Here is a 57,671-nt window from a genome sequence, read left to right as displayed (position 1 = left end):
TGAAAGCCGATTATCATGTTACAGCCGAAGAACTACTGTTAGAACGCAGCCAATTAATGCAATTAACCGCTGCAGAAATGACAGTATTAATAGGCGGAATGCGAGTTTTAGGTACCAATTATGCTGGCAGCAAACATGGTGTATTCACCGACAACATTGGGGTACTGACTAATGACTTTTTCGTCAATCTCACCGATATGAACTACAGCTGGCAGCCTATAAGCAATAATCTTTACCATATCGTTAACCGAGATAACGGTGAACTGCAATGGAGCGCAACCCGAGTCGATTTAGTCTTAGGGTCTAACGCAATACTGCGCTCATACTGTGAACATTATGCGCAAGACACCAACAAAGAAAAGTTTATCCATGACTTTGTTAGTGCATGGGTAAAAGTCATGAATGCTGACCGCTTTGATTTGGAGTAATTTAAGATAATGACACAAGGCTACAGTAACATTATTGATTGCTGTAGCCTTTCGTTACTCACGTTAAACTTACTTTATCTCGCTCATTTAGGACTTAACTAACGCTAGTTTTAAGCCTATTAGCAATCACTAAAAATAATCTAACCGATAACCTAGGCAATAAAAGGCCGCTAAACCACTGGAAAGCGAGTGCATTTTACACCATAGTAGTTAACACACTGCTTGAATAAAAATAACAACACTGGGTGTGTATGAAAAACTTCAGTATTAATCACTTGCTCAAACAGCTAGAAACGGTGTTAATCGGCAAACCTCAACAGATTAAACTTGCTCTTAGCTGCATTTTAGCTCGCGGCCACTTACTCATCGAAGACCTACCCGGAATGGGTAAAACCAGCCTATCCCATGGGTTAGCGCATTGTTTAGGACTCAGTTACCAGCGAGTACAGTTTACCAGTGATATGCTACCCGCAGATATTCTTGGCGTATCCATTTTTAATAAGTCAGACGCCCAATTTAACTTCCATCCAGGCCCTATTTTTAACCAAATGATTCTGGCTGACGAAATCAATCGGGCCAGTCCCAAAACTCAAAGCGCGCTGTTAGAAGCGATGGCTGAGCAACAGATCACCGTCGATGGTCAAACCTACGCATTACCCCAACCCTTTTTTGTGATTGCAACGCAGAACCCAACCGAGCAATCGGGAACCTTCCCGCTACCAGAGTCACAGCTCGATAGGTTTATGATGCGAATTTCAATTGGTTATCCCGCTGCTGATGCAGAATTGGCCATGCTGAAAAATCAACAGAATACAGAGTTCAGTCAATTAGAGGAGTGTTTATCGGTATCGTCACTACAAGCGATACAAGAGCAAGTGGCTCAAGTCAGCGCCTCAGACTCGCTACTCAAATATATTCTTGCGCTGGTCAATACTTCAAGAACACTAGAGCAGTCTGCTGGTTTATCTCCCCGAGCAAGCATCGCTATTTTACAAGCAGCAAAAGCTTGGGCTTTCATCAATGAGCGCAGTTATATCGTTCCAGAAGATGTACAAACTATCTTCCCTCATGTAGCAGAACACAGAATAAGGCAACACTCTCAGCAACAAGGCGAGGTATTATCCGATAAGATTTTGAGCCAAGTTAACCCCATTCTGTAAGGTTCAAACAGTTGATTTTGGCAACTTAAGCCGTAGACATCTATTAATAAACAATTGAGATTTATGCAAAAACACGGCGATAAACTTACTAGGCAAACTCTTACCGTAGGCTGGAACAAGTGGCTATCTAGGCGTTTACCTGCGAGCAAGCAGGTCACATTAAGCCATAAAAGTATCTTTATTTTACCTTCAGGCTTTGGCCTAGCCTGGCTGGTATTAGTCGTTTTGCTGTTTTTGTTAGGCACAAACTATCAAAATAACCTGATTATGGCACTGAGTTTACTGCTCCTAAGCGTATTCAATACCTGCATCATCTACAGCTATAAAAACCTGTCAGGGTTAACCCTAACCAGTAAACAACAGACCGGTTATTTTGCCGGCAGTCCTATCTATTATCCGATTCAACTATCTAGCAAGCAGCAAGCCGTTGAGATCCAATGTCAGTTTAAAGGGCAGCCCCTACACACACTTAAAACCGTGACGGCACAAGCATCACAACTGTTAGTCACAGTTAATAACCCTCATCGTGGCGTTAATCGCCCGGGGCGACTGAAGATTGAAAGCCGTTATCCATTAGGCTTATGTCGCGCATGGTCACAAGTTGATTTAGATTTATCGCAACTGGTGTTTGCTAAACCGATTAATGATCCCAATCCAATCAGGTTTATTTCAAAGCCCGGTGACGATCCACAAACTAGCGGTAAATATGTCACTGGGGTTGATGAGTTTAAAGGCTTAAAGGAATACCAAACAGGTGAACCATTAAAGCAAATAGCGTGGAAACAATGGGCACAAGGCCGAGGCATGTTAACCAAAGAGTTTGAGCAACCACAAGGTTCACCTATGTGGCTGACATTAGACGAAAACAGCCATGATATTGAATTAGCATTAAGTCATCTAGCTTGGCAAACAGAGCAATTGACAGCCCATAATCAGGTTTTTGGACTCACACTTTCAGGGCATTCAATTCCACCAAACCATGGGCAAAAACACCGAATGCAGGTGCAAACTCAACTAGCGCTTTTCCCTCGAAAAACTCTACTAAAGGCGCATCAATAATGAGTGGTGAACAACAAAATATCTCACGCCATACCTTAATGTGGTTGCTGATCACTAACATTGCTATTTTGTCACCGCTATACCAACAGATAACCCTTTGGACTTTAGCTATTTGCGCTATTTGTATTTTCTGGCGGATTGGCATCTATTTGGGCAAAGTGGCTAAACCGCCAAAATGGCTAGTGACAGCCCTCGCCATCGCCTCAGCGGCAACACTGGCAATGATTGCCAAGCAGATTGGCATTCTCAATGCCATGGTTAATTTACTGATCCTTGGCTACGCACTAAAGTACATAGAGATGCGTAACCGACGAGACGTTCAGGCTGTCGTACTTGTGGGTTACTTCCTAATTGCATTTACTTTTATTCATCATCAAAGCCTACTATCAACTTTGCACTTACTAATAGTGACTATCATCAATAGCTGCGTGCTTATTAGCCTATTCCATGACAAAGCCAATTTTATTAACACAGCTAAACTAGGCAGTAAAATTTTGCTGCAAAGCCTACCACTGGCGCTGATCTTATTTTTAGTCTTGCCCCGGCTCGCGCCCCTGTGGATGGTTCCACCACAAAATAAAGCGCAAACAGGACTCTCAGATAGTGTTCGTTTTGGTGATATAAATGAATTAACTCGCTCAAGCGCCCTTGCCTTTCGCGCAACATTCTCTGGCGCAGCACCAACTAATGAGCAACTTTATTGGCGCGCCATCGTCATGGAAGACTACGATGGCAAAAGCTGGCAGCAAAACCCGCGGATCAGTAGTCAACAAGCAATCGAACCACAAACAGCCAATATGACACCAGCTGCAACTGTGAATCATTTACCAGCATTAAATAGTAGAACACTGCGCCAATTTGACTATAGCATCATTGCAGAGCCTAGCTATCAAAGATGGCTGTTTGGTTTAGATGTGGCAAATACACAAGAACGTGACATTAGATTATTAGCGGACTTTAGTCTTTTAGCTGATAGGCCTATCGAGCAAAAGCGCTTATATCAAGTCAGCAGCCTTGAACACATAATGGAGCCAAAAATAAGCCGCGAGGTTGCCAGTACTAACCTTGCACTACCGCAAACTAGTAACCCTAAAACCCGCGCATTAGCCCAACGTTTTGCCCTAGAGTACGCAGAGCCTAAGGCCAGGCTCAACGCCATGATGGCTTATTTTACAGAACAGCCTTACTACTATACTTTACGGCCACCTAAAGTAGGTGAGCAGCAAATTGACGACTTTTTAATAACCAATAAAGCGGGTTTTTGCGTACATTACGCCAGTGCCTTTGCCTTTATGGCACGCGTGACAGGGATCCCTGCCCGACTGGTCACCGGCTATCAAGGTGGTGAACTTAATTCAACAGCGGGTTACTACAGTATTTATCAATACATGGCCCATGCTTGGGTTGAAGTATGGCTTGCAGATGAAGGTTGGGTTCGCTTTGATCCTACGGCCATGATAGCGCCTGAGCGTGTAGAGCAAGGATTTGATGCTTTTTTTGATCCACAAACAAGCTATTTAATCGATAACCCATTTAGTAGTTTAGCCCTGCGTGATAACCCGTTTTTGAATAATGTTAGAATGCGCTTAGCCAGTGTCGATTACTTTTGGAGCACTTGGGTACTCGGCTTTAATGAACAAAAACAGCAACGTGTACTTAAAGAGATCCTAGGGAATGTTACTCAGACTAAGGTCATCATATTCATCATCATTAGCTTAACCGTAATAGGTTTGGCGATTGCCTATAGCGCGGGCATTATCCAATTTAGTCGTTCGACCGATAAACATCTAAACGCCTATTACACTGTGTGCAACATGCTTGCTAAGCGCGGCTTAGCAAGAGCACATCATGAAGGACCGCAAGCCTATAACCTTAGAGTCAGCCAAAGCTTCCCGAGTATAGATGCTGACTTCACTAAATTAACCCAATACTTTATTGCATTAAAATATCAAAATATGGACGCCAAACGAGTAAAACGTTTTTCTCGATTATTAATCAAGCAATCAAGGTGGTTAAAAATCAAGATCTTGAAACAGAGATTGGCACTTAATAACGCAACAACATAAAATAGCGTGAATAGAGTTATCCTATTAAAAATGGGTTGTTTTTTGGCTAGCCAACTTTAAACACAAACTGTTTAAAAGACCCACAACAGTCCATCGATATTACTGCATGCTTGTTAAAGGACCGCCATGTTATATCTAGTGCAATCAAACCAAATGGAAGCCTTATCTGCGCTGTTAGCAAACGAGCTTCGAACGCCGCTGCCTAACACGCCTCTGCTTATGCCAGAACATATTTTGGTGCAAAGCCCCGGCATGTCCACTTGGTTGCGTTTAGAAATTGCCAAGCAAAATAACATCGCCGCAGGCCTTGAGTTTCCTCTTCCATCAAGCTTTATTTGGCAGCTTTGCCACACATTACTTGAGGATGTGCCAAAAGAGAACGCGTTTACTAAAGCGGCCATGACATGGAAATTAATGGAGTTACTGCCTAGCCTGATTGACCATGAAGATTTTTTACCGCTAGCCAATTATCTTAATAATGGTAACCCTGAGACTGAATTAACTACTGAGCTTGAAGACAGCCCTGAGCGTACAGACAGCCCTGAGCGTACAGACAGCCCTGAGTGTACAGACAGCCCTGAGCGTGCAGACAGCCCTGAGCATACCGATAGCTCTGAGTATACAGATAGCCCGGAACCAACTAACACCGCAGAAACAGCACATAACCCACTAAAGCTATACCAGCTATGCGGCCAAATCGCCGATATTTTTGACCAATATCTAGTGTACCGTCCTGACTGGATAAACGCGTGGGAAGCATTGGAGCCGACCTTGCCACCGAAAGGCGATAAGCTCAGCCCTGCTCAAGCTTGGCAACCAATACTGTGGCGAGCGTTAATCGACTTTAACGCTAATACACTGCAAAAAAGCCAATATCATCGTGCCAACCTACATCAGGCACTATTTGATGCGTTAGACGACCCAAACACCAACTTAGATGCTTTGCCAAGGCGTCTATTCGTATTTGGCATTTCCTCTATGGCACCACAAACACTTGAGGTGTTGCACTATCTCGCTAAACGTATCGACGTAATCATGCTCAATTTAAGCCCATGCCAGCACTATTGGGGAGATATTGTTGATCCACGCTTGCGAGCGCGTATGGCACTGCAGTATGCCGATAAAAACAAGCTCGAGTTGGAATGGGAAGACAAGCTTGAAGTGGGTAATCCGCTACTGGCAAATAACGGCAAAATGGGCCGTGAACTGCTCGACTTATTACTCGAGTTACCAGAAGAACACACCGCATTTAATTTCGATTGCTACCAAGAACCTATACCCAGCAATATGCTTAGCGGTGTGCAATACGACATTTTGCAGCTCAGTACTCGCGGCCAAAGCCTAGGCCCAGATGCGGGTCTCTATCTAAGCTTAGAGGGCCGACGTGTCATCTCCGCCAATGATAACTCTATAACCCTAAGAAGCTGTCATAGCCCGCTGCGTGAAGTCGAGACCTTACACGACCACTTGCTGGAAATGCTGTCACAAGTAAATCCAGATGGGACAGCTCAATTTGCGCCAAAAGATATCGTGATCATGATGCCTGATGTTGCCGCATATGCGCCCTATATTGATGCCGTATTTGGTGCGAAACAGGGTAACCACTATATCCCTTACGCTATTGCCGATCGCGGCGCAGCTCAAGAGTCACCTCTGATATCCAGCTTTTTGCAGCTGCTAAAAATCAATCAAAGTCGTTTTGGACTCACTGATATTCTCAGTATTCTCGAAGTCCCTGCCGTATTGCGGCGCTTTGAACTCGATGATGACAGCCTTACGGTGATTAAACGCTGGTTAGATCAAGCTGGTGTGCGTTGGGGACGCGATGAAAATAGCCGCAGCGAATATCAATTGCCCGCCTTTGAACAAAACTCATGGGCCTTTGGCATTAAAAGGCTGATTTTAGGTTACAGCTTTAGCGATAATGCGCCTATTTATCAGCATAGTTTGGCTGTCAACGGCATTGAAGGCCAAACAGCCCAAGCTCTAGGAAAACTTCTCGATTTTATTGAAGCACTCGATAGTGTGCAGCAAGCATTGGCACAGGTGTCTGAGCTTGATCAACGTATGGCGCAACTTGAAAGCATACTTGATGACTTTTATGAAGTCGACGATGATGAACGGGTGCAGCAGCAAGAGATCCGTGACGCGATTGCCAAGCTTCATCTAGAGCTGACCGAAGCCGGCCACAGCACACCATTAACAATCGAAGTGTTGCAAAACTGGTTCAATAGCCGTTTGTCTGAGTCTCGAGTTGGTCAGCGCTACCTTGCGGGTAGTGTTAACTTTTGTACCTTAATGCCAATGCGCTCTATTCCCTTTAAACTGGTTTGCTTACTGGGGATGAATGATGGTGTATACCCAAGGGTTCAACATCCAGTCGGCTTCGATCTTGTCGCTCAAATGGGGCCGCGCAAAGGTGACCGTTCCCGCAGACTTGACGATAGATATCTATTTTTAGAAGCGATTTTATCCGCTCGTGAGCAGCTTTATATCAGTTATATCGGTAATAGTGAGCGAGATGACTCTGAGCGTATACCATCAATGTTGGTGTCTGAACTTATTGAATATTGTCAGCTGGTTTATTTGCCAGAGGCTCTTGAGCAGCACTTAGATGAACCACAAATTGCACCTAGCTTAATCGATACCATTGAGCAGCAGATCCGCCAACAGCTAATCATTAAGCAACCATTACAACCTTTTGATGGCAGGCTTTATCAAGCGCAACTTGATGGCGCAAACTCAACTAAGATCCAGCAAAGCTACGCAGCCCAGTGGTGTCCGACAGCGACAAACACAGATATAAATGTGACAGCCAATAAACACTACAAAGGCTTTATTGATGCTAACACGCAAGTATTACCCTTTATTGATGAGGGCGCTAGCGCAGCAACAGGCGCTGACACACCAAATGTCGAAGAGTTGGAAGTTTCGGCACTGATCCGCTTTTATCGAAACCCGGCCCAGTACTTCTTTAATCGTAGTTTAAAAGTTGATTTGAGCTTATCGATTCAGGCAGATGATAACGATGAACCATTTAGTTTGAATGCGCTTGAGCGCTATAAACTCCAAGCGGTGTTGCTCGATAGCGCCATTAGTAGCGGCGAAGAAAAGCCTAACCTTGAACTCCTTGAGCGTCTCAAAGCACAAGGTAATTTGCCACTAAAACCATTTGACGACTTGCTACTCAACCAGTATCTACATGATATTAAGCCACTGATCGGCCGCAGTTTATACCTAAAAGGCGACGCATCTCATTCAATTGATATTGAGCTAAACTTTGACGAGCTCGCGCTCAAACTTGTCGGCCGGATTGATGATATAAGCGCTAAAGGCTTAGTTAATTATCGTCCCGGTACTGCTAATGGCCGCGATTTGATCCGCGTTTACTTACGTCATTTATGCTTATGTGCCATGAAAAATGATGACAGTGGCTCAAAACCAAGTATGCCAATGACCAGTTATCTATTAGATATTGGTCATTTTCATGCTTTCGCATCGATTAGCGCTGTTCAAGCTAGAAATCAACTAACGCAATGGCTCAATTTTTTTCAGCAAGGGCAAGTTCACCCTATTATGTTTATGCCACGTACAGCCCTAGCCTATGTTGAGGCTGAAGGATCGCACTGGCAAAAACTGATAGCGGCACAAACTCAGTGGCTTGATGAGCAAAGCCAATTAGGTGAAGGGCTCGAACCTCATTTTCAGCGTCTGTTTACCTTCCCCGATGACTTCACCGAAGATAAATTTGCCAGTATCGCCAATCAATTATTAGCACCACTGCTAAGCCTTTACCACAAAGACAAGCTCAGTGAGCTCGCCAGTTTTGTCGAAGCAGGCATTAATGCACAAGGCGAGGTGAAGTAATGAGTCAACCAACAATGAATACAGACACACAATTAGCAACGGATGCACAGGCAACTATGCCAATAATTGTAAGCGAAGCCCTTGATACACTCACTTTACCTTTTGGCGGCAGTCGCTTAATTGAAGCCAGTGCTGGTACAGGTAAAACCTTTACCATTGCAGGTTTATACGTACGTTTACTGCTTGGCCACGGTATCGACACTGCACTGACTTGTGAGCAAATCTTGGTGGTAACCTTTACCAATGCTGCGACCGGTGAGCTAAGGGATCGGATCCGTAAAAAAATTCAATTAGCCTATCGACGTTTCATTGGCTTAGAAGTCAAAGATGAGTTAATTAACGCACTCTATGACGCCACCCCTGCAGATGCTCTTCCTGTCGCGAGAAAACGCTTAGACTTAGCGCTAAAGTCGCTAGATGAAGCGGCTATTTATACTATTCACGGTTTCTGTCAGCGTATTTTGGCCGACATGGCGTTTGAATCATCACTGTTATTTGAGTCTGAATTCACCCTAGATGACAGTCAATATTTACACCATGCTGTACGGGATTTTTGGCGTGAGAGATGTTATCCCCTTAGCGGCAGTTTAGCTGATGTCATTCAAGCAAAGTTTAGCGATCCTGACGCTTTATCTCGTCAATTACGCTCAATACTAGGTGCCAGCAACGCGGTAGCTAAGCCTGTACCGCCAGCTTTTGATAAACTTGAAACCAGTCTTAACGACAGCCTGAATCGTTTCAAGCTCAATTGGCCCAACGCCCGAGAGCAAACAGCAGAACGATTGCACTCACTCCCCCTCAACGGCGCACGATTCGGTAAACAGGCTGATGGTTACCCTAAGCTTGCGATCATGCTCGATGCACTTGATAACTGGGCTAATCATGGCCAAGGCTTGCCACCAGCCAAAGTGCTCGAGGCGTTATCACTGAATAATTTAAAGTTAAATAAAGGCGGCCAAATTCCAACGCCACAACAAGCGCCTGAGCTTGCGCATATGGAGCGCCTTGCTGAATTAATTTCAAGCTTAATTCCAAGCTTTTTATACTGTGCCCGAGAAGGGATCGCGAAACGCTTTATCGCGCAAAAGCTTGAGCGTAACTTACTCACGCCAGATGATCTGCTACTTACCCTTGCAGGGGCATTAAAAGCGTCTAATGGTTCAAGCCTTGCCAGCAGTATCAGCCAGCGCTTTCCTGTAGCGTTAATCGATGAGTTTCAAGATACCGACCCGTTACAGTATCAAATATTTAATCGTATTTATCAGTCAGACAATGATGCGCCCACCAAAGCGCAGTTAAGCTTATTGATGATTGGCGATCCTAAACAGGCTATTTATGCCTTTCGTGGCGCCGATATTCACACCTATATTCATGCACGCCAGCAAACAGCAAAACATTACAATCTAGATACCAACTATCGTTCAAACCAACAGATGGTTGAGGCTGTTAACGGTATATTCAGCCAGAAAGATGACCCCTTTATAAGTGCTTCTATTCCATTTGAGTCGGTAAAAGCCTCCAGCTTTGCCCAAAATAAAGTGCTAACCGAGCAGCAAACTGACGCCAGTGCTTTACGCTTACGATTACTCTCTGAAGAAGCTGAAAAAGGCTTAAATAAAACCACAGCACGTCAATTATTGGCCAACGACGTTGCCGATGAGATCACCTCGCTGCTGACAGATGCACAGCAAAACAAGTGCTTAATTGACGAAAAGCCACTTAGAGCCAAAGATATCGCGATTCTAGTACGAGACAGACACGAAGCAAATGTCGTCAAGTCAGCGTTAAACCAACGTCAAATTGGCGCGGTATTTCTGAGCCGAGATAGTGTATTTAATACCCTAGAGGCACGTGAGTTAGCATTAGTGTTATACGCGATTAGCGATCCCAAAGATGAGCGCGCACTTCGCAGTGCCCTTGCCACTTCGCTACTCGGTTACAGTGCTGATGCGATCCATCAGTTCAATCAAGATGAAGATAGACGTCAAGCATTACTCGAGCAATTTGCCGAGCTCAATCAAGTATGGTTAAAGCGCGGGATCATGCCAGCCCTGCTCACCTTAGCCAGTCAAACGCAAATCATTGAACGTTTGCTTAGTGACAGTGATGGCGAACGCCGTTTAACCGATTTTCGGCATTTAGGTGAACTACTGCAGCAAAAAGCCACTGAGCTTGATGGGATCAGCGCACTTATCAACTGGTTTGAACAGGCGCTTATTGAAAATCAACCTAGCGAGGAAGCCCAATTACGCTTAGAAAGCGAGCAAAACCTCGTACAGATTGTCACCATCCATAAAAGTAAAGGCTTAGAATACCCAATCTGCTTTATTCCTTTTGTCAGCTTAAGTAGAGACAATCGTAAAAAGCCATCTCCTATGCTCTATCACGATAATAATCAACTTATTTGGGATATTGAGCAGACCGATGAGGGCTGGGAACGACAAAAGCGTGAAACTTTGGCCGAAGATCTACGCCTACTCTATGTGGCATTAACCCGACCTGTCTTAAAGTGCTATTTATACATTGCCAACCATAGCCGCTTTACTAAAAAGTCAGGCATGACAAGTCAGCTGCATGAAACAGCCATTGGTTATCTACTTGGTATTGAAGATAAAGCCTGTGATTACGATAGACTTTTGACTCAAGCAAAACGTTTACAACAAACATGCCCAATTGCGATGAGCTTGCAAGAGCTACCAGCTGCAGGCACGATTAATGCTGCTGAAACAGAGCTACAAATCTTAGAGAATAGCGATGATACGCCACGCCACTTTGCTGCGAAAACGCTGACGAGAGTCCCTATGACACCTTGGCGTGTTGGTAGTTACTCAGGCTTAGTGAAACACCTTGCCCATGAGAAGGTTCTGCCAGGAGCCGATGACGAAGTGTTTCCGGAAGTGGCGGACATCACAGATGAAGTTGATGAAACGCCGTCTCGTTTTACTTTTGAGCGTGGCGCTAACGCCGGTAGTTTTATGCATTTAGTATTGGAGCTAATTGACTTCACCAATGCTAATACTGATTTAGATGAGCAGTTGCCTGTTGCCATGCTGAAATACGCCATAGACGAAAGCTGGACACCAGTCCTAAAAGAGTGGTATCTAGATTTACTCCATGCGCCATTAGCCACAGATGGTTCATTAGTGCTAGCTCAACTAACCCCACAGCAAAAGTTAGTTGAAATGGAGTTCTATCTACCAATTAACGCCCTACAAGCCGATAAACTCAATGAGTTACTAATAGAATACGGTTATAGCGCAGGACTCAACTTTGATGAACTTCAAGGCATGCTAAAAGGCTTTATTGATTTAACCTTTGAACATAATAACCAGTATTTTATTGCTGACTACAAATCGAATCACTTGGGGAATGACACTCAGCTTTATCATGCTCACAATATGCAACAAGCAATCCGTTCACATAGGTATGATCTGCAATACATTATTTACACCCTAGCCCTACACAGATACTTAAGCTTACGTATGGCAGATTACGATTACGATCAACATATAGGTGGTTGTTTTTATCTATTTTTGCGTGGTATGTCGGCAAATGCACCTCAATCAGGTGTGTTTTATGATAAACCTGCAAAGGCCCTTATCAATAAACTTGATAACTTATTTGGTCAATCAGCTGCGGAGGTCCCATGCTCGTAACCGCAAAGCCAATTAATGAGTTACTTAAAATTTGGCAACAAGAGCGCTTAATCACCTCTTTAGACCGCCATTTCGCGCTAGAAATGACTAAGCTGCATCAACAAGAACAGCCGCTGTTTACCCTTATTTGTGCGCTTGTCAGCCAACATCTATCGAACCAGCATACCTGCTTACCGTTAAGACAAATCGATTTAAACAATCCACTTAAAGAGCAGAACAGCCAGTGCAAGATCGAGCTAGATCTAACACAACTAACCGAACAGCTGTTAGCTTTTGACGGCATAGCAACAGTCGAAAATGCCGCCAATAATCCGCTTATTTTAGATAAAGGTAACTTGTATCTGCAGCGTTATTTTGATTACGAAAAAGAGGTAGCTCATTCGCTAAAGCGCTTAGCCGCTAGCGGTCCTTTACAGGACGAAACACAAATTCAACAGTCAAATGTTTTACTTAATCAACTATTTGCAGCAAATGAACAAGAGTATGACTGGCAAAAAATCGCTGCTGCGACTGCGCTTACCAAAAAGCTTGCAGTGATCACTGGCGGCCCCGGTACTGGCAAAACGACCACGGTCACCAAGTTGTTATACCTATTGTGCGCACGTCAAACACTCACCATTCGTTTAGTGGCGCCTACAGGTAAAGCTGCGGCTCGTTTAAGTGAATCAATTAAAGCATCCAAACAACGATTAGCTGATGATCTTAACCAAGCAGGAATGGCTGAATTAGTTAAGCATATTGCTAATATTCCTGAAGAAGCTGCGACCTTGCATCGTTTGCTTGGGGTGATCCCCAATTCACATGAGTTTAGGCATAATAAAGATAACCCGTTACGGCTCGACCTACTCGTGATTGATGAAGCCTCTATGGTTGACTTACCCATGATGCATAAGGTGTTGTCAGCTCTACCTGCAGATGCAAGCCTCATTTTACTCGGCGACCAAGATCAGCTTGCGTCAGTAGAGGCCGGCGCAGTACTAGCAGACATTTGCGCAGGCTTAAAACAAAAGTCTAAAGTCACAAATCAAAGTCGCTGGCATATGCGCTACTCACCAGTGCAAGCTGAGTTATTAGGTAAGCTTACCGATAGTCCCTTATCAGGTTTTGTTCATAACGATCCAAAGATTGGCGATAGTTTGTGTATGCTGATGCACAGCCATCGTTTTCAAGGAGATGCGGGTATTGGCCAATTAGCGACTGTCGTTAACCAGTCTGATCTCGAGCGAGTAAAGCAGGTATGGCAAACCGGCTATCAAGAGTTACTGTGGATTGAACATAGCATGGCTAACCCAGCAAATATGTCCGCAGCATCGATGAACTCACAAAACAATCAAGGGCTTGAGCAACTGCTTCAACAAGCGGTGACACAATACGGCCATTACCTCAATGCCATGACAGCCGCTGAACCACACTCAGCACAACAAATTATTGATAGCTTTAATCAGTATCGTATTTTATGTGCTATGCGCGCAGGAGAGTACGGAGTTGATGGGATCAACCAAAGTGTCACCACAGCCCTAGCGGCAAGTGGCTTAATTAAGCCAGAACAGGAGTTTTACGCCGGAAGGCCGCTGATCATTCAGAGTAATGATTATAACCTTGGCTTATTTAATGGTGATATCGGACTGATCCTACCTGATAGCGCCAGCGAAACAGGCCGCTTAATGGCGCACTTTATTCAAGCAGATGGTAGTTTATTAAAAGTCTTACCTGCCAGACTGCCGAGTCACCAAACTTGTTACGCTATGACAGTGCATAAAAGCCAAGGCAGTGAGTTTAGCCATGTATCGTTAGTGCTGCCGACTCGGCCAAGTGTTGCCCAGCAGCAACTACTGTCAAAAGAACTGATTTATACCGCGATAACTCGTGCTAAACACCACTTTACCTGTTTAGGTAGCCAAAGAGTATTTGAACAAGCATGTCGTTGTTTAACTCAGAGAGCATCTGGCTTAGCGCAACGACTATGGCGCGATGACTAGCCGAACAGTCCTATAACCAACTTAAATGTAAACTAAGCGTAAAATGCTTAACTAACTCGGATATAAAAGCAGCATTCAAGCAATAACCGCTATGGATCACTTGCATTAAAAAGCGATTACGCCATAGTGATAACATTCAGCACAAGACGCTGAACGACTCAGGGCGAACAAGCATTTATACTGTATCGATAATTGGGCAACGGCTGGAGATAAAATGACCCAAAAGAATATATTACTATTGTGTGGTGGCGGTGGCGATGAACACAGCATATCACTGTTATCTGCCAATTATTTTGAAGCTCAACTAGCGACTTTAGCTCATTTCAATGTGCTACGAGTAGAGCTTAATGCCCAAGGCCAATATCACACCGCAGCAGGTGAGCTTTGCGAACTCACCAATAGCAGACAACTTCGCTTTAGCGACTCAGATAAGACTGCATGGAATGTCGATTATGTGATCCCATGTATTCACGGTTATCCGGGTGAAACAGGTGATATTCAATCCTATTTTGAGTTGATTAACCTGCCCTATTTTGGTTGTGATTCAGAAGCGAGTAGCAACTGTTTCAACAAAGTCACAGCGAAAATGTGGTTTAGTGCACTTGGGATCCCTAACACGCCCTATATTTTCTTAAACGAATTTAATGACGACGCAGTCAAGCAGACAGAGCAAGCGCTCGAAAAATGGGGCTCTATTTTTATTAAGGCTGCATCACAAGGCTCATCTGTAGGCTGTTATCGAGTAGACTCCATTGAGCAACTCGCTAAGTCATTGCAACAAGCCTTTACGTTTTCACCTTATGTGGTCGTGGAGAAAACCATTAGCGCTCGCGAATTAGAGGTTGCGACCTATGAAGTTAATGGTGAAATCATCGCCACCAAACCGGGGGAAATCATCTGTGCCAGCAATACATTTTACAGTTTCGATGAAAAGTACGCCGATAATAGTCAAGCACAAACCGTGATTGAAGCGGATGTCGATGCAGCTATTGCTAAGCAAATTCAAGACTATGCTATTAAGGCATTCAAAGGGATGAAACTGCGTCATTTATCTAGAATTGATTTCTTCTTAACTGATGAAAATGAGATTTTACTGAACGAGATTAATACCTTCCCAGGACAAACACATATCTCTATGTTCCCTAAGATGTTGCAAAACCATGGCCATGATTTTGCCCAATACTTATCAAATAATATTTTAGCTCAGCTACAAGATTAACAAATACAGTTGTGTCGATAACGCTTTAGTTAAATAGCAAAGCCAGCGCATAATGCGCTGGCTTTTTTATACTAGTTAATATTAACTTACCAACCCTCAACCCCCTGCATATCTGGAAGATGATGAGCAATGCCCTTATGGCAATCAATACAGGTCTTTTCACCACTGGCTAACGATGTCGAATGCATCGCTGCCGCTCGCGGAGATTGACGAGTAAAGTCCATATAGTCAAAGTTGTGGCAATTACGGCACTCTAATGAGTCATTAGCTTTCAAGCGTGCCCACTCATGTTCAGCAAGCTCACGTCTTTTAGCTTCAAACTTTTCAGGTGTATTAATGGTTCCAAACACCTTGCCCCATACCTCTTTCGATGCTTGCATTTTACGGGCTATTTTATCGGTCCAATTATGTGGCACATGACAATCTGGACAAGTTGCTCGAACGCCGCTGCGGTTAGTGAAATGGATTGTTGATTGCATCTCTTGATACACATTATTTTCCATCTCATGACAACTAATACAAAATGCTTCTGTATTAGATACTGACAGCGCAGTGTTAAAGCCTCCCCAAAATATCACTCCAGCAATAAAACCGCCGAGAGTAAGAAAGCCTAGACTGTAATGCACACTTGGCTTTCTCAATACTACCCACACTTTTTTTAGGGTAGCGAGTAATTTCGCAATCATAGCTGCTCCTAGTGCTTAGCTTCTTTGTTAATGTCGGCTTTAATCAAGGTGTCCATATCGACAAAGTCATTCGGCACTAATAATTTTGCATCGAGTTGCGGAACATGGCACTGGGTACAGAAATAACGTCTTGGTGAAAGTGTCGCCAAAAAGTTATTTTCTCGATCCATATAATGAGTCACGCTTACCATAGGTGCTTGCGAATCCCCAGTGCGACTACGGTCATGGCATGACATACACTTATTCACTTTCAAATTGACCTGATAGCCATCAATCTTATGTGGAATAACCGGTGGTTGCATCGGGTAGTTACGAACCTCTTTTACATCAGAATTAATCACCTTCTGCATCGCAGGCGGCGTAGGTTCGACATTAAGTGGTGCTTCACGTAACGTCGCAATTTTATCTGCAGGGATCGGCTCTGCCGATACACTGAAACTACTGCTTAGCAACACCGACACCAAAGCGACAGCTGATATACCTAGTAATGTTTTCATGATATTGCTCCCTATGCTTTGACGATTTTGACGGCGCACTTTTTAAAGTCAGTTTGCTTAGACAGAGGATCTGTAGCATCTAAAGTGACTTTGTTAATTAACTGACTAGCGTCAAACCATGGAACAAACACTAAGCCTACAGGTGGCTTATTACGCCCTCTTGTTTCTACCCGGGTTTTAATTTCACCTCGACGAGAGATAACTCGAACCTCATCACCACGGCGTAAACCCCGTTTCTTAGCGTCTTGTGGATGCATAAAACACACAGCATCAGGAAAAGCACGATAAAGCTCTGGAACTCGTTGAGTCATTGAACCTGAATGCCAATGCTCAAGCACTCGTCCGGTAGAGAGCCAAATATCAAACTCTTCGTCAGGTGACTCCGCAGCATGCTCATATGGCAAAGCAAAGATAACCGCTTTGCCATCTGGCTTACCGTAAAATTGATAACCTGTTCCCGCCTTAACATAAGGGTCGCTACCTTCTTTAAAGCGCCACTTAGTCTCTTTGCCGTCAACAACAGGCCAGCGAAGACCATGAACTTGGTGATAGGTATCAAATGGTGCGAGATCGTGGGCATGGCCACGACCGAATGTTGCGTACTCTTCAAACAAACCTTTTTGAACATAAAACCCGAAGTGCTTCGCCTCGTCATTCAAGTATTTGCTGTCGGTATCAGACAATGGGAACTTTTCGACATTACCGTTCTGGTATAGCACTTCAAATAGTGTCTTGCCTTTGAAATCTGGATTAGCTGCCAGTACCTCTGCAGGCCACACTTCATCAGTAGTAAAGCGCTTAGAAAACTCCATTAGCTGCCAGAGATCTGAGCGTGACTCTCCTGGCGCTTTTACCATTTGATGCCAAAATTGCGTGCGGCGCTCAGCATTACCATATGCGCCCTCTTTTTCGACCCACATCGCAGAAGGTAAAATCATATCAGCAGCTTGGGTAGTCACTGTCGGATAGGCGTCTGAGACGACAATAAAGTTTTCAGGGTTTCGATAACCAGGTAGGCCCTCTTCGTTAATATTGGGACCGGCTTGCATATTGTTGTTCACTTGCACCCAGTACATGTTCAAATCACCGTCTTTTAGACGACGGTTTTGCTCAACAGCGTGATAACCGGGTTTAGGTGGGATCACACCACTTGGAATACGCCAAATTTTCTCCGCTTTAGCTCTATGCTTAGGGTTGTTTACTACCATATCTGCAGGTAGACGATGTGAGAAGGTACCTACCTCACGTGCCGTACCACAGGCTGAAGGCTGACCCGTTAGTGAGAAAGGACTGTTTCCGGGTGTTGAGATTTTCCCAGTTAACAAATGGATGTTATAGATCAGGTTATTACACCACACCCCACGAGTGTGTTGGTTAAAGCCCATGGTCCAAAAAGAGGTAACTTTTCGTTGAGGATCAGCGTACAACTCTGCAAGCTCAATCAGCTTATGTTCAGGCACGCCTGACAACTCACTGACAGATTTAACATCATAATCGGCAACAAACGCTTTAAAGGCATCAAAGTCAATCGGTGTTGAGTCGCCGGCAGTTTTTACATTTTTAGCCGCCTTTTGCAACGGATGAGATGGACGCAAACCGTAACCGATATCGGTTTCACCTTTACGGAAGTTAACGTGCTTATTAACAAAATCCCAATTCACTTTATCGTTTTGAATAATATAGTTAGCGATAAAATTAAGAATCGCTAAATCAGTTTGCGGCGTAAATACAATGCCTAAATCTGCAAGATCAAAAGAGCGATGCTCAAAGGTCGATAACACAGAGACCTTAACGTGAGGTGCACTTAGACGACGATCCGTAACTCTGCTCCATAAGATAGGGTGCATTTCAGCCATATTTGAGCCCCAAAGCACAAATGCATCGGCAGCCTCCATATCATCATAACAGCCCATAGGCTCATCAATGCCGAAGGTACGCATAAATCCACCTACAGCAGATGCCATACAATGGCGCGCATTGGGATCGATGTTATTAGACCCAAAACCCGCTTTCATTAATTTAGAAGCGGCGTAGCCTTCCCACACAGTCCATTGTCCAGAACCAAACATACCCACTGCAGTAGGGCCTTTCTCTTTAATGGTTTTTTTCCATTTTTGCGCCATAGTGTCAAAAGCGGTATCCCAAGAGATAGGCGTGAACTCACCATTTTTGTCGTACTTACCATTGGTCATTCTAAGCATTGGCGTTTGCAACCTATCATTGGCATACATAATCTTTGATAGAAAATAACCTTTAATGCAGTTAAGCCCGCGGTTAACTTCACTCTCTGCATCGCCGTGAGTCGCAACCACTTTACCGTCACGAGTTGCAACAATCACCGAGCAACCTGTACCACAAAAGCGACACGGCGCTTTGTTCCATTCTAGTTTTGTTTCTTCAGAACTTGTGATTAAGTTACTTGCTGTTGCAGGTAAGGCTAAGCCAGCTACACTTGCAGCAGTAAGTGCTGCATTGGCTTTCATAAATTCGCGTCTGTTCATTTTCATTGTTCACCCTCTTCAAGCACTTCACTTTGGTGGTAAACCATTGCAGCCGATAACACTCCAGGAATGGCGTTAATAGTTTCGATATCTGTCATTAGTGACTTCTGGCTATCGCCCTCAAGCACCACAACCAATTTCACTTCGTTATTAACCGACAATTCAGCATTATTCATTTCTATGATGGCCTGCCTAACATTGGACATCTGCTCTGGTTGCACTTGGAGTACCAAGCTCGTTACGTGAAGTTCATTGCTCATCTGTATCACTCAATTCATTAATATTATTGTTTTTGTAAGCTTATCCAGCACCAGGTGGGCCGGTTAGGATTTGGCTAAACCAAATTGCAAAACCTAAACCTGATACAAGTAAAACGGATAAAAGTGGGGCGAGAAAAACTGTTAGAAAGATGAATATTCTAAACTCGAGTTTTTTTTCATCATTGGCTGTGGAACTCATAAAATCCTCCAACAAGTGGGGCTGCTAGCATCTATTTATTTTGAGTTTGATGGTGTAAGGGCATTGTTAAACTGTGTTTTACGGTTTATATGGAATGCCTTTCTCCGATAAAAATGATATCAATTACTTAACAATCATCTGTATACCCACAATTCGGTAAACCTACCTCCATGTTGATCCAGATCATCGTTTGAGGTCATTCAGTGCACTAAAACCATATCCTAAACCAATAAATCGATTAAAAGCGCAAATAAACCAGTAATTAAGTAATTGATGACATACTAAAACATGGTTTATAAATGATTAAATTTCAACCAGAAAGGCAGTATTGATAACAAAATATTCACTTAGAGGTATTAAGCTTACTTTAAGAATGGGTAAAAAATAACCAGTCAGTTTTAATCTTTTTGATAACGAGACACCGCTACACATGAGGTCACTGGTCAAAAAATTAGCCCGAGCTAATTACCAGCCTTCAACGCCTGCATATAGCATGCTGAAGAATTGAAAATATTCATTTTTTTGTCGTGAACATACAAGACCATGTAGCTAACAACGAGTGAAAAGATTAGTAAAACTCACTTTTCAGGAGCCTCTTCGGTTAACTGGTTTTGTGTTGTTCCCCTTTATAAGCGAATATTGGCTTTTGTGAGTACTCGCCTTGAACTCGCTTGTCAAATAAAGGCCTGAGTTGTTCACAGTATTAATTAACTTTTACTCAATATAATCAATATATTGTATAAAAAAACGCACCTAAAATAGGTGCGTTTTATCTACTCTATGTGAAGCGTATGCTGAATCAGCTTAGGCTTGAGCGATTTGATTTAATATACGTTTTTCAGAAATTGGATATGCGGTACCAAGAACTTGAGCAAAACAAGAGACACGATACTCTTCGATCATCCACCTTGCTTCAGCTAGGCTATCTGGCACAGGTTGCGATTTAGGTAGCTTAGCAAGTTGCGCTTTTAACAAATCTTGCACCTTATTAATACTCAACATATGCAAGCGGTCACGGTTAGGATCAACCGGTAATTTTTCTAAACGATTTTCGATACCTTTTAGATAACGGATCAAATCAGTTAGGCGTTGCCAGCCGCAATGTTCAACAAAGCCTTTAAACACAAGTTGATCTAATTGGCTTTGAATGTCACTCATCGCAAAGGCGATATCTAAGCTAATTTTGCCCTTTAAGCGCTTTTTAATTCGGTTATATATAGTTAAGATTTCTTCTACTTTTAACGCGATTTTTTCAGCGGTAGGATTGAGCTCTTGCCTTACCCAATCTTTTGCTTCGCTAAACGCGGTTTCTGAACGGACATCTATGCCCTTCTCATCCAGAAGTTGCTGTACAGCAGCCGATAAAATGTCATCGATTAGAATATTAACTTGGCCAAACGGATTAAAGTACATTGCCAATTTAGCTTTATTTGGCAAGGATTTTTGTAGATGCTTAACCGGTGAAGGAATGTTCAGTAGCAATAGACGTTGCAAACCAATTCTATGCTGCTTCTGTGCTTCAAATTCATCATCAAATAATTTGATCGATACACTGGTTTTGTCATCCACCAGCGCTGGAAATGCTTTAACCTCGAAGTTTCCTTTACGCTGTTCAAACTGTTTAGGCAAGTCGCCAAATGTCCACTGCTCAAGACCCTTTTGCTCTATGCCTGAATCAGCAACACGACGAATAGCTTTTACAACCTGCCCCTGCATACTGGCTTTTAGCGGCTCAAGCTCACGACCTTGCGCCAGTAACTTGCCTTTATCGCCTTCAATTTTAAAATTAACCAATAAGTGCTTGGCTAACTGTGTTTGATCGAAATCCTCCGGCGATATACGAGTACCACTCATACGAAGTAACTGTTTGCACATAGCATCAATCAGTGGCAACTCAAAAGGTGCCATCGCCTGCAAACACGCTTTCGCATAGTCTGGTGCGGGCACAAAGTTACGTCGCAGCGCTTTAGGCAAAGACTTAATCAGCGCGATACACTTCTCTTCACGCAGTCCCGGCACAATCCAGTCAAACTCGCTATCATCAATCTGGTTAATTAATGCCACCGGAATATGCACTGATACGCCGTCATCTTCGAGTGAAGGCTCAAAATGATAGCTCACTTTTAGTGCCAAATTGCCTTTATGCCATTTCTCTGGAAAATCCAACGCTGAGATATGCTCATCACTGCGTTGCATCAAAGACTCTCGTTCGAAATCAAGTAGATCTGGCGTAGCTTTTTTGGCTGTTTTCCACCATTTTAAAAACTTAGGTGCGTTGTAAATACCATCCGGGATCTTAGGCTCATAGAATGCGTATAAAGCTTGCTCATCCACCAAAATATCACGACGACGCGACTTATGCTCTAGGGTTTCAATATCCAGCAGTAGCTTTTGGTTTTTAATAAAGAAAGCTTCATTAGTACGTAACTCACCATCCGCGAGTGCTGAGCGAATAAAGATTTCTCTCGCTTCAACTGGCTCCACAGGCCCATACTGCACTTTGCGACGATTGACAATTTGCAAACCGTAAAGCACTTGATTTTCTAATGCGACCACCGAGCCCTGCTTAGACTCAAAATGCGGTTCAACGTAGTTCTTTTTCACTAAATGGCTTGCGAGGGGCTCAATCCATTCAGGTTGAATTTTGGCACAACAACGAGCAAATAATCGTGAAGTTTCAGTCAGCTCCGCCGCCATAATCCACTTAGGGCCTTTTTTGGCTAAAGGCGAGCCCGGAAATACAAAGAAGCGTCGATTACGTGCTCCTAGATACTCGTTATCTTTGTCTTTGAAACCAATATGACTCAGTAATCCCGTAAGCAATGAGCGGTGTAAGCCTTCATAGTCGAGCTCTTCTGCTGGGGAATTAAGCTTCCATTTTAGTTCATGGGTAGCTTGTCTTAACTGTGTATATAAGTCTTGCCATTCACGTACGCGCAAATAAGCTAAAAACTCTGTTTTACATTGCTTTCTAAACTGGCTACTCGATAACTGCTTTTGACTCTCTTTTAAATAATCCCAAAGGTTTAGCCATGAAACGAAATCTGAATCTTTATCGGTAAAACGATTATGAGCCTGATCTGCCGCTTGCTTTTTATCCATAGGTCGTTCGCGCGGATCTTGGATAGACAATCCCGCGGTGATCACTAATGCTTCGTGTAAACAGCCATTCTGCTGGGCTTCAATAACCATTCGCGCCAGACGTGGATCGACCGGAATATGCGCTAATTGACGGCCAAGCTGGGTAAGATCGAGTCTATCTTTCTTTTTAACTACTGCTTGCAACTCTTCAAGTAACAAGAAGCCGTCGCGAATGTAACGCGCATCTGGCGGCTGGATAAACGGAAAACCTTCGATATCGCCTAAACCAATCGACAACATCTTCAAAATCACTGACGCTAAGTTAGTACGCAAGATCTCTGGATCGGTAAACTCTGGCCGCGAAACAAAGTCATCTTCGCTGTATAGTCGGATACAAATACCTGGTGCCACACGACCACAACGGCCTTGGCGCTGGTTTGCACTGGCTTGGGAAATAGGCTCAATAGGTAAACGTTGAACCTTTGTTCGGTAACTGTAGCGGCTAATACGCGCAGTTCCAGGGTCAATCACATAACGAATGCCCGGCACAGTTAATGATGTTTCAGCTACGTTAGTGGCCAATACAATACGACGACCAACATGGCTTTTAAACACCTTGGACTGCTCGCCATAAGATAAGCGCGCATATAGCGGTAAAATTTCAGTATCTCGGTAGTTACGACGATTTAATTGCTCAGCGACATCACGAATTTCTCGCTCACCATTCATAAAGATCAAAATGTCACCAAGGCCTTCTTGCATCAGCTCATCAGTAGCAGCAAAAATACCTTCGATTAAATCTAAATCATCGTCTTGATCTTGTACTAACGGTCGGTAACGCGTTTCAACCGGATAAGTACGGCCTGATACTTCAATGACTGGCGCATTATTAAAGTGCTTCGAAAAACGCTCAACATCAATGGTGGCCGAAGTAATAATCACTTTTAGATCTGGGCGTTTTTTCAACACACTTTTTAAATAGCCCAAGATAAAATCAATATTAAGACTACGTTCGTGGGCCTCATCGATGATAATAGTGTCGTACTGGTTAAGGAATTTATCATTGGTCAGTTCAGCCAATAAAATACCATCGGTCATCAATTTGATGTACGAGGTATCATTAATCGCATCAGCAAAACGTACTTTAAAACCTACAGCTTCACCTAGAGGTGTGTTCATCTCTTCGGCGATTCGGGTGGCTACACTTCTCGCGGCTAAACGACGCGGCTGGGTGTGGCCAATCAAACCACGACTACCTAAGCCTAACTCTAAACAGATTTTAGGTAACTGGGTGGTTTTACCTGAACCGGTTTCACCAGCCACAATAACCACTTGATTTGCAGCTATCGCGTTAGCAATTTCATCGCGCTTTTGAGAGACAGGCAAGCTATCTGGATAAGTAATACTTGGCCGATTGGCAAGACGCTGCTCAACTTTTTGACGTGACTCTAGTGCAACAGTTGCTAGCTTTTCGAGCGCTGCTGTTTTCTTATCTGAGTCAGGCTCTTTTCTAAGCCTAAACAGACGACGCCTAATATAGGCAGCGTCAGCTTCATAACAGTGTTTTAAGAATGCGTTAGATAAAAGATGCTGTTGCGAGCTCAAGTGCAAATTCCATAGCCAAGATCAAAGATCTACGATCCTAGCAAGGAACGCTGTAGGTTGGTATAGCTGGCTACAAATACTTTATCGCCATAACAATAAAATCGTTAGTTTCGGGAGTATTTGTCGATTTTACCAGCATAAAAAATACAAGTAATGGACGCCACTCAATATGTTTTATGCTGATCAATAATCGGTTTATTTCGCTCTTTCATAGTCTCAAGCGACAACAATCAATGTGAATAAAAGCAATTATGCCGGAGTGAGATAACACTGCTGCATATACGTATTAATTGCCGCTAAAACATTAGTACGGTTAATTGTGCCTACTACCTTTCCATCTTGCACTACTGGGTAAACTTTAGGTTTAGCCCCTAACATCTGCTCAGCTAGATGCAGCACACTCGCATCTGGCGTAACAGATAATACATCTGTACGCATACAGTCTTTTACAATCGCGGTTAAATCACAGTGATAACTGCTTTTAAGCATTACTGCTAAACAGTCTTGCTGTGACAAAAAACCCACTAACTGACCGTCAGTTTCAACGACCGGCGCGCCTAACTTTTTATTATCCAGCAGCTTTTCAACTGCAGTAGCTAACGACATTGTCGGCGTTAACAATACAGGTTGGCGATCCATATGCTCTTGTACGTTAATTGAGTCCATTTCGTTCCCCTATTTAGTTGTTCTACTGTTAGTTTAGCTAAGATTAAACAACTGATGAGTAGTAAAAGTGATAACTGCAATAAAAATGTAGATTAACAGTCACTCAAACAGTAACTCGATGCATATATGCAAAGACAATATTCAAGGGGCAGATTGTGGTAATGACTTTAGGCTCACCTGAATTTAAAAGATTTAGTGACTCCGCCCCGCCAAAGATGCAAACTATTATCATTATCAATAAAAGAGATGTATCAATGAAAAATATTGCAATATGGGGTGCAAGCGGTGGCTTAGGCGCGGTAATGGTAGACTATTTCCATCAGCAAGGTATAAATGTTATCGCCATCGCTCGTCATCCAAAAAACAACCCTAAGATTAACGACTACCAACTGACGTCCATTTGTTGTGATGCTACAGTTCAAACACAAGTTGAAGCCGCAGTCTCCAAGCTACCAGATAACACCATTAATATTTCAACAATGGGCAGTTTTCGCTGCAATAATCCCGTTGATTACATTGGCCATCGTCACTTAATTAATGCTTTAGAAAATAGTAAGGCTAAGCGTTTGTTATTAGTGACATCACTCGGTTGTGGTGATTCGTGGCAATATCTATCGCAGGGAGCTAAACGAGGCTTTGGTGCGGCAGTTCGTGAAAAAAGCCTTGCAGAAGCTTGGCTGCAAAGTAGTAACTTAAATTACACCATACTTAGGCCAGGCGGGTTAAAAGATGGTGAACCGACCAACCAAGGTCAGCTTTCACAGCAAATTGAAGTACACGGCGCTATTACCCGCGGAGAAGTTGCACGATTGAGCCATGAATTACTGTTAAATAATGGCAGCACCGGCCAAATTTTTCAGTGCATTGATCCTAATATTACGGCCTACTAACAATACAGGGCGGCAACTGCCGCCCTAATATCTACACTACATAAATAACTGATGTATTGAACTACTTTTACTTTTTATTAAGTGGGTTTGTTAGAGTTTTACCACTTTACCTGTCAAGGCAACACCCGCGACAAATGTGCCTGCTCCGCATTGAAAAGTGTCTTTACTCGATGTCAGCTTATTCTTGTAGTTTGATTTTATATCAACCACAGCATTGCCACCTTCTTTAACCGCCCTTTTTTTCAGTGCAATCATTGCTGATAGAAATACCCACTGACATGCTTCTTCATCTGTCTTATTGAACGCGTTGGTTTTTTTATTGGTTTTAAACTCACCAAATGACGTTTTTGGCTCACTATATTGCTGGTCGCCAAAATAAAACTGCATATCAGTACCAAGCTTTTGCTTAGCGACTTCACTGCTTAGTACGCTGTCGATTGAGTAAGCGGCAATATCGTCTCTAGCTGTTGCTTGAGCCGACAAAATACATGAAGTGATTAGTACGATTAACGGGAGTTTTTTCATATTATTAATTCCATTTATTAATATAGGTTGATTGGTCATTAAAAAGTCACGTAAGCCTGACATTGTCCATCCAAACACACAAGGGCCGATACTGAGCTTACTCTATTAAAAGGGAGTTTTAGCAAACTAATGCAAGGCAAATGTAGCATTAGTTACAATAACAAAAAAACCGAATAACTAAGTTATTCGGTTTTAATCGATCTTATATTTTACGATAAGACATTATTTACAAAGAGGTTCTCTGAAACTTACACCTGTATCCCACGGCTGCTCAATCCAGGTATCTTGTGGAATATCTACAATGTAGTTATCAACGAGTGGCTTACCTGCAGGCTTAGCGCATACCGTCACAAACTTGGCTTTAGGATAGATTTCACGCACGATTTTTGCTGTCGAACCACTATCTACCAAATCATCAACAACAATGAAGCCTTCACCATCACCAGGTGCTTGCTTAATAATTTTTGATTCACGCTGATGATCATGATCGTAACTAGAAATACAGATAGTATCGACATGACGAATACCAAGTTCACGTGCAAGAATTGCTGCTGGTACTAAGCCGCCACGACTAACAGCAATAATACCTTGCCATTGTTCAGCTGGTAGCAAACGTTCAGCCAATTCACGGGTGTAACCTTGCATTTGATCCCAAGTGATCAGAAATTTTTTGCTCATGTGCAACCTTTTTATGCGAGTACGCTTTTTTAGAGGGGAAGAGATTGCGCGGCATTTTGGCTTTTTATTCATGGTCATACAAATAAATATTAGTGAGCTATTTCACAAATTTTGATTAACTGCTTATTCAGCACACCTGCTCACTCTGAGCTTAAGCTGAAGCGTTAAAATATCGGTTTGTTTTTATGAATAAAATTTGCAGCTTTTGTTGTAAATAAGCGAGTTACTTGTGTTGACTCAGTCATCTGCTTAGCTAAATATCTATCCAGCTTCGTCGGTTGTTAACGCTTGGGCTTTTAGCTGCTGATATTTTTCTAATACACCGTTACGCACTAATCCTCGTTTTACGTTAGTACACAACTTGCCAAATTGACGGATCTCATCAAACTGTGGTGTTCGTCCGTTAGCAATCGCACTCTCCCAATAGCTCAACTCGCTATCCACTAGCTCTAATAACTTTTTCGGACAACCGATACAGCTTTCTTCAGGCCCACAAGCAAATGTATCAGACTCATACAGAGGCAGTTCATCTTTTACCTGTGCAATAATCTGCAGCATAGCAGTTGCCCTATCAGGCTTTTTAACTGAGGGGATTGGTTGTTCCATTGGCGTACTTCCAATAAAAGATGACGGTTTCATCTGCGAGCTTATTACAAGCGAATAAATTTGCAGTCAGTGAATTATAACCCCTTAACAGTTATTTTAGTGAATAATAATTTATCATTTTAACCAATTAAAAAGCCCTAACACTTTCAGTGATAGGGCGATTCACTTAGCTGATTGCAACAAATCTATTTAAGACTATAAATCTGACCAGATCATCACCTGCGCCGGCTCATTGTTTTTACGTGTTGCGCGGTACATACCTTCAGTATTGAACGGTGTTGCTATATTGCCCCGTTGATCGATAGCAATTACTCCCCCCGTTCCGCCTGCAGTGATCAGCCGTTGATTAATCACTTCATCCGCCGCCTGAATAATCGATTTGTTTTGATATTTCACTTTCGCGCAAATATCCCCTGCCACATGATAACGAATAAAATACTCACCATGCCCTGTCGCAGAGACTGCGCATACGCCATTTTCAGCATAAGTTCCTGCACCAATAACTGGGGAATCGCCGATACGGCCAAAACGCTTAGCTGTCATACCGCCGGTGGAAGTGCCCGCTGCTAGGTTACCATTTTTATCTAACGCAACAGCACCAACAGTACCAAACTTATAGTCAAACTCACTGTATTGCAGCGCACTTTGCTGATAGTTATGACCCAAACCATTGCTAGCGTGGTAGTCAGCATTTGATTCCGCTTTGCGGATCTTCTCTTTTGCTGACTGTAATTGTTGGTAACGCTGCTCGGTATCAAAATGATTAGCCGGCACCAACTTGTAGCCTTGAGTTAGAGCAAACTCTTCAGCGCCTTGACCTGATAGCATCACATGGGGTGATTTTTCCATTACCGTAATGGCTAAATCTATAGGATTTTTAATGTGCTTGACCCCTGCCACTGCACCGGCATTCATGGTTTTACCATCCATAATAGAGGCATCTAACTCATGCGCGCCATCAAAGGTATAGACCGCGCCAAGACCTGCATTAAACAATGGGCTGTCTTCTAAAATATTAATTGATGCCTTTACCGCATCTAAACTATCGCCACCTTTGGCTAAGATTTTATAACCGGCATCAACCGCCTCTTGCAGCTTAGCTCGATAGGCTTGCTGTTGCTCTTGGGTTAGATTGGCTTTAGAAATGGTCCCGGCGCCACCATGAATGGCAATCGAGAAAGGTTTATCGTCAGCGACAGCATTAACCGACAAACCTGTAGATAAAACCATCAACAATACGCGACTCAAAGCTTTATAATTCACGAACCCTATCCTAATTTTATTTATTTGCCTTCTTTGTAACCATTTTCAACCATAATTACAATCAGCAACTTGCTTGAACTGACGATTGTGGTGACAATAGATCGTCTTGATGGAACCCATAATAAGAGTCTGATTTTTGTTAATAAGTTTGTTTCGATTACTAGTCTCAACTTTATTAGTTGCCAGTTTAACTATGGCAACATTTTCCGTTCGTGCAGACGACTGGTTAACCATCGATATTAAAGGTGTAAAAGGAGCGCTAGCTACCAACGTAAGAGCTCACTTAGGCAGCCTTCCTGACTCCAGCGTACAACGAAGAGCCTTTATATTTAACGCCGAAGACAATATTGAGGCGGCTATGCACTCTATGGGCTACTACCACAGCAAAATCACCCAAGATATTGTGAACAATGGTGATAAGCCATGGCGCTTAAACTTAACCATAGATCCCGGTGAGCCGACGCTGATAAGCTGGATAGATATTCAAGTCAAAGGTGAAATGCAAACCGACCCGCTATTTGAACAGTGGTTAAGCCAATTGAAAATTCGCCCTGGTGATAGACTTAATCATGGCGTATATGACGATATCAAATCACAATTACTGACACTTGCCCTCGCTCGTGGCTATTTCGATGGTAAGTTTGATCTCGCCGAAATTGTAGTGGACCGCGACTTTAATACGGCCAAAATCGCCTTATACTACAATTCAGGCAAACGTTATCATATAGGTGAAGTCACTTTTACTGGCCATACTCTTGAGCCCGAGCTCCTTGAGCAGTTAGTGCCATTCAAACTCGATGCGCCCTATAGCACAGGTAATCTTGGTCAGCTTAATCGACAATTATTAGATACTGGCTACTTTTCTAATATTAAAGTTTTACCTTTAGTAGAACAGGTTGAAGGCTTACAAGTACCAATAAGGGTGGAGCTTAGTCCTCGACCTGATCATTCTATTGAACTTGGTTTAGGTGCCGATATCGGTAATACAGTTGATAACAGTCTTGAGCCAAGAGTTCGAGTGACTTGGCGTACGCCACAAATTAACAAATACGGCCACTCTCAAGAAACTTCAGCCGAGTGGTCGCCAGACAAACCTAAATTCCTAACAACCTATACTATCCCACTCACCCATCCGCTTGATGATCAACTCAAACTGCGCATTGGTATGCTACGTGATAAATACGGGGTAACCCAAGTTTACGACAGCGAAGACCGCCAGTTCGACAATACTGGTCAGTTAGAGTCATCAAAGATGCTCTTTGCCGCGATTCGCCAACAAAGGCTACAAAGCAAATGGTTATTTAATTATTCCGCGGAAGTCATGAAAGAGAATTATCAGCAATCTGGTGTCGATTACGATCCACGCTACGTGTTGTTTGGTACAAGCTTATCAAAAACCACTCGTGGTGATAATTCACTGGATCCAAAATCAGGATTCTTTCAATTTTATAGTCTAGAGTACGCGGACCCAAGTTTAGGCTCAGAAGTCAGGCTCGCCCGTTTACAAACAAAATTTAAGTGGATTGATACCTTTTTTGATAAACATAGAATAGTGTCGCGCTTAGATATGGCAGCGAATCTCACTAGCAATAACTCCCTTGCGGATATACCGCCTTCACTCCGTTATTTTGCCGGTGGCGATCAGAGTATTCGTGGTTACAGTTATAACGAACTTGGCCCCTCAATCGATTCAATTAATGATGAAGGTCAAGTTGTTCGCGAAGTCGTGGGTGGCCGCTATTTGATGGTTGGTAGTATCGAATATCAGTACTATGTTACGCCATCGTGGCGAGTGGCAACCTTTGTCGATGCAGGTAACGCGTTTGATGTTAACCAAGTTGAACTGGTGACATCTGTAGGTGCAGGTATTCACTGGATCTCACCTATTGGCCCGGTGAAACTCGACGTTGGTGTTGGCCTAAAAGAAACCGATACAATTAGCCGGCCTTGGCGGATTCATATCACCATGGGAGCTGAACTATGATCGCGCCAGACGACCAAACAGCTGCTGAGCCAAGTGGCGGATGCTCTGCCAAAGTTAGCCTGCGTTCAAAATTATGGCGCTGGTTTAAATTATGTAGCCGAGTCATCATTTATGCACCACTGCTACTACTTATTAGTCTCGCAGTGTTAATTGGCACTGAGTTTGGCAGTCATATCAGCGTAAAGCTTGCCGACATGTTTGTACCCGATCTTGAGCTTAGTTATAAATCAGGACAAATTAACCGCCAGCTTGAACTCAATTATGGCGCTTGGCAAATGAATGGCGTTGCCGTTGAGGTCAGCGATCTGGTTCTTGCTTGGAACCCGATGTGCTTAATGCAAAAGCAGCTGTGTGTTGAACAGTTAGCCAGTTCAAAAGTTAATGTGGAAATCGATACCCAACTAATAGGTTCTGAAAGTGACGATTCTGTTGGCGATAGCAACCTAGATGAACAAGCTCAATTAGATAACCCCGAAGCGGAAAATCAACAGATCACTCTGCCTTTTGGGATCACTTTGAATAGTGGTGAGCTCAAAAATGTCACGGTTCGCGTTAATGATATGGACTTTAATGCTAATCAGCTCGATTTAAGCGCAGAGTGGTTGGCTACAGGGATCCGAGCAAGCTCAATTTATTCGGAAGGCTTATTGGTTTCTATTCCTTTTGAAACCGATGAAGATGACGCCAAACAACATGCAGCCGATGCTACTAACAACGCATCAACAACAGCTAAAAATCAGCCAAAGACGCAGCAAACAACTGTTGATACCGAGCTGAATGACCAGCATCATTGGGCCATGGCAAACTTGCCACAAGTGTTTATGCCAATCCCGGTGTTTGTCGAAAGCCTAGATATCAATAACGCTGAGCTCATCTTAGGGCCTCGTAAAGATAACTTCCAATCTCTGCACTTAAGTGGAAGTTACCAGCAATTTCTCATCAATATCGACGATTTTAGAGCAAGTCATACATATGGTGACGTACGTTTGCTTGGTCAAATGTCGTTGATTGACGATTATCCAATGGAGATCACTGCCAATGCAAAACTTAACAGCGTTGCTGAAGTTCCAGGGCTTAAAAACCAAGATCTCGATATAAGCTTAAGCCAAGGGTTCGCACAACTTAAAAGCCATATTATAGGAAGTGGTCAGTTTGATTTTGATATTGAGTCCAGCATTGCATTAGCCAAACCAGATCTGCCTTACACCCTTAACCTAAGCGCTAAGCAATTACAGTGGCCACTAAAGCAAGCTGACTATGTCGCACAGAACATCAAGTTAACAAGCAAAGGTGATTTATACAAACAACAAGCGTCAGTGCAGGCGTTATTCTCTTCACCATTTCAACCGAGTATTGATCTCGATAGTCAGTTTAGTCACCAAGGTAGCCAGTTAACTTTTACTAAGCTACACGCGAGAAACAGTAAACTTGGCGAATTAACCGTGCAAGGCGCGCTCGAATATGGTCAGCAACTGGCATGGGATGCTAAAGTCGCCAGCCAACAATTTGATATAAGCCAGCTCACTTTGAGCCCAGATAACCCATTACCCGCAAGCGAGATCACAGGTCCGTTTAACACCAAGGGCCAATTCAATTTAACTAACAACGATTGGCAAGTTGAACTCAGTAATGCCAAGCTTAATGGCCATATCATGCATTACCCCCTCGAAGTAGATGGTGATCTGGCACTCAACCAGCAATGGTTTATCAGTTCCAATGGCTTAAATGTCAATGCACTACAAAGCCATCTATATGTAAAAGGAACTGTAGATAAGAATTGGGCGCTAAATGGAACGCTAACAGTACCAGATTTAAGCTTATGGCAGGCGCAAGCAAGTGGAACCATCAATGCTGATATAGCTGTTTCAGGGGAAAATGAGCATCCGGATCTTAGCGTTAACCTAACAGCAGAAGATCTACAGTTCCAATCAATCGAGCTAAATAAGCTTTCATTAAATGGACACTATAAGCCTTTTGATAATCATGACTTTAACGCTGAGATAAACCTCGTTGAGTTAAAGTACCAAGATCTTGAGTTAGCGAGTATCAACCTTAATGCTGAAGGAGATTTAGCTAAGCAAGCTTTACAGATTAACTCTAAAGGAGATCTTGGATTAACCACGGCTGTAACGAGTCAATTTGATGAGAAAAACCAGTTAGTCGATGCACAAATTAATCAATTAACGCTACGATCTAAGCTAGGTGATGTGTCGCTTGAAAAGCCACTAAAGGCTGAATATTCACTCAATAATCAAACAGGTCTGCTGCAGGCATTCTGTCTGTCACATCAAAGTGGCAATCTATGCGCTAATACAGATACCAAATTAGGTTTAGACGGCAAAACAAGCCTGCAATTCAACGGTGACATCGGTAAGTTAGTCAAGCCTTGGTTGCCTCAAAGTCTAGACTGGACAGGGCCGGCTAGCCTCACTACGAACTTACAATGGTTTGCTGATAAAAAGCCAACGGGCAATCTGGAACTGCAACTAACTGAAGGCAATATTGACTTTAAAGCAACCAATAATAGTAACGTTGCGGTTGGTTACAAATCGGTGCAAGTACGCAGCAAACTCGATGAAAAGCAGCTGCAAACATCCGTTGCGTTAGAGTCTCATGATATTGCCAGTTTAGACGCTAATCTAGGTATTAATGTGACGCCAGATAGAGCTATGAAGGGTAAGTTCTCTCTACATAAAATCAATTTAAAAGCGTTAGCCGTACTTGTGCCTGAGCTAGAAGTATTAGAAGGCGTAATATCAAGTGAGCTAAATGTTGCAGGTAGCTTAACTGATCCACAAGTCTCTGGAGAAATCGCACTCAATAATGGTGCAATTATGGCTACCGCGAACCCTACCCTGTTAGAAGACATCGATCTCGATTTTATCTTTGCCGGTAAAAAAGCCCAAATCGATGGTCAACTGAAAATGGGCGAAGGCCTTGCTTATGTTGACGGTCAATTAGACTGGGCGCAGCAAAAACTGAAAGGTGCATTTGATGTTAAAGGCAACGATCTTGCCGTTATTCAACCACCGCTGGCCATTTTAAATGTAGGTACCGATTTACACGTTAACTTTACTAATGAATCATTTGATGTAACCGGTGATATAAATGTACCGTCAGGAAAAATAACCATAGTGCAGTTGCCTGAAGGCGGTGTTGCTGTGTCCAAAGACGTGGTCTTTGAAGACAGCTTAGCCACAAAAGAAGCGAAAGCGTCACCGCTGGCGGTATCTGCACAAGTGAACCTCAATGTTGGTGATAACCTGCGAGTAGATGGCATGGGACTCGCCGGGAAGCTGCAAGGAAAACTCGAGCTTAAACAAGATCCATTTAGACCTCCTCTGATGTTTGGTGAAATCAAAGTGGTTGATGGCAACTATAAATTTATGGGACAAACCTTAGAGATCCGCGCCGGTGAAATGCAGTTTATCGGACCTATTGACGTACCTAACCTCAATATTGAAGCTGTTCGAGAAATTAAAGATGAAGATGTAATCGCTGGTGTGCGCATCACAGGTACGCCGATGAAGCCGATTGTGAACCTATTTTCAAACCCAACTAAAGAGCAAGCTGAAATTTTAAATTATATTGTTCGTGGAACAGGACTGAGCAATAACAGTGTCGATCAAAATAGTGGCCTGATGATGGGAGCGGCATTAACCCTAAGTAACCAGATAGGTGGTGGTGCGATTGGCAATATTGGCAATACTGCAACTGGACTAATAGAAAAGATAGGCTTTTCTAATGTACAGCTCGATGCTAATGATGACGGCCGTTTTGCCATCAGTGGTTTTATTGGTGACAACCTAATGGTTAAGTATGGAGTGGGTGTATTTAACCCAGGTTATGAGATGACTGTAAGGTACTATTTACTATCGCAGCTTTATCTGGAAACCGTTTCAGGCACCATTGAGCAATCATTAGATCTGTATTACAGCTTTGATCTGTAACCTATATATAAGACATAAAAAAGCCATCCTTAGGATGGCTTTTATTCATTGTTAAACTTGAGAAATTAGTTTTCTGGTTGACCCAATTCAACAGGCATATCGTCACGTAAACTCTGCCACATAACACCGCTATTGATGCCATAGGTACGCATCAGTGCTGGCACATCAGCATAGTTTTTCGCAACGGCAAGCTTTTGTAACTCTTTATAAAACTCCATTGCTAAAGCACGTGCGTCTGAGCTAGAGAAATAATAACGACCTACTCTGCTATATAAGCCTTTAAAACCATTAAGAATTAAAACATATAATGGATTACCCGATGAAAACGCTAACGTGTGCTGTAATTGATAGTCAAATTCAGCATACGCTTGAGCTGTATCTTCTAGTTCTTCAAGATGAGATAACGCAGCAATAGCTTCTTCTGGATTATTTCGAATCGCGCCTCTGAAATAGATAGCACTCACGCTACTGCGCGCAGACAATAGCTGATCGACAAGTTCAGGGAAACCTTCAGGGTTAAGCTCTGCTATCGTCTCAAGAATATTAAGACCAGAGGTTTCCCAAAAGTTGTTCACTCGAGTTGGCTTACCATGTTGAATCGTTAGCCAACCATCGCGCGCTAAACGCTGCAAAACTTCACGTAATGTGGTGCGAGTTACGCCAATTAGCTCAGAAAGCTCTCGCTCTGCAGGGAGAATAGAGCCTGGAGGAAACTTATTTTCCCAGATGGATCGTACAATATACTTCTCTGCAAAACTTGCAGGGCCTTTGGCATTGATGATCATTAGCCTACTCTATCCAATTATTAGTGTTGTTCTGCGACAGATCATACCAGAGCAGGAAAAAATGAAAACTAAAACCGCGTCAATTGATAGGGTCTATATTAAGAAAACTGTTGGAACGGTCACTTTTTGCGCTAACAGCTCATTTTAAATCACATTTTTTTGATTTAGATAGCTGTTTCGTCATTATGGGCTTTTTAAGTTTTCCAAAAGGTTTTATCTTTAGCATCGGCTTAACTATCGCTTATAGCAAATTCGATTAAAATGTTTGTTATTAGCAACTATATAGATATTAAATAGAGAGGATTCCATGCCTGTGACAATGAGTCGGGCGTTTCTTGACAACTTCTTGGGTAATTCACCGAAGTGGTTCAAACTCGCGATCATATCGTTTTTAGTGATCAACCCAATCGTATTTTATTTTAATCCGTTTGTGGCTGGTTGGCTGTTAGTTGTTGAGTTTATCTTCACCTTAGCTATGGCACTAAAATGCTATCCACTACAACCTGGTGGTTTATTAGCGATTGAAGCTGTGGCGATTGGTATGACCTCGCCGAGCCAAGTGTTGCATGAAATTGAAGCAAACTTAGAAGTAGTACTATTATTAGTATTTATGGTTGCTGGTATCTACTTTATGAAGCAATTGCTTCTGTTCGTATTTACCAAAATGATCACTAAAGTACGCTCTAAAATAGCGGTATCTTTACTGTTCTGTATGGCTTCAGCATTCCTGTCTGCATTCTTAGATGCATTAACCGTTATTGCAGTTATCATCACAGTTGCTGTTGGCTTCTACTCTATCTACCACAAAGTTGCCTCAGGTAAGAGCTTTGGTGAAAGCCATGACCACACATCTGATGGTCAAAACCAGCTATGTGAAGAAGAATTAGAGTCTTTCCGTGGTTTCCTACGTAACCTACTTATGCATGCTGGTGTTGGTACTGCATTAGGCGGCGTTTGTACTATGGTGGGCGAACCGCAAAACCTAATTATTGCTGCGCAAGCTAACTGGCAGTTCGCAGAATTTGCTATTCGCATGTCTCCAGTAACTGTACCGGTATTTATTGCAGGTATCACAACCTGTTTCTTAGTGGAAAAGTTCAAGGTATTTGGCTACGGTCAACAACTACCAGAAGCTGTACATAAAATCCTTTCTGATTATGATGCACACGAAGATGCTAACCGCACTAAGCATGATAAAGTTAAGCTATTAATCCAAGCTATTATTGGTGTTTGGTTAATTGCCGGTCTTGCATTGCACTTAGCTTCTGTAGGTCTAATTGGTCTATCTGTGATCATTTTAGCAACTGCCTTTAATGGTATTACTAACGAACACGCATTAGGTAAAGCATTTGAAGAAGCTTTGCCATTTACAGCGCTACTTGCAGTATTCTTTGCGGTTGTTGCAGTCATTATCGATCAGCAACTGTTTGCGCCAGTGATCCAGTGGGCATTGAGCTTTGAAGGTAACACACAGTTAGTGATTTTCTACATTGCTAACGGCTTACTTTCAATGGTTAGTGACAACGTATTCGTAGGTACTGTTTACATTAACGAAGTAAAAGCTGCCCTGCTTAATGGCCAGATTTCTCGTGATCAGTTCGACCTATTGGCGGTTGCGATTAACACGGGTACTAACCTACCATCAGTTGCAACACCTAATGGTCAAGCAGCGTTCCTATTCTTGTTAACCTCTGCTATTGCTCCACTTATTCGCCTTTCTTACGGTAGAATGGTGTGGATGGCACTACCTTACACGATCGTTTTATCTATCGTTGGTGTGCTTGCAATTGAGTTGGGCGCCCTAGAACAGATGACGCAATACTTCTATGATACACAAATGTTAATCCATCACTCTGCTCAAGCAGCTGCAGATGGTGTAGTATCATCACATTGATAAGCTTTATCTGAACTATTTTATAAATAGTTAGTCATAGAAAACGCCCTATTCAATAGGGCGTTTTTTTATTTGCAATGGAGACTTTGTCGTTGAATGCACTAACCCGTTTTGCTCACTCCCGTGCCGCTTGGCTCATTTTAATGATGTCTGCAGTGGCACTAGAACTAGCCGCACTCTTCTTTCAATACGTGATGGAACTTAGCCCCTGTGTGATGTGCATCTATCAACGCGTAGCAGTCTTTGGTTTAGTTTTTGCAGGACTAATTGGCGTTATCGGCCACCGCTCGCGTATTGCTCGTTTCATCGGCCTAGCAACATGGGCAATCAGTGCTATTTGGGGACTAAAATTGGCCATTGAGTTGGTCGATATGCAAACTAACCCTTCGCCATTTGCAACCTGCTCTTACCTACCTGAATTCCCAAGTTGGTTACAATTGCATGAGTGGCTGCCATCGGTATTTATGCCGACAGGCATGTGCAGCGATATTCCGTGGGAGTTTATGGGCGTCACCATGGGGCAATATATGATTGTTGCCTTCGCGACTTACCTGCTTGCTTTAGTGGTTTTCTTGATCCCAGCGTTAAAAAAATCGGCCTAATGTTTTATCTCTAATGTATAGAACAAAAAAACGCCCTATTTAATAGGGCGTTTTTTTAAAGATATGACGATTATTGCGCATCTTTCATTGGCCAAAGCACAATATGATCCTCGATATCACGCACTCTTGTTTCGCATGTCACTTTTCCCGCAACCGACATCCCCGCCAGAATCATTGCTTCCTTTGAGCCAGTACGCAAAGGGTGCCAACTCGGTAAGTCACGCCCCATGAATAGTCGACGATAAGCACAACTGTCAGGTAACCAAGTCAAAGACTCAATATTTTCGACCGTGACTTTAGTGCAGCTAGGTACAAACTTAAACCTATGTTTATAGTTCTGACAATGGCCAGCTTTATGATCCAGTAATTGGCAAGCAGCATTGGTGTAGTAAAGCTCTTCAGTCTCATCATCAATTAGCTTATTTAAACAACACTTTCCGCAACCATCACATAATGACTCCCACTCTTCTGTGGTCATCTGTGCTAAGGTTTTATCTTCCCAAAATGCCATGTGTACTCGTTCACCCATATATCAATTAGCCGCGTATTATACAGTGATGCACAATAGCTGCCCAGCCTGTATATATGCGCTTAACCTAGGATTTAACGATTTTTGTGATGCAATGGCAAAAGAGCGCTCATAAAAGTGACACTCAGTCACATAGCAGTAGACCCCAAACTCAAAGGTTTGACTCAAATTGCTTTATGTTGTTTAACTTTTTCAGATAAATAAGCGACACTGATTGCAAAGTAATTGTCATTGCTCCAATCAGTTAGGTAACGGTAATTATCATATACGAGGTATTTACGGCCATCTTCTCCGTCCGGCATGACCATAGAAACTTGCATATCATCACGATTGGGAAGATCTTTGCCATTAAAGCGACGAACTCCAATGTTTTGCCATTCACTAAAACTCTTGCTGGTTTCCAGACCAATCAGCGCTAGATCAAACGCGTTTGGCACTCTAACCTGACGCCCCCAAGTTTGAGATGAACGCCATCCCTTTTGTTGCAGGTAATATGCGATAGATGCAAATGCATCACTAGGGTTACTCCAAGGCTGGCTTTTACCGTCATCATCTCCATCTTTGGCGTATTGCGCATAGCGACTTGGTAACAACAGACTCAGCCCCAGTTGACCTTTAGCATTGCTTTTAAGCTCTGCAAAATTAAGCTTGTCACGCTCAATAATCTGTAAAGCATTAATGAACTGCTGCCGATAAAAATCTTCTTTTTCACCGGCATAAGCCAAAGATGCCGTTACCGACAATGCAGGATAGTCAGAACTAAGCTGACCAAAATTTGAATCAATTGCGAATAAAGCAACGATAAAACGCGGCTGCACATCGTAACGTTTAGCAATTGCATCAAGCTGCAACTGATATTCACTATATAAAGCGCGTGTCCATTCCACTCTAGATGGTGAAACCGCTTGAGGAAGATAGGTATCAAGGGTGACAGGGACTGCTGATGCTATAGGTTTTAGCCCCTGCGCTTTTTTAAACAATTTAATTTTAGGAAAAACATTATCAACTAACTGCTGACTTACGCCTTGCTCTAAAGCATCCTGTTTAAGCTGTTGCACATAATCACTAAACGAACCACGTGAGTCCGTTTGTGCCGTTGCAAATAACGGTAGCAAACAAATACAGCTGAACAGAACAAATGCATGTTTTCCTGAAAGCATAAATATCCTTGTAAACACCTTTAACAGCTATAATCGTATACTATTCTGGATTATAGCCGATGTCTTTTTTATGTTGTTCTAATAAATTAACAACAGGAGGTGGTAACTGTAAATAAAATCCTTTCTCTTTCAGCTCTGCCCTCACTTTAGTAATATCGGCAAACCCCAAATGATCACGTTTATCAATTGGCAACATCATGACTAATTGTGGCTCACCAAACATAGCCAATAACGCTTCAGGAACTCGCTCAAAATCATTACGTTTTTCAACAAACAAGTAACTTTCCGCTTTTCTAAGACTTTTATATACTGCACAGATCATATACGACTCAATTTCCAAACTATTCAACTTGCCAGCTAAGGGTGCACACTATACCATGGTCCGTTAGGAATATAATGGATATCGGCATCACGCTGACACTTTTCTAGAGAGCAATACAGGAATGCAAACACCCAGCCTCGAATTAAAAGGCTCATCTTTTACTCTTTCTGTACTGCATATCAATAATGATGATATGGCAGTTATAGCAGCTGAGTTGGACGCTAAGCTTGCTATCGCACCCCAATTTTTTATCGGTGCACCATTAGTAGTAAATCTTAGCGCTATACAAAACAATAATTTTGACCTATTAGGCTTAAAAGAAATTTTAACTAGCCGTCAATTGATTATTGTCGGGATCACCAGCGCATCATCTGAATTAGCTAAACAAGCAAAGTCGATAGGCTTAGCAATTGTTAAATCTGGTAAAGAATCATCTTCACAACCACAATTGCCTAAAACGACCAAAATCGTTAAACAGAATGTGCGTTCTGGACAGCAAATCTACGCTAAAAATGGTGACTTGATTATCATAGGTGCAGTAGGCAATGGTGCTGAAGTGATCGCCGATGGCAGTATCCATATTTACGGTACATTGCGTGGTAAAGCGATGGCTGGCGCCGCAGGCGACAGAAACGCAGTTATCATGGCACAAAAAATTGAAGCAGAACTGGTATCGATCGCTGGTCAATATTGGTTAACTGAGAATCTTCAGCAAAACGGAGCCGCTCCAAGCGGTTGTATTCGCCTAGAAGGCGAATCGCTTACGGTTGAATCATTGCCTCTGTAAGAGCGCAGATATTGAAAGGATTAGTATAAATGGCGCAAATTATTGTTGTCACATCGGGTAAAGGTGGCGTGGGTAAAACCACTTCTAGTGCTGCTATTGCCACAGGTCTTGCGATGAAAGGCCATAAAACCGTGGTTATCGATTTTGATATTGGTCTACGTAATCTAGACTTAATCATGGGCTGTGAGCGCCGAGTGGTGTATGACTTCGTTAACGTAATTAACGAAGAAGCAAATCTCAACCAAGCGTTAATTAAAGATAAGCGCACAGCCAATTTATTTGTGCTGCCAGCATCGCAAACTCGTGATAAAGACGCATTAACAAAAGAAGGTGTGGGTAAAGTATTAGACGATCTCGCCAAAGAGTTTGAATACATTATTTGTGATTCGCCAGCGGGGATCGAAACTGGCGCTATGATGGCGCTGTATTTTGCTGATATAGCGATTGTCACTACCAACCCTGAAGTCAGCTCTGTGCGCGATTCAGACCGCATCTTAGGCATGCTACAAAGCAAATCTAAGCGCGCAGAAGAAGGCCTAGAGCCAGTTAAAGAATTCTTACTGCTAACGCGTTACTCGCCAGCCCGTGTAACAACCGGTGAAATGCTAAGTGTACAAGATGTTGAAGAGATCTTAGCGATCCCATTAATCGGTGTGATCCCAGAGTCACAAGCCGTATTAAAAGCCTCTAACTCTGGTGTACCTGTTATTATCGACCAAGAAAGCGATGCAGGTATGGCCTACAGCGATGCTGTAGAAAGGTTATTAGGCCAAGAACTGCCTTTCCGATTTCTTACGGAAGAGAAGAAAGGTTTCTTAAAACGAATTTTTGGTAGCTAAATATGTCTTTACTTGATTACTTTAAAACAAACAAAAAGCCCAGCACGGCTGTTACCGCCAAAGAGCGACTGCAAATTATTGTCGCCCATCAACGTGGTGAACGCGACGCGCCAGACTACTTCCCTAAAATGAAGCAAGAGATCATTGAAGTGATCCGTAAGTATGTTCAAGTAGGCCCAGATCAAGTCTCAGTGCAGCTAGAGCAAAATGACGAAAACTTGTCAGTGCTCGAGTTGAATGTCACGCTACCAGAGAAAAACTAATTTTCTTGAGTGACAAAAAAGCCCGCTATTGCGGGCTTTTTATTAGTTTGAATTATTGCAATTTAAGTGAATAAAGTGGCTCTGCCACGATAGCTTCACGCCAGCCTGTTAAAATAAGCGGCTTCTCGCCCTGTTTTCCAGACCACACCCACTCTAAGTACTCATGAATAAACTTTTTAGAGCCTAATAGTTCAATCGGGATATTATGTGCTTCGGCTTGCTCTGTAATGCAATTTTTAATGCTTTTAAATGCAACCTTATAGCCTGTTTTAAGTGCTATCACATCAAGTGGCTTAGGTGGATTATCAAAGCTAACATTAGCAATAATTCGGCAAATCTCTTTACCGTGAATACGTTTCTCTTGTTCAGTTAACTCTGTCAGCTTGTATAAATCATTACTGTTTTTCGGCTGCTTTTTAGCAAGCCCAATCAAAGCATGATCTTTTACAACAAAGCCTAATGCTAAATCTTTTTGCAAGGCTCGTTTTAAGCGCCAGCTTGCCAGATCTCGCAGCACAGCTAATTGATTGCTGGTTAATTGAAATGCATTTTTGACTTTCAAGTAAGCAGTCTCTGGACAAGGTAATTCAAGACGGCCTTGGGTCATACGCACGCCTTCTTCCTTAATCCACTCTTGTCTGCCCTGATCTTTAAGTTTTTGTACTAACTGCGGGTATAGCTGATAAAGGTAATACACATCATTTGCCGCATAATTCAGTTGCGCCTCAGTTAATGGGCGCTTAATCCAATCTGTACGCGATTCACCTTTGTCTAAGCTGACACCTAATGTCTGCTCAACTAACTTGGCATAGCCAAGTCCATGTCCCATACCCGCCAAGCTCGCAGCTATCTGGCTATCAAACAGGTTGACTGGTTGGCACTGACCGTAATGTGCAAACACTTCTAAATCTTCACTACATGAGTGCAGTAATTTAATGCTGCTTTCATTTTTCAAAAGCTGCCAGAATAGATCAAGATTAGTCACAGCTAACGGATCAATCAGCGCTAATGTTTTACCGTCATACGCTTGAATAAGACCGAGTCTTGCATAGTAAGTACGAGTACGAACAAATTCTGTGTCTAGCACCAATAGTTCAGCTGCTTGGTATTGCTCTACAAGGGCCGCTAAACTGGCATCATCTTCAATATATTGAAACGCTAACAAAGTTGTCTACTCCATAAATATGCAAAAGCCGGCTATTGCCGGCTTTAGTCTAATCAAAGTGGCATTCACCACACTATGATTTTGAGATTAAGCTTGCTTAACCTCATCTCTCAATTCCCGACGTAAGATCTTACCTACGTTGGTTTTAGGCAGTTCATCCCTAAATTCTACCAGCTTAGGAATTTTATATCCTGTCAAATGCACGCGACAATGCTTAATCACGTCCTCTTTGGTTAAAGATTTGTCGTTTGCAACTACAAATACCTTAACCAACTCACCGGAAACCTCATGTGGCACACCAACTGCTGCTACTTCAACAACTTTAGGATGTAAAGCGACAACTTCTTCCACTTCGTTAGGGAACACGTTAAAGCCAGAAACTAAAATCATGTCCTTCTTACGGTCAACAATAAAGAAGTAACCTTGCTCATCCATGTAACCGATATCGCCTGTCGCCAAATAACCATCTTTATCAATGACCTTAGCGGTTTCTTCCGGGCGCTGCCAGTATCCAAGCATGACTTGCGGACCTTTAGCAAATAGCTCGCCAGTACTGCCTTGTGGTAATACATTACCTTCATCGTCACGCACTTGCATATCAGTATTGGCTACAGGAAAGCCAATTGAACCGTTGTAACCGTCAAGGTTATAAGGACAACAAGTAACAAGCGGTGCAGCCTCTGTTAAACCATAACCTTCAAGTAATCGAGTTTTAGTTAAGCCTTGCCACTTATCAGCTACAGCACGTTGCACTGCCATGCCGCCACCAATAGACAGCTTAAGCTCACTAAAGTTGAGCTTACCAAAGTCTTCATTATTCACTAGCGCATTAAATAAGGTATTAACACCAGTCAACACAGTAAATGGATGCTTCTCTAACTCACTAATAAATGCTGGTAGATCACGAGGGTTGGTAATTAATAGGTTATTCGCACCTTTATGGATAAACAGTAAGCAGTTAACCGTTAAGGCAAAGATGTGGTAAAGCGGCAAGGCTGTCACAACAAACTCTTTACCTTGCTCAAGCATAGGCCCATAAGCAGCATCTGCTTGCAGTAAGTTACTGACCACATTGCTATGGCTTAACATAGCGCCTTTTGAAACGCCTGTTGTACCACCTGTGTATTGTAAAAAGGCTAAATCGTCTCTCTTTACTGTCGGTTTAACGTACTGCATACGTCGGCCTTTAGATAAAGCCTTACGCATAGAGATTGCTTGTGGCAAATGATACTTTGGCACCATCTTCTTGATGTACTTAACCACAAAGTTAACCACTGTGCGCTTAGGTGCGCTTAATAAGTCACCAAGTCCAGTCAAAATAACGCTTTCAACGGGTGTATCTGCAACTACTTTTTCTAGGGTATGAGCAAAATTAGATACCACTACAATCGCTTTAGCACCCGAATCATTCAGCTGATGCTTAAGCTCACGTGGTGTGTATAACGGGTTAACGTTAACGACAACCATACCCGCTCTTAAAATACCAAACAGTGCAATTGGATACTGTAATAGGTTTGGCATCATAATCGCGACGCGGTCGCCTTTATTTAGCTTCAATTCATTTTGGAGATAAGCAGCAAACGCTCTACTACGCTCTTCAAGCTTACGATAGGTGAGTACCGCGCCCATGTTTACAAACGCTGGCTGATCCGCATGTTTGGCCACTGAAGTTTCGAACAAATCAACAAGCGATGCGTATTGTTCTACATCAATCTCAGAAGGCACATCTTCTGGTAGATTATTTATCCAAAGTTGGTCCACAAAAATCTCCTAATATAGCCACCAGCGGTTTACAAACACCCAGCTGGTTGTTAGCAGCTTGCCAATAAACAAGCTAAAACACTGTCTACTCTTTATATTTTTAATTAACGCTAAAAAATCATACAAGCGTTTAAATTTTGATTATCATCACATAAATGACACAAAAAGCCTAGCCTCTTTTTTTAGGCCATTAAAAAGCGTTTTATTGCGTCAGCAACATTCACTGCATTCCCCATATGCAGGTGATGGTTCCCCTCAAGCTCAATAGTCTGTAATTGACTAAACCAGCGATGCGCTATTGGGATCGCTTCTCGTAACTGAGGAAAACCTCCGTTACCAGCAATGAGTAAAGTATTAACAGCGTGAGTTTGCATTAAGGCATCGACTTGAGAAAAAGTCAGTCTTAAAGGGGAATCTAATTTTAAGCGAGGATCACTGCGCCAGCATACCCCAGAATCAAGGCTTTGCATATTGCGCTGAGTCAATAATTCACACCATTGCAGCTCTAATGCCGTTAATTTATGCCGTGCATTAGCTGCAATACTCAAATCACGGTAAATACTGGCAGGCTTCGTCTTGAATGCAAGATAACGACGATGATCTGTAAAACTATTCTGCAATCGTTTTTTCGCTTTTGACTCACTTTCATAAAGCGGCGACAGTGCTTCAATCAGCACTAATTTGTTTACTCTTTCTGGAAATGCGGCAGCGTAGGCCGAGGCGATGATGCCTCCCAATGAATGACCCATTATTGCAAGGGGGCTTAGCTCAAATTGATTGAAAATATGCTCGATAACTGCATCTAAATCATATAAATAATCTACCCAATGTAATGGATAGCTGCCGGGACGATGCTCTGAGCCACCATGACCCGGCCAATCAATGGCGAGAATTTGATAATCAGCCAGATGTTCACTTATCGGCAAAAAACTATCTGCATTATCTAACCAACCGTGCAACGCCAACAATAGTGGTTTATCCGGCGAACCCCATAATCGTCCAGCTAAGGTTATATGGGGTAACTCTAAAGTGATTTCATAATCGGATCCGCCGGTTAACTGCATTGTTTAAATTACTTTTTGATAAATTTAAGCGTCATTCTATCGCTTTCACCTATATCGAGATACTTTTGTTTATCTTGATCAGCTAACGCTAATCTTGGCGGTAGTGTCCACACACCTTTAGGGTAGTCTTTAGTATCTTTAGCATTGGCGTTTACTTCTGAACTGCCGACAAATGTAAAGCCGGCTTTCTCAGCCAACTTAATCACTTCAGCCTGCTCCATATAACCACTTTTGACATCCATTCCAGGGTTTGCTCTGTGCTCAACAACACCAAAGGTGCCACCGAGCTTTAACACTTTATAAGCTGATTCAAATACGGGTTCTAAATAACCTTTCATTGCCCAATTGTGCAGATTTCTGAAGGTTAATACAGCATCAGCGCTATTATCTTCCCCCATCACATAATAGGTTGGAGGATCGAATGTGACAGTGGTTGCCTCACCAAGCTTGGCTTGATTATTATTCAACCAAGCTACAAATTTTTTACCCGACTTAGCGCGATAACCATTTTTAAGCTTCTCATCACTAGGGTTAGTGTCAAAGTTGCCTGCAATATAGTGACCCTCTTTAGCTAGGTATGGTGCAAGGATCTCTGCATACCAACCGCCTCCCGGCCAAAGCTCAATTACTGTATCTGTGGGTTTAATCTCGAAGAAACTCAAGGTTTGCAGAGGGTGGCGATATTCATCACGGGCACTATTTTTTGCTTGCCTAAAATCACTGCTTACCGCAGCCTCAAGCTTGGCATTTTGATGATTATGTGCGGCAGCTGATGTGCTTATAAGTGCTAAACTACAGGTACTAACAAGCGCGATACTCGCCGCAATAAATGTGTGTTTCATTGTCTATCTCCCTTATATGACAGGGATCAACCTAGCAGTCGATGAGCGAAAAACCAACCCATATAAACAGAGATTTACATTTTTATATCATTGCTATTCTATTGTCACTATTTTCAACCACAGCCATCTTATTCGCGCCTCAAAGCCGCGCCATCAACTCGTCGCCAGCACAAAAATAGCATAGCCGCACTAGTTGATAACCATAGCCCCACCCAGAACCATGCCGGTAACCAGCTGACACTGGCTAACATGTTAGCGTCACCTTGTCCCTCTAGACCCAGTAATACCATAGGACTCGCGAGTGCGTTCAGGACTATCATTAATGCCATAACACGTAAAAAACTCGCTAATAGTCGATTTTGTTGCAGCTTTAAAGGTAATAAAAACAACACTGCTAAACACACGAGGATAGCTACAGTTAATAGATCTCGTCCCCACAATAATATTGTTAGTACGACTGCACCACCGAGCACGGCAAAGCTAAAGCGGATCCCTTTTGGCCAAGTGGCGAACATGAAAATTAAATATCCCCAAAGTGCTGCGCCAAAATAACCTGCAAAACCTATAAGCATAGGCCAGCCACCTTGACTAAAACACAAACCAGCTCCGTTAGGAAAGAGCGCAATGTGACTAACAACGCCACCAGAGAAAACGGTCGCTAAAGCATGTGAAAGCTCATGGAAATAGCTCTCAAGCCATTTAAAAGGCACACTGATAAAAGGTATTCGAGTGACGATAAACGCGAGGAATAATTCTATTAAGAAACGAGTTCGGCTGGGAGCGCCTGAAGGAGAGGACGAATTAAGGGTCTGATTAGATTTAAGCATAAGTGTCTATGCCCACCATTTGCTGGATCTCCTCTCGCTTAGCAGCATGCTGATGCAGAAGGTATTCAGCCACCGCCCCCCTATGCCCTGCCGTGTTGTTTTCGTATTCAACATGGGCACCGAGTCTGGACTGCAGGGCCTGTTCATCTTCATGGTAAGCATCAATGGTTAACGACTGTGCGGTAACTGGCAGCAACGGTTCGACACTATCGGCAGCGTTTGCGCCAACATGGCTAATAGACTTATTAACGTCTATTTTGGTCGTGGATTGAGCCGTTGTTAAGTGACTCGAATTAACCTGCATTCAATCATCCTTAATGTCGCCTAACACCTAATCATAAATTGATGGCTTATTGCTAACATTAATAAGCCATCATCTATCTTTAAGTGAGTCAGTTATTGTTACTCACTCGTTGTCGTCATTTATTCTCTACCTGGCAACTTTTGCCAAGTAACAGTATCTCGAAGATACACAGGTGCTAAATCATCAACACTTGTGCTTAGGCCTTTATTAACACCATCTTGAGCTAAAGCTAGCATATATTTCGCTTCAGGAAACTTAGCTTTTTCGTTAATAACCATGGTATCGCTCAGCTCAAGCAGTTGTGGGAAAGCATCAAAACCTGTGCCACAGGCTGTAATTGACTGCTCAACATCTAAACTTAATACGATTGACTCCGGTGCACTAACAACTTCGTCATTCACTAGTGTTGCGATACCGTCAACAGCAATATATTGCCCCCAGTACACCTCACCCATACGTGCATCTATGGCTGCTAAGACCTGCTTAGCACCATCATCAATAGCTGATTGCGCCATCGCTGCCAGTGTTGAAATGCCTATCACTGGTAACTCCTGCCCTAATGCCAAACCTTGGGTGATGCTGGTACAAATTCGTATACCGGTAAAGCTGCCTGGCCCTCTACCATAAGCAATTACATCGACATCTTTAAGCTTGAGATCCGCTTGAGCCAAAACAGATTTAACCATAGGCAACAAACGTTGGCTATGCTCACGAGGCGCATCAGCTTGCTCACTGTATACTTCGCCATTATGGCTTGCCGCTGCAGAGCAAGACTCGGTGCAAGTATCAAGTGCTAAAATACTCAGTGAAATCGCTTTTTTACTTGTATCAGTCATTTAATTGGTTACCAAAATCTCTATTTACACATACAGAACCTGCAGGCGTTAAAGGCAATACAAACAAGCCTTGTTTAAACGCTAATACAATTGTAGACGTATGCTTTTGTGCTATGCCCTTGCCAAAAGTACACAATGAACATGCAAGACAAAGACAAAAGTTAATGCGGCGATTATACCTTAAGTTAAAGCAAAGAATTAAGCTCAAATTTGCCAACTTAGCCTAAGCCAAGTACTAATAATAGCGATCTAGCCAATAAGCCCTCAGCAAAACAACAAACCTCTGTAAAATTAACCAAGCTTAAAGACAAAATTCCTCTAGGCTTAAACTATGCTCTAACTAAAACCGACTTTAGGGGTAAAGATGCGACATATCACCATAAATTGGTTTCGTTTATTTCGCTATTCAATGCTGTTCGTTGTTTTCTCGCTTATCATGACTGCATTTATTTTAGTTTGGTTTTCTAATAACTTAGAAGAAGCTTGGCAAAAAGCACAAAACTTAACCTTATCAGAGTATGAAATGACAGTAGAACTGACATTAACTTTGCTCATCTATGTCAGTTTTCCAACGTTACTGTTTCGATTCTTATATTACTTTTCTAAAATGTTATACCGAGGTCGCCAACCGGGAATTGCAATAATTAGCTACAAAACGCTATTCAATCCGTTAAATTTTTTACTGTTTCCTAGCTTACTTAACTCACAAGGCTTAACCTATCGACGCCGCTGTATCTTGGCGCTAATACTACTTTGCGCAGTATATTTAACCATTCTAATCATTACTTAATTTGTTCTAAAAACGCAGTAGCTTTATTTAAATCTCGCGTTCTCGCCATAGGAGGTAATGAGTTTAAAAATGCCTGACCATAAGGTTTATTAACAATACGATTGTCGCACAGAATAAGTACGCCCTTATCTTTCTCATCGCGGATCAAACGCCCAACACCTTGATTAAGAGTAATAACAGCTTGTGGCAACGAGATCTCGGCAAAGGGATCTTTACCTGCACGCTCAATACTCTCACTACGCGCGCGAAACAAGTTATCGTCAGGTGATATAAATGGCAGTTTATCGATAATCACACAGCTCAGCAGCCTACCGCGCACGTCAACCCCTTCCCAAAATGCGCCAGTACCGAGCAATACCGCATTGCCTAATTGGCGATACTTCTTCAATAAGCTCTGTTTACCTGCCTGTCCCTGTACCAATAATGGATAACTCACCCGACGCTGCAATAGCGGCGCCACGGCATTGAGCATTCTGTGACTGGTAAACAAAATAAAAGTGCGCCCCTTTGCAGCATTGACGGCCTTTACACACACATCAACAAATTGAGTTAATGCTGCATTATGGTTATTCACACTGGCTAAATGCCGAGGCACACAAAATAATGCGTTATTTTGATAGTCAAATGGACTAAGTAACAACATCTCTTGGCACTGATTTAAACCCAGTTGTTGCGTAAACAAACTGAGATCGCGGTTGATCTGCAGGGTTGCAGAAGTAAAGATCCATGCAACATTCGGCTCAAAAAGCTTGCGACATTCGTTGGCAACATTGATAGGTGCAATTCTTAGCACCAAATAGCGATGACCATAATCAATAGTGTAAGCGGCTTGATTGTTCTCACATAAGAAAAATAGTTCGAGTTTATTCGCAAGAACCGTCAACTTTTCTAGTGCGTCATCAAGTTCATCACTGCGCCCTACATGACCAGTTAACACACTTTGCAGTGCATTAATCTCTTTAACTAAGTCCCAAGACAATATCGAAAGTGCCTTATTTGACTGTAAACGACGCCAATCACTATCGCCTATTTGATATAAAGCTTGTTGCCATTGGTTTAGTAATGCTGCGCAACGGCCACTTAGTAACTCAATTTGCTTAGCATCTCTAAGCTGAAACCGATAGATTTCAATCAGCTTATTAAATATGTCCGCCAATTGTCGCGTGGCACATTGTTGACCAAAATAAGTCACGGCAATATCAGGAAGCAGATGTGCTTCATCAAAAACCACGACATCAGAGTCGGGTAAAAGCTCGGCAAATCCCGTCTCTTTTAAAATTCGGTCAGCGAGAAATAGATGATGGTTAACAACGATGACCCGTGCATCTTTTGCTTTGTTGCGCGCCTTACGAGTAAAACATTCGTCATAAAAGTCACAACGTTGACCAATACAGGTCTCTTTAGCACTAACGATTAACGGGATCGCGGCGGAGTTTTCTGATACCGCGGTTAAGCCACCAATATCGCCATCTGTTGTTTGACCTGCCCATTGGTTAATCCGCAGCAAATCGTCAAGAACTTGCGTATCCATGGAACTGGCACCCGCTAGCTCTTTTTCCATTAAGTGCTGGCATAGATAATTATTACGCCCCTTTAGCAACGCCACTTTTGGGGTTAAGCCAAACATATCCAACAATGCAGGTAAGTCTTTGTAAAATAACTGCTCTTGAAGGTTCTTACTGCCGGTACTGACAATGACTTGTTTACCGCTCAGTAAAGCGGGGATCAGATAAGCAAAGGTTTTCCCCACACCTGTGCCTGCCTCTACGACCAAGTTGGCTTTTTTATCAATAGCATTTGCTACAGCCTCAGCCATTTCAACCTGTACCTCACGGCGGTTAAAACCTGTTATCGATTGAGCTAATACACCTTGGCTAGAAAATGCAGCGCTAACGTGTTGGGTTAATTTTGCGTTCAAGAAGTCACGAACCTTTTGTATAAACATGCTTACGTGTAAGAAGCACCTCACCTTTAGTGCGCAAGTCTATCTTAATTACCATCATAAAATTAACTTTTGTTTTGGCTGACAACCGCTTTAAGCTCACAAGTAAAACACAGCATTGTTTATTTTTAAGAACAACCCTCATATAAGCCACAGCAAGATTGCCACTCAATCTGCCAAAAATGACATTTAGATGAAGTTTACTCATCTGCCAAAATAAGCGCTTGCAATCATTTTTAAAACTGATTAGTTTAAATAACAGGTTAGCAAATGACCTATCTTAAGCGCTGCAATCACATTTTATGGCAGTGATTTCCAATGATGTTATCCAACAGGATAAACAAAGAGAGACAAGAACATGACACAGCTTTTGAACACTATCCATCATCACCACCATATGCGGTAGCCTTCGGAAGCTTACTGCCGGAGGGCTATTTCCTTCCGGCGGTTGATTTAAAAATATCAAAAACCCTTGGAAGGAATTCCAAGGGTTTTTTAGTTTTATCTTAACAATTTGTTTTATAAGAATTTTTAAATTAACGAGTAAGGAATATTCCATGTCAGAGTCAACAAGATTACGTATCGCGATTCAAAAATCTGGGCGTCTTTCAAAAGAATCACAAAAGCTGCTAAAAAGTTGTGGGGTTAAGTTTAATGTTAATGAGCAGCGCCTGATCGCTCACTCAGACAACATGCCAATCGATCTCTTACGTGTCCGCGATGATGATATTCCAGGGCTTGTTATGGATGGGGTCGTTGACCTAGGTATTATTGGCGAAAACGTCTTGGAAGAGGAGCAAATTGAACGTCAAACCCTTGGTAAGCCAGCTGACTGCGTGAAGTTACGCGAGCTTGATTTTGGTGCATGTCGCTTATCACTTGCTGTCCCCAATGAATTTGACTACCAAGATGCATCATCACTTGAAGGGCTTAGAATCGCAACTTCATACCCAAATTTGTTACGCCGCTACATGCAAGAGAAAGGCATCAACTACCGTGACTGTATGTTAAAGGGCTCAGTTGAGGTCGCTCCACGAGCAGGTCTATCTGATGGTATTTGTGATCTGGTTTCAACGGGTGCCACATTAGAAGCTAATGGCCTATATGAAACCGAAGTGATCTATCGCTCAATGGCCTGCATCATTCAATCAACTCAATCACAGCCCGATGCAAAACAAGCACTAATTAATAAAATCTTGTCTCGGATCAATGGCGTAGTTCGCGCCAAAGAAAGCAAATATATTCTACTACACGCGCCAACTGAAACCCTTGAGCAAATCGTGGCATTGCTACCAGGAGCAGAAAATCCAACCGTGTTACCACTCAATGATGATACTAATCGCGTCGCGATACACGCCGTTAGTACAGAAGATCTGTTCTGGGACACAATGGAGCAACTCACTCAACTCGGTGCTAGCTCTATTTTGGTTATGCCTATTGAAAAAATGATGGGGTAAGTCATGCAGATCCTTAATTGGCAAGCACTTTCATCAAAAGAGCAAGCAGATGCGCTAAAGCGCTCACCGCTCATTGGCGACAATAGCCTTGAGCAGAGTGTTGCAACTATCATTAATAGCGTTGTTAATGATGGTGATAACGCACTACGCCAATTCAGCCGTGAATTTGACGGCATTGAACTTGACAGTATTGCGTTATCTAAGCCTCAAATCGCACAAGCTTGCGCTAATGTCACGGACGAGCTAAAGCAAGCTATTGCGCAGGCAAAAAATAATATCGACTGTTTTCACCGTGCACAGATCCAAACAAACCTTGCGGTAGAAACTCAAACAGGGATCCGTTGTGAGCTAAGAAGTGAACCCATTGAGCGCGTTGGCCTTTATATTCCAGGCGGTACCGCGCCTCTTATTTCAACGGTACTGATGCTTGCCACCCCTGCAAAAATTGCTGGCTGCAGTAAACGAGTGTTGCTCAGTCCACCGCCAATTAATGATGCGATAATTTACGCTGCAACAGAATGCGGTATTGAAGAGATTTATCAAGTTGGTGGGGCACAAGCGATTGCAGCACTCGCCTTTGGTACGCAAACTGTGCCTCAGGTTGACAAAATATTTGGCCCAGGAAATCGCTTTGTAACCGAAGCTAAGCGCGCGGTAAGCCAAGATAACCGCTGCACTGTCAGTATTGATATGCCAGCGGGACCGTCAGAAGTACTTGTCATCGCAGATAAACAAGCAAATCCAAGCTTCGTTGCAGCCGATCTCTTGTCCCAAGCTGAACACGGCGCAGACTCGCAAGTGATGCTTGTTACTGATTGCATTAAATTAGCGGAGGAAGTCAACCAAGCACTTAATGATCAACTCGGCAAACTGTCTCGAGCACAAACGGCTAAACAAGCTCTTGAGTGCAGCCGCACTATCATTGTCGAAGATATGGATAGTGCTGCAAGGGTGTCGAATCAATATGGGCCTGAACACTTAATCATCCAGACAGAGCAACCACGAGATATTTTGCCGAAGATCCGCGCAGCAGGCTCAGTGTTTCTAGGGGCTTACACCCCTGAGTCTGTCGGCGATTATGCTTCTGGTACCAATCACGTCCTACCGACCTACGGATACAGTAAAACCGTGTCTAGCTTATCGCTGGCTGATTTTAGTCGCCGTTTTACCGTACAAGAACTCAGCGCAGATGGCTTAAAAAACTTAGGCCAATGCGTGATGACCCTAGCAAGTGCTGAGCAGCTTGACGCGCATAAGAATGCAGTCGCGATTAGGTTGGCCAGTTTAACTGCCAGCGAGCCTGCAACTGACGAGCAAAACGAGCAAAAAGCAAGCAAGGTGGAAGCGTGATGGAAAACAGCAAGCTAACTAGCAATACTCAATCAAATCTTGCTCAACGTTTGGCTAGACCTGAATTACTTGAACTGCAAGTTTATCAATCCGCACGGCGCATTGGTGGTCAAGGAGATATTTGGATCAATGCCAATGAATCACCGTTTAATAACAGTGAGATAGACAACTTAAATCGCTATCCTGAATGTCAGCCGCCGGAGTTAATCAACGCTTATAGCCAATATAGCGGCGTAGCAAAAGAGTGCATTATTAGTAGCCGCGGTGCAGATGAAGCTATTGAGCTACTTATTAGAACCTTTTGCATTGCTGCTACTGATAGCATTGCCACCTTCGGGCCCACATACGGCATGTATGCTATCAGCGCTAAAACCTTTAATGTTGAGGTAAAAGCGCTATTGCTCACAGAAGATTTTCAATTACCCAGTGATTATCTTAGCCAAGTTGCCGACGCTAAACTGATTTTCATCTGCAACCCGAATAACCCTACCGGGAGTGTGATCCCTAGAGAGCGGATTGTTGAAGTGATTAACCGCTGTCGCGATGCCATTGTGGTGGTTGATGAGGCTTATATCGAATTTAGCCCAGAGTACAGTGTCGCCGACTTGGTCGCTAGTACTAATAATCTAGTCGTGCTGCGTACCCTGTCTAAAGCCTTTGCCCTAGCTGGTGCGCGCTGCGGATTTCTGCTGGCAAACCCGGATATTATCGAGATGTGTATGCGCGTTATTGCGCCCTACCCGGTTCCCCTTCCGGTCAGCGAAGTTGCCGTTAATGCCCTGAGTCAACAAGGGCTATTAACCATGGGGAAACAAGTTGCCGACATGAAGTCACAAGGAGCACGTTTAGCCGACGCACTACGTCAATATGGTGCCAAGGTCGTTACCCCTTATGGCAATTATGTACTAGCAGAATTTGACGATGTAGCCGCTGTTCAGCAAAAGTTAACTGCCGCAGGCGTCATTGCTCGCGCTTATAGTGATCCACGCCTTAGCCAAGCCATCCGCTTTAGCTTTACCAATAAGGCACAAACTGACTATTTAATTGACCTATTAAGCCAAACTAAATAGAAAAACATTAAATAACAAATACTTAAAATTAATAAGCTACAGTCTGAAAGGTATACCTAAAATGAAACAGAAAATTTTATTTATCGACCGTGATGGCACATTAATCGAAGAGCCTATTACCGATAAACAGGTCGATAGCTTAGCCAAATTGGTATTTGAACCAAACGTGATCCCTACGTTATTAAAGCTACAAAACGCTGGTTATCGTTTAGTTATGGTCAGCAATCAAGATGGCCTTGGCACTCCTTCGTTTCCCAAAAATGATTTTGATGCACCACAAAACATGATGATGCAGATCTTTAACAGCCAGGGCGTACTGTTTGATGATGTGCTTATTTGTCCTCACTTTGATGATGAAAATTGCAGTTGCCGTAAACCTAAACTGGGACTGGTAAAAGAGTACCTGACATCTGGAAAGATTGATTTTACTCAGTCTGCAGTCATTGGCGATCGTGAAACAGATATGGGGCTTGCCGACGCAATGGGGATCGAAGGCCTGCAATATAACCCTGAAACCCTGAACTGGAACGCCATTGCCGCCAAACTACTCAATAAAAATCGCAGCGCTAGCGTAGTTCGTACCACTAAAGAAACAGATATTTGTGTCACTGTAGACTTGGACTCAAGTGACAAAGGTCAGATCGCTACTGGCATAGGTTTTTTCGACCACATGTTAGAGCAGATCTCCACCCACGGTAATTTTAAGATGGATGTTAAGGTTGATGGTGACCTTGAAATCGATGACCACCACAGCGTTGAAGATACCGCATTAGCAATTGGTGATGCACTGCGTCAAGCCCTAGGCGATAAGCGTGGTATTGCCCGATTTGGCAATGCGTTTGAACAAGCGATCCCTATGGATGAAGCCAGCGCAAGCTGTCTATTAGACTTATCTGGGCGGCCATTTATTAAGTTTGATGGCAACTTTGAACGTGAACTCGTTGGCCAAATGGCCACTGAAATGGTGCCACACTTTTTCCGTTCATTTGCTGATGGCCTTCGCTGCACCCTGCATATCAGCACCCAAGGCGATAATGATCATCACAAAGTAGAAAGTCTATTTAAGGTGCTTGGCCGTACATTAAGACAAGCAGTAAAAATTGAAGGGGACGCATTGCCGTCAAGTAAAGGGGTGCTATGAACCAAATAACGACAGATCCGGCTCGAACTGCAATCGTAGGTAATACCGTCATTATTGATACTGGTTGTGCCAATTTAAGCTCTGTACGCTATGCAGTTGAACGATTAATGACAGATCTTGAGCGAGAGTGCTTATTTGTTAGTGATGACATTGAGCTTATCAAAAGCGCTGAAAGAGTTATTTTACCCGGTGTAGGTACAGCCAAAGCTGCAATGACAGCATTACAAAGCAAAGGCCTCATCGAGATCATACCGTCACTCAAGCAACCTGTACTTGGTGTGTGTTTAGGTATGCAAATGCTAACTCGCTCATCAAAAGAGCGCGGCAATTCAACACAAGATTGTCAGTGTTTAGGGATTATCGACACAGAAATTGAGCTGCTCGATAGTAAAGGCTTACCGCAACCTCACATGGGCTGGAATCAAATAACCCCTTCAGCACACCCTATTTTTAACGGCGTCTCTCAGGGCAGCTACGTGTACTTTGTTCACAGTTATCGTGCCCCGATAAGCGAGTTCACTATTGCTGCGGCAGAGCACGGTGAAGGCTTTAGTGCCGCCATCGCAAAAGATAACTTTATCGGTTTGCAGTTCCACCCTGAAAAAAGTAGTCAAGCAGGCGCGACCATGCTTAAAAACTTCCTCAATATGACGAAAGACACCTTTGCGGCAACTGCGGCGATGCCTGTTAATAAGGATTTACTATGATTATTCCAGCAATCGATCTCATCGATGGACAAGTCGTTCGCCTGTATCAAGGTGACTATGCACAACAAACCACATTTAGCCTCAGTCCACTTGAGCAACTAAAGTCATACCAAGCACAAGGTGCAAAGTTACTGCATATTGTTGACCTTACCGGTGCAAAGGACCCAACGAAAAGACAAACGGAACTTATTGCTAACCTAGTGAGTAAGTTAGACACGCCTATTCAAGTTGGTGGTGGAGTTCGCACTGAAACTCAGCTAAATGAGTTATTAGAAATTGGTGTTAGTCGCGTGGTCATTGGCTCATTGGCCGTAAAAGAGCCGCAGTTAGTCAAAAGCTGGTTTGAAAAATATGGCGCCGATGCCATCTGTCTTGCTCTTGATGTCAATATCAATGAGCAAGGAGAGAA

At 42.9% G+C, this 57,671-nt stretch carries 46 protein-coding genes and 1 other annotated feature (2 of these 47 cut by a window edge); of the genes, 23 read left to right on the top strand and 23 right to left on the bottom strand.

Translation table 11 applies throughout. The features are described from left to right. The 8 genes from katG to L884_RS0108920 form a co-directional block, all read left to right on the top strand. Positions 1–428 carry the end of a catalase/peroxidase HPI gene (katG, locus tag L884_RS0108955; protein ID WP_028767180.1) on the top strand. Its footprint begins 1,756 nt before the window's first position, so the window shows 428 of its 2,184 coding nt (coding positions 1,757–2,184); its start codon lies beyond the left edge, outside the window; it ends in the stop codon at positions 426–428. 251 nt (positions 429–679) lie between these two features. Next, positions 680–1,588 carry an AAA family ATPase gene (locus L884_RS0108950; protein WP_028767179.1) on the top strand — a complete coding sequence of 303 codons (909 nt, stop codon included), beginning with the start codon at positions 680–682 and terminating at the stop codon, positions 1,586–1,588. A 63-nt stretch (positions 1,589–1,651) separates the two neighbouring features. Next, complete coding sequence (locus L884_RS0108945; protein ID WP_028767178.1) at positions 1,652–2,647, top strand: DUF58 domain-containing protein; 996 nt, start codon at positions 1,652–1,654, stop codon at positions 2,645–2,647. Beyond that, on the top strand, positions 2,647–4,713 hold the full coding sequence (locus L884_RS0108940) for a transglutaminase TgpA family protein (protein ID WP_028767177.1): 2,067 nt from the start codon (positions 2,647–2,649) through the stop codon (positions 4,711–4,713). The genes L884_RS0108945 and L884_RS0108940 overlap by 1 nt, the downstream gene beginning before the upstream one ends. A gap of 126 nt (positions 4,714–4,839) precedes the next feature. Next, positions 4,840–8,580 (top strand): exodeoxyribonuclease V subunit gamma, encoded by a 3,741-nt coding sequence (gene recC / locus L884_RS0108935; protein ID WP_028767176.1) that lies wholly within the window; start codon positions 4,840–4,842, stop codon positions 8,578–8,580. A gap of 14 nt (positions 8,581–8,594) precedes the next feature. Next, entirely contained in the window at positions 8,595–12,236 is a 3,642-nt protein-coding gene (gene recB, locus L884_RS0108930) for an exodeoxyribonuclease V subunit beta (RefSeq protein ID WP_028767175.1), read from the top strand. Then, positions 12,227–14,215 (top strand): exodeoxyribonuclease V subunit alpha, encoded by a 1,989-nt coding sequence (gene recD, locus L884_RS0108925; protein ID WP_028767174.1) that lies wholly within the window; start codon positions 12,227–12,229, stop codon positions 14,213–14,215. Before recB ends, recD begins: the two co-directional genes overlap by 10 nt. Positions 14,216–14,429: 214 nt before the next feature. Then, positions 14,430–15,434 (top strand): D-alanine--D-alanine ligase, encoded by a 1,005-nt coding sequence (locus L884_RS0108920; protein ID WP_028767173.1) that lies wholly within the window; start codon positions 14,430–14,432, stop codon positions 15,432–15,434. Between the two features lie 86 nt (positions 15,435–15,520). Here the strand turns inward: L884_RS0108920 and L884_RS0108915 are convergent, their stop codons facing one another. From L884_RS0108915 to L884_RS0108885, 7 genes are all read right to left on the bottom strand, one after another. Then, a complete protein-coding gene (locus tag L884_RS0108915) occupies positions 15,521–16,120 on the bottom strand; it encodes a cytochrome c3 family protein (protein WP_028767172.1) in 600 nt (199 codons plus the stop codon). Between the two features lie 8 nt (positions 16,121–16,128). After that, positions 16,129–16,617 carry a nitrate reductase cytochrome c-type subunit gene (locus L884_RS0108910; RefSeq protein WP_028767171.1) on the bottom strand — a complete coding sequence of 163 codons (489 nt, stop codon included), beginning with the start codon at positions 16,615–16,617 and terminating at the stop codon, positions 16,129–16,131. A gap of 11 nt (positions 16,618–16,628) precedes the next feature. Then, entirely contained in the window at positions 16,629–19,118 is a 2,490-nt protein-coding gene (gene napA, locus L884_RS0108905; protein WP_028767170.1) for a nitrate reductase catalytic subunit NapA, read from the bottom strand. 2 nt (positions 19,119–19,120) lie between these two features. Next, positions 19,121–19,378: a chaperone NapD gene (locus L884_RS0108900; protein WP_028767169.1), complete on the bottom strand. Its 258-nt coding sequence runs from the start codon at positions 19,376–19,378 to the stop codon at positions 19,121–19,123. Positions 19,379–19,418: 40 nt separating this feature from the next. Beyond that, complete coding sequence (locus L884_RS0108895; RefSeq protein ID WP_028767168.1) at positions 19,419–19,577, bottom strand: periplasmic nitrate reductase, NapE protein; 159 nt, start codon at positions 19,575–19,577, stop codon at positions 19,419–19,421. Positions 19,578–20,381: 804 nt separating this feature from the next. After that, positions 20,382–24,263, bottom strand: a complete 3,882-nt coding sequence (gene hrpA, locus L884_RS0108890; RefSeq protein ID WP_028767167.1) for an ATP-dependent RNA helicase HrpA — start codon at positions 24,261–24,263, stop codon at positions 20,382–20,384. Between the two features lie 249 nt (positions 24,264–24,512). Then, entirely contained in the window at positions 24,513–24,929 is a 417-nt protein-coding gene (locus L884_RS0108885; protein WP_028767166.1) for a CBS domain-containing protein, read from the bottom strand. A 254-nt stretch (positions 24,930–25,183) separates the two neighbouring features. Between L884_RS0108885 and L884_RS0108880 the strand changes: the two genes are divergently transcribed. After that, positions 25,184–25,819 (top strand): NAD(P)H-binding protein, encoded by a 636-nt coding sequence (locus L884_RS0108880; RefSeq protein WP_028767165.1) that lies wholly within the window; start codon positions 25,184–25,186, stop codon positions 25,817–25,819. Positions 25,820–25,909: 90 nt separating this feature from the next. Here L884_RS0108880 and L884_RS0108875 read toward each other — a convergent pair whose 3' ends face one another. From L884_RS0108875 to L884_RS0108860, 4 genes are all read right to left on the bottom strand, one after another. After that, entirely contained in the window at positions 25,910–26,344 is a 435-nt protein-coding gene (locus tag L884_RS0108875; RefSeq protein ID WP_028767164.1) for a hypothetical protein, read from the bottom strand. A gap of 222 nt (positions 26,345–26,566) precedes the next feature. After that, positions 26,567–27,022: a xanthine phosphoribosyltransferase gene (gene gpt / locus L884_RS0108870; RefSeq protein ID WP_028767163.1), complete on the bottom strand. Its 456-nt coding sequence runs from the start codon at positions 27,020–27,022 to the stop codon at positions 26,567–26,569. 261 nt (positions 27,023–27,283) lie between these two features. After that, a complete protein-coding gene (locus L884_RS0108865) occupies positions 27,284–27,628 on the bottom strand; it encodes a hypothetical protein (RefSeq protein ID WP_028767162.1) in 345 nt (114 codons plus the stop codon). Positions 27,629–27,823: 195 nt separating this feature from the next. Further along, the gene (locus tag L884_RS0108860; RefSeq protein ID WP_037410691.1) at positions 27,824–28,858 is read right to left on the bottom strand and encodes an isoaspartyl peptidase/L-asparaginase family protein; all 1,035 of its coding nucleotides are present in this window, start codon (positions 28,856–28,858) and stop codon (positions 27,824–27,826) included. Between the two features lie 226 nt (positions 28,859–29,084). Between L884_RS0108860 and L884_RS0108855 the strand changes: the two genes are divergently transcribed. Further along, a complete protein-coding gene (locus L884_RS0108855; protein ID WP_037410672.1) occupies positions 29,085–30,875 on the top strand; it encodes an autotransporter assembly complex protein TamA in 1,791 nt (596 codons plus the stop codon). Further along, complete coding sequence (tamB, locus tag L884_RS0108850; RefSeq protein ID WP_028767159.1) at positions 30,872–34,825, top strand: autotransporter assembly complex protein TamB; 3,954 nt, start codon at positions 30,872–30,874, stop codon at positions 34,823–34,825. Before L884_RS0108855 ends, tamB begins: the two co-directional genes overlap by 4 nt. A 65-nt stretch (positions 34,826–34,890) precedes the next feature. On the opposite strand, the gene fadR is transcribed toward tamB, so the two are convergent. Beyond that, complete coding sequence (fadR, locus tag L884_RS0108845) at positions 34,891–35,610, bottom strand: fatty acid metabolism transcriptional regulator FadR (RefSeq protein WP_028767158.1); 720 nt, start codon at positions 35,608–35,610, stop codon at positions 34,891–34,893. A gap of 307 nt (positions 35,611–35,917) precedes the next feature. On the opposite strand from fadR, the gene nhaB reads away from it, so the two are divergent. Together nhaB and dsbB are read left to right on the top strand one after the other, a co-directional pair. Next, entirely contained in the window at positions 35,918–37,504 is a 1,587-nt protein-coding gene (nhaB, locus tag L884_RS0108835; RefSeq protein WP_028767157.1) for a sodium/proton antiporter NhaB, read from the top strand. A gap of 92 nt (positions 37,505–37,596) precedes the next feature. Next, a complete protein-coding gene (dsbB, locus tag L884_RS0108830; RefSeq protein WP_028767156.1) occupies positions 37,597–38,106 on the top strand; it encodes a disulfide bond formation protein DsbB in 510 nt (169 codons plus the stop codon). A 70-nt stretch (positions 38,107–38,176) separates the two neighbouring features. Here the strand turns inward: dsbB and L884_RS0108825 are convergent, their stop codons facing one another. The 3 genes from L884_RS0108825 to L884_RS0108815 all read right to left on the bottom strand — a co-directional run bounded on the left by L884_RS0108825 (position 38,177) and on the right by L884_RS0108815 (position 40,117). Then, complete coding sequence (locus tag L884_RS0108825; RefSeq protein WP_028767155.1) at positions 38,177–38,617, bottom strand: YcgN family cysteine cluster protein; 441 nt, start codon at positions 38,615–38,617, stop codon at positions 38,177–38,179. 182 nt (positions 38,618–38,799) lie between these two features. Then, positions 38,800–39,795: a lytic murein transglycosylase gene (locus tag L884_RS21910; protein ID WP_051435588.1), complete on the bottom strand. Its 996-nt coding sequence runs from the start codon at positions 39,793–39,795 to the stop codon at positions 38,800–38,802. A gap of 40 nt (positions 39,796–39,835) precedes the next feature. Continuing rightward, positions 39,836–40,117 (bottom strand): YcgL domain-containing protein, encoded by a 282-nt coding sequence (locus L884_RS0108815; protein WP_028767154.1) that lies wholly within the window; start codon positions 40,115–40,117, stop codon positions 39,836–39,838. A gap of 121 nt (positions 40,118–40,238) precedes the next feature. Between L884_RS0108815 and minC the strand changes: the two genes are divergently transcribed. The 3 genes from minC to minE are packed head-to-tail and all read left to right on the top strand — an operon-like array spanning position 40,239 to position 42,006. Beyond that, on the top strand, positions 40,239–40,904 hold the full coding sequence (gene minC / locus L884_RS0108810) for a septum site-determining protein MinC (RefSeq protein WP_028767153.1): 666 nt from the start codon (positions 40,239–40,241) through the stop codon (positions 40,902–40,904). Positions 40,905–40,933: 29 nt separating this feature from the next. Further along, positions 40,934–41,743 (top strand): septum site-determining protein MinD, encoded by an 810-nt coding sequence (gene minD / locus L884_RS0108805; protein ID WP_028767152.1) that lies wholly within the window; start codon positions 40,934–40,936, stop codon positions 41,741–41,743. A gap of 2 nt (positions 41,744–41,745) precedes the next feature. Next, on the top strand, positions 41,746–42,006 hold the full coding sequence (gene minE, locus L884_RS0108800) for a cell division topological specificity factor MinE (RefSeq protein ID WP_028767151.1): 261 nt from the start codon (positions 41,746–41,748) through the stop codon (positions 42,004–42,006). Between the two features lie 52 nt (positions 42,007–42,058). Here the strand turns inward: minE and rnd are convergent, their stop codons facing one another. From rnd to tsaB, 7 genes are all read right to left on the bottom strand, one after another. Continuing rightward, a complete protein-coding gene (gene rnd / locus L884_RS0108795; RefSeq protein WP_028767150.1) occupies positions 42,059–43,171 on the bottom strand; it encodes a ribonuclease D in 1,113 nt (370 codons plus the stop codon). Positions 43,172–43,258: 87 nt separating this feature from the next. Beyond that, complete coding sequence (gene fadD / locus L884_RS0108790) at positions 43,259–44,932, bottom strand: long-chain-fatty-acid--CoA ligase FadD (RefSeq protein ID WP_028767149.1); 1,674 nt, start codon at positions 44,930–44,932, stop codon at positions 43,259–43,261. 182 nt (positions 44,933–45,114) lie between these two features. Then, positions 45,115–45,996 (bottom strand): alpha/beta fold hydrolase, encoded by an 882-nt coding sequence (locus tag L884_RS0108785; protein ID WP_028767148.1) that lies wholly within the window; start codon positions 45,994–45,996, stop codon positions 45,115–45,117. Between the two features lie 8 nt (positions 45,997–46,004). After that, on the bottom strand, positions 46,005–46,838 hold the full coding sequence (locus L884_RS0108780; protein WP_028767147.1) for a class I SAM-dependent methyltransferase: 834 nt from the start codon (positions 46,836–46,838) through the stop codon (positions 46,005–46,007). 128 nt (positions 46,839–46,966) lie between these two features. Next, entirely contained in the window at positions 46,967–47,665 is a 699-nt protein-coding gene (locus tag L884_RS0108775; RefSeq protein WP_028767146.1) for a M50 family metallopeptidase, read from the bottom strand. Further along, entirely contained in the window at positions 47,658–47,969 is a 312-nt protein-coding gene (locus L884_RS0108770; protein ID WP_028767145.1) for a hypothetical protein, read from the bottom strand. The genes L884_RS0108775 and L884_RS0108770 overlap by 8 nt, the downstream gene beginning before the upstream one ends. A gap of 119 nt (positions 47,970–48,088) precedes the next feature. Then, the gene (gene tsaB, locus L884_RS0108765; protein WP_028767144.1) at positions 48,089–48,805 is read right to left on the bottom strand and encodes a tRNA (adenosine(37)-N6)-threonylcarbamoyltransferase complex dimerization subunit type 1 TsaB; all 717 of its coding nucleotides are present in this window, start codon (positions 48,803–48,805) and stop codon (positions 48,089–48,091) included. Positions 48,806–49,169: 364 nt separating this feature from the next. Between tsaB and L884_RS0108760 the strand changes: the two genes are divergently transcribed. Continuing rightward, positions 49,170–49,595 carry a hypothetical protein gene (locus L884_RS0108760; protein WP_028767143.1) on the top strand — a complete coding sequence of 142 codons (426 nt, stop codon included), beginning with the start codon at positions 49,170–49,172 and terminating at the stop codon, positions 49,593–49,595. On the opposite strand, the gene yoaA is transcribed toward L884_RS0108760, so the two are convergent. Further along, positions 49,588–51,540: a DNA repair helicase YoaA gene (gene yoaA, locus L884_RS0108755; RefSeq protein WP_037410668.1), complete on the bottom strand. Its 1,953-nt coding sequence runs from the start codon at positions 51,538–51,540 to the stop codon at positions 49,588–49,590. The two genes, L884_RS0108760 and yoaA, sit on opposite strands and share 8 nt — an antisense overlap. Before the next feature lie 378 nt (positions 51,541–51,918). Then, positions 51,919–52,037 (top strand) — a sequence feature (His leader region). Positions 52,038–52,094: 57 nt separating this feature from the next. Here yoaA and hisG point away from each other — a divergent pair. The 6 genes from hisG to hisA form a co-directional block, all read left to right on the top strand. Then, entirely contained in the window at positions 52,095–52,994 is a 900-nt protein-coding gene (gene hisG, locus L884_RS0108745) for an ATP phosphoribosyltransferase (RefSeq protein ID WP_028767140.1), read from the top strand. 3 nt (positions 52,995–52,997) lie between these two features. Further along, on the top strand, positions 52,998–54,344 hold the full coding sequence (hisD, locus tag L884_RS0108740) for a histidinol dehydrogenase (RefSeq protein ID WP_028767139.1): 1,347 nt from the start codon (positions 52,998–53,000) through the stop codon (positions 54,342–54,344). After that, positions 54,344–55,414 carry a histidinol-phosphate transaminase gene (gene hisC, locus L884_RS0108735; RefSeq protein WP_028767138.1) on the top strand — a complete coding sequence of 357 codons (1,071 nt, stop codon included), beginning with the start codon at positions 54,344–54,346 and terminating at the stop codon, positions 55,412–55,414. Before hisD ends, hisC begins: the two co-directional genes overlap by 1 nt. Before the next feature lie 61 nt (positions 55,415–55,475). Next, positions 55,476–56,555: a bifunctional histidinol-phosphatase/imidazoleglycerol-phosphate dehydratase HisB gene (hisB, locus tag L884_RS0108730; RefSeq protein WP_028767137.1), complete on the top strand. Its 1,080-nt coding sequence runs from the start codon at positions 55,476–55,478 to the stop codon at positions 56,553–56,555. Beyond that, positions 56,552–57,262, top strand: coding sequence for an imidazole glycerol phosphate synthase subunit HisH (gene hisH, locus L884_RS21905; RefSeq protein ID WP_037410663.1), 711 nt, complete (start codon positions 56,552–56,554; stop codon positions 57,260–57,262). The genes hisB and hisH overlap by 4 nt, the downstream gene beginning before the upstream one ends. Then, on the top strand, positions 57,259–57,671 hold the 5' portion of the coding sequence (gene hisA, locus L884_RS0108720; protein WP_028767136.1) for a 1-(5-phosphoribosyl)-5-[(5-phosphoribosylamino)methylideneamino]imidazole-4-carboxamide isomerase. Its footprint extends 325 nt past the window's final position; 413 of the gene's 738 nt are visible here — the first part of the coding sequence; its start codon is at positions 57,259–57,261; its stop codon lies beyond the right edge, outside the window. Before hisH ends, hisA begins: the two co-directional genes overlap by 4 nt.

The sequence above is a fragment of the Shewanella fidelis ATCC BAA-318 genome (assembly GCF_000518605.1).
In the GTDB taxonomy this organism is placed as follows: Bacteria; Pseudomonadota; Gammaproteobacteria; order Enterobacterales; family Shewanellaceae; genus Shewanella; species Shewanella fidelis.
This window is presented reverse-complemented; position numbering and strand designations above follow the sequence as displayed.

Excerpts from the sequence above, each read along its gene's own strand:
- L884_RS0108950 (WP_028767179.1), top strand. The coding sequence starts at position 680 with ATGAAAAACTTCAGTATTAATCACTTGCTCAAACAGCTAGAAACGGTG.
- L884_RS0108945 (WP_028767178.1), top strand. The coding sequence starts at position 1,652 with ATGCAAAAACACGGCGATAAACTTACTAGGCAAACTCTTACCGTAGGC.
- L884_RS0108940 (WP_028767177.1), top strand. The coding sequence starts at position 2,647 with ATGAGTGGTGAACAACAAAATATCTCACGCCATACCTTAATGTGGTTG.
- recC (WP_028767176.1), top strand. The coding sequence starts at position 4,840 with ATGTTATATCTAGTGCAATCAAACCAAATGGAAGCCTTATCTGCGCTG.
- recB (WP_028767175.1), top strand. The coding sequence starts at position 8,595 with ATGAATACAGACACACAATTAGCAACGGATGCACAGGCAACTATGCCA.
- recD (WP_028767174.1), top strand. The coding sequence starts at position 12,227 with ATGCTCGTAACCGCAAAGCCAATTAATGAGTTACTTAAAATTTGGCAA.
- L884_RS0108920 (WP_028767173.1), top strand. The coding sequence starts at position 14,430 with ATGACCCAAAAGAATATATTACTATTGTGTGGTGGCGGTGGCGATGAA.
- L884_RS0108915 (WP_028767172.1), bottom strand. The coding sequence starts at position 16,120 with ATGATTGCGAAATTACTCGCTACCCTAAAAAAAGTGTGGGTAGTATTG.
- L884_RS0108910 (WP_028767171.1), bottom strand. The coding sequence starts at position 16,617 with ATGAAAACATTACTAGGTATATCAGCTGTCGCTTTGGTGTCGGTGTTG.
- napA (WP_028767170.1), bottom strand. The coding sequence starts at position 19,118 with ATGAACAGACGCGAATTTATGAAAGCCAATGCAGCACTTACTGCTGCA.
- L884_RS0108900 (WP_028767169.1), bottom strand. The coding sequence starts at position 19,378 with ATGAGCAATGAACTTCACGTAACGAGCTTGGTACTCCAAGTGCAACCA.
- L884_RS0108895 (WP_028767168.1), bottom strand. The coding sequence starts at position 19,577 with ATGAGTTCCACAGCCAATGATGAAAAAAAACTCGAGTTTAGAATATTC.
- L884_RS0108885 (WP_028767166.1), bottom strand. The coding sequence starts at position 24,929 with ATGGACTCAATTAACGTACAAGAGCATATGGATCGCCAACCTGTATTG.
- L884_RS0108880 (WP_028767165.1), top strand. The coding sequence starts at position 25,184 with ATGAAAAATATTGCAATATGGGGTGCAAGCGGTGGCTTAGGCGCGGTA.
- L884_RS0108875 (WP_028767164.1), bottom strand. The coding sequence starts at position 26,344 with ATGAAAAAACTCCCGTTAATCGTACTAATCACTTCATGTATTTTGTCG.
- gpt (WP_028767163.1), bottom strand. The coding sequence starts at position 27,022 with ATGAGCAAAAAATTTCTGATCACTTGGGATCAAATGCAAGGTTACACC.
- L884_RS0108865 (WP_028767162.1), bottom strand. The coding sequence starts at position 27,628 with ATGGAACAACCAATCCCCTCAGTTAAAAAGCCTGATAGGGCAACTGCT.
- L884_RS0108860 (WP_037410691.1), bottom strand. The coding sequence starts at position 28,858 with ATGGTTTTATCTACAGGTTTGTCGGTTAATGCTGTCGCTGACGATAAA.
- L884_RS0108855 (WP_037410672.1), top strand. The coding sequence starts at position 29,085 with ATGGCAACATTTTCCGTTCGTGCAGACGACTGGTTAACCATCGATATT.
- tamB (WP_028767159.1), top strand. The coding sequence starts at position 30,872 with ATGATCGCGCCAGACGACCAAACAGCTGCTGAGCCAAGTGGCGGATGC.
- fadR (WP_028767158.1), bottom strand. The coding sequence starts at position 35,610 with ATGATCATCAATGCCAAAGGCCCTGCAAGTTTTGCAGAGAAGTATATT.
- nhaB (WP_028767157.1), top strand. The coding sequence starts at position 35,918 with ATGCCTGTGACAATGAGTCGGGCGTTTCTTGACAACTTCTTGGGTAAT.
- L884_RS0108825 (WP_028767155.1), bottom strand. The coding sequence starts at position 38,617 with ATGGCATTTTGGGAAGATAAAACCTTAGCACAGATGACCACAGAAGAG.
- L884_RS21910 (WP_051435588.1), bottom strand. The coding sequence starts at position 39,795 with ATGCTTTCAGGAAAACATGCATTTGTTCTGTTCAGCTGTATTTGTTTG.
- L884_RS0108815 (WP_028767154.1), bottom strand. The coding sequence starts at position 40,117 with ATGATCTGTGCAGTATATAAAAGTCTTAGAAAAGCGGAAAGTTACTTG.
- minC (WP_028767153.1), top strand. The coding sequence starts at position 40,239 with ATGCAAACACCCAGCCTCGAATTAAAAGGCTCATCTTTTACTCTTTCT.
- minD (WP_028767152.1), top strand. The coding sequence starts at position 40,934 with ATGGCGCAAATTATTGTTGTCACATCGGGTAAAGGTGGCGTGGGTAAA.
- minE (WP_028767151.1), top strand. The coding sequence starts at position 41,746 with ATGTCTTTACTTGATTACTTTAAAACAAACAAAAAGCCCAGCACGGCT.
- L884_RS0108785 (WP_028767148.1), bottom strand. The coding sequence starts at position 45,996 with ATGCAGTTAACCGGCGGATCCGATTATGAAATCACTTTAGAGTTACCC.
- L884_RS0108780 (WP_028767147.1), bottom strand. The coding sequence starts at position 46,838 with ATGAAACACACATTTATTGCGGCGAGTATCGCGCTTGTTAGTACCTGT.
- L884_RS0108775 (WP_028767146.1), bottom strand. The coding sequence starts at position 47,665 with ATGCTTAAATCTAATCAGACCCTTAATTCGTCCTCTCCTTCAGGCGCT.
- L884_RS0108770 (WP_028767145.1), bottom strand. The coding sequence starts at position 47,969 with ATGCAGGTTAATTCGAGTCACTTAACAACGGCTCAATCCACGACCAAA.
- tsaB (WP_028767144.1), bottom strand. The coding sequence starts at position 48,805 with ATGACTGATACAAGTAAAAAAGCGATTTCACTGAGTATTTTAGCACTT.
- L884_RS0108760 (WP_028767143.1), top strand. The coding sequence starts at position 49,170 with ATGCGACATATCACCATAAATTGGTTTCGTTTATTTCGCTATTCAATG.
- yoaA (WP_037410668.1), bottom strand. The coding sequence starts at position 51,540 with ATGTTTATACAAAAGGTTCGTGACTTCTTGAACGCAAAATTAACCCAA.
- hisG (WP_028767140.1), top strand. The coding sequence starts at position 52,095 with ATGTCAGAGTCAACAAGATTACGTATCGCGATTCAAAAATCTGGGCGT.
- hisD (WP_028767139.1), top strand. The coding sequence starts at position 52,998 with ATGCAGATCCTTAATTGGCAAGCACTTTCATCAAAAGAGCAAGCAGAT.
- hisC (WP_028767138.1), top strand. The coding sequence starts at position 54,344 with ATGGAAAACAGCAAGCTAACTAGCAATACTCAATCAAATCTTGCTCAA.
- hisB (WP_028767137.1), top strand. The coding sequence starts at position 55,476 with ATGAAACAGAAAATTTTATTTATCGACCGTGATGGCACATTAATCGAA.
- hisH (WP_037410663.1), top strand. The coding sequence starts at position 56,552 with ATGAACCAAATAACGACAGATCCGGCTCGAACTGCAATCGTAGGTAAT.